Raw genomic sequence first — 48,757 nt, 5'->3', positions numbered from 1 at the left:
TGGAGGGGTTTTCGATGGCGCCAGCGGCCGGGTTCGCGGAGGCGTTTGACACCTGCTCCTCGCGGTGCCCGCGTGCTCCTCCCCGGAGCCGGACTACCACCGCCTGGTGGCCGTCCCGGGCGAACCCGCCAGGACCGCCGCGCGCGTGGTCGAGCTGCGGCGGGTCGGGGTGCCGGGCTACCTGGACCGCTCGGAGATCGTGCGCGCCGGGCCGGGCTCCCGGCTGGATGTGCTCCGCAACGTCCGCTGGGGCGAACCCCTGGGCGGCATGGTGAGCCGCGTGCTGGCGGAGGACCTGGCGCAGCGCCTGCCGGGAAGCACGGTGCTGGCGGACGCGGGCGCCATCAGGCTGGCGGCCGACACCGCCGTCGAGGCCGAGCTGCAGCGCTTCGAGGCGGGCCCGTCCAGCACGGTGGAACTCGCGGCGCAGGTCGCGTTCCGGTTCGGCCCGGGGCGGCCCGGCGCAGCGCGCTCCTTCCGGTTCACCGTCCCGGTCGAGGGGCAAGGCCCGTCCGCCGTAGCGGCCGCGATGAGCGGCGCGCTGGGGCGGTTGGCGGACGCGATCGCGGCGGCGCTCCCGCCGCGGTAGCGCCCGCGCCGGCCAAACCGGGGAACCCGTTCCAAGGGAAAGCGGCGGCATGGGGAACAGCGGCGTGGGCGAGGGTCGAGGCGAGGGAACCGCCGATGTGAACGACCGCGCGGCGGGGCCGTGCGTCAAGCGGCGTGCGGCGGCGGGCGCGTTTCTGGCGGGGGCGCCGGCCCTCGCGGCCGCGGGCTGCGCCCGGTTCCCGGAGCTGCCGCCGCCGGGCTCCGGCGTGCCGATCGAAGCCGACCCGCTGTTCCGGGAGGCGATGGCCAGCGCGCCGGTGCTGCCCGGCAACGAGGTCACGCCGCTCTTCGGCGGCCTCCAGGCCTTCGCCGGCCTGTTCCGCGGCGTCGAGGGCGCGCGGGACCACGTGAACTTGGAGTTCTACATCCTCCAGGACGTCAGCGTGCCCCGCATCGACGGTGGTCCGTCGCTCTTCGAACTGCTGCGGGCGAAGCTGCGCCAGGGCGTCGCGGTGAACGTCGTCTACGACAGCTTCGGGTCCAAGGACACGCCGGGGGAGGCCTTCGACGCGCTGCGCGCGGCGGGGGCGAACCTCCTGTCCTTCAACCCCGTCAACCCTTTGGAGGCGCGCGGGGGCTGGCGGCCCAACCGGCGCGACCACCGCAAGATCGCGGTGGTGGACGGCCGCGTGGCCATGACGGGGGGCATCAACCTCGACCACGTGTACGAAAATTCCTGCAGGCGGGCCGCCGAGGGCGGCCCCGTCGAGACCACGGAAGACGCGTGCTGGGCCGACGTCGCCATCCGGGTCGAGGGCCCGGCGGTGGCGGCGCTGCAGCGGCTCTTCTTCGAGACCTGGGCCAGGCAGGGCGGCGGCGCGCTGCCGGCCCGGGACTGGTTCCCGCCCCCGACCGGGTCGGGCCGGACCCGGATGCGCGTCCTGGGCAGCGCGCCGCGCGCGGGCCGTCCGTACTTCTACGCCGCGCGCATGGCCGCCATCGCCGGCGCGCGCCGCCGCGTCTGGCTCTGCGCGGGGTACTTCGTGCCGACGGAGCGGGAGCACGCGGAGCTGGCGAGGGCCGCGCGCCGGGGCGTGGACGTGCGCCTGCTGCTGCCGGGCGTGTCCGACGAGGGCGTGGCCCTGGCCGCGCAGCGCGCGTCCTACGGGCCGCTGCTCGAGGCCGGCGTCCGCGTCTGGGAGGTCAGGAACAGCGTGCTGCACGCCAAGTGCGGTGTGGTCGACGACGCCTGGGCCTGGGTCGGCTCGTCCAACCTCGACCGGCGGAGCGTGGCCTGGAACAACGAGGTGGACGCCATCGTCCTGGAGCCCGAGGCGGCGGCGGCGCTGGGGGCTTCGATGACGCGCGTCATGGCCCACGCCGTGCCGGTGACCCTGGACCTCTGGCGGGGGCGGGGCCTCGGCCAGCGCCTCCGGGAGCTGGCGGCTTGGCCGGTGGCGAACCTCCTCTGAAGCACACGGCACCCTCTGCGTCCGGCGCCGCCTGATCTCCCGCCAGCCCCTGCGCGCCTCCCGCAGGGGATCGTTGCGCCTTGGCAGGCGGCGGCGGCGGCCGCATGACGCACATATAAACGTCGCGTGGCGAGGACGCACCGCGCCGCTTTCGTAAGGCCCGGGCGCGGACCCCGACCACACCCAGGGGCCGTCGCCGCCTCCCGAGCGCCTGCTTCTTCCATCACTTCACGCCCGGTCGCGTCCAAACCGGACGGCCCCGCTTCCCGGCAGCGGCTCAATCGCCCTCGGGACCGGCAATCCGGCCGAGGCCGTCCCGCAGCCTGTCGAGCAGGCGGAACAACAGCACGCATTCCTCGGTGGAGAAGCCGGCCAGGGCGTCGTCGTAGTACCGGCGAATGCTGGCCAGCATGCCCGACCAGATCCGGTCGCCCTCGGGCGTCAACCGGACGTGGCGAAGCCGGCCGTCGCCCGCCGCGCGGACGCGCTCGACCAGGCCCGCGCCCTCCAGCCTGTCCAGCACCGCGGTGAGGTTCTGCCGGCTGACCATCAGGAAGGCGATCAATTGCTTGACGGTCATGCCGTGCTCGCGGACCGCGGGGCGCGAGAGCGCACCCAGGACGGCCCATTGCTGGGTCGTGGCGCCGAAGTCGCTCACGGCGCGTGTTCCTGTTTTGTGCATCAGGTTCGACGCCTGGTACAGCCGCAGGAACAACCGATTGGCGATGTCGAAGCGAACCGCCGCGTCGTCCCGGGTCGCGGGCGTCGCGGTCGCTGGATTTCTCGCGAGCTGATCCATCAATGCCTTGCCATATCTCTCGAGATGTAGCATACCCTTGCCATATCCGGTCGGCCAGCGGTTTCCGCTCGGCCGCCCCGGCACCAACCCGCGGGGAGGAACCATGCGCGGTCTCAGGGACAAGGTCGCCGTCGTCACCGGCGGCGGCGGCGGCATCGGCGGGGCCACCTGCCGGCGCTTCGCGGAGGAAGGCGCCAAGGTCGCCGTCTTCGACATCGACCTGGCGGCGGCGGAGCGCACCGCGTCGTCTGTCACCGACGCCGGCGGCGCGGCGCAGGCCTTCGCCTGCGACATCACCGACCACGCCGCCGTCGCGCGGGCGGTCGCCGCCGCCGAGGAGGCGCTCGGGCCCATCGGCGTGCTGGTGAACAACGCCGGCTGGGACGTGTTCCGGCTGTTCAAGGACAGCACGCCGGAGGAGTGGCGGAAGCTCATCGCCATCAACCTGGTCGGCGCGCTCAACATGCACCACGCGGTGCTGCCCGGCATGCTGGCGCGCCGCGCGGGGCGGATCGTCAACATCGCCTCCGACGCCGCCCGGGTCGGCTCATCCGGCGAGGCGGTCTACGCCGCCTGCAAGGCGGGGCTGGTCGGCTTCTCCAAGACCCTGGCCCGCGAACACGCGCGCCACGGCATCACCGTGAACGTCGTCTGCCCCGGCGCCACCAACACCGCCCTGTTCGCCGAATACAAGAAGGGCGCCGGCGACCCCGAGAAGCTGGAGGAGGCGTTCCGCCGCGCCGTCCCCATGGGCCGCATCGGCGAGCCCGAGGACCTGCCCGGCGCCATCCTGTTCTTCTCGAGCGACGACGCCGCCTTCATCACCGGACAGGTGCTCAGCGTGTCCGGCGGCCTGACCATGGCCGGCTGAGCCGCCCGATCGGCGGAGGGCCTTGGCCCGGAGCCGTGGATCGGCCGGCAGAACACAAGGGAGGAGCGACCGCCATGCAGTACGAGGACATCCTGTTCGAGGTGGCCGACGGCGTCGCCACCATCACGATCAACCGCCCGCAGGTGATGAACGCCTTCCGCGGCCGCACCTGCGAGGAGCTGATCCACGCCTTCAACCGCGCCGGCTGGGACAAGGCCGTCGGCGTCATCGTGCTGACCGGCGCGGGCGACCGGGCCTTCTGCACCGGCGGCGACCAGTCGGCGCACGACGGCAACTACGACGGCCGCGGCACCATCGGCCTGCCGGTCGAGGAGCTGCAATCGATCATCCGCGAGGTGCCGAAGCCCGTCATCGCCCGGGTGCAGGGCTACGCCATCGGCGGCGGCAACGTGCTGGCGACGATCTGCGACCTGACCATCGCCTCGGAGAAGGCGCAGTTCGGCCAGGTCGGCCCCAAGGTCGGCTCCGTGGACCCTGGTTTCGGCACCGCCTACCTGGCGCGCATCGTCGGCGAGAAGAAGGCGCGCGAGATCTGGTACCTGTGCCGCCGCTACACCGCCGCCGAGGCCCAGGCCATGGGCCTCGCCAACGCCGTCGTGCCGCACGACCAACTCGACGCCGAGGTGGCGCGCTGGTGCGCCGAGATCATGGAGCGGAGCCCGACCGCGATCGCCATCGCCAAGCGCTCCTTCAACGCCGACAGCGACAGCATCCGCGGCATCAGCGGCATGGGGATGCAGGCGCTGACCATGTACTACGCCAGCGAAGAGAGCCAGGAGGGCGTGCGCGCCTTCAACGAGAAGCGGAAGCCCGACTTCCGCAAGTTTCAGAAGTAGGCGCCGCCGCCATGGCCGGCGTCCTGAGCGAGGACCAGAGCGCGTTCCAGGAGACGGCCCGGCGCTTCGCCCGCGAGCGGATCGCGCCCGGCTACATGGCGCGCGAGCGGGAGGGGCGCGTGGACCGCGCGCTGGTGCGGGAGATGGGCGAACTCGGGCTCATCGGCGCCGACCTGCCGGAGCGCTACGGCGGCCTCGGCGAACCGAGCGTCACCGCGGGGCTCGCGATCGAGGCGGTGGCGCACGGCGACATGAACGTCGCCTACGTGCCGCTGCTCGCCTCGCTCAACGGGCAGATCATCGCCCGGCACGCCTCGCCGGAGCTGGCCGGCCACTGGATCCCGCGCATCGTCTCGGGCGAGGCGCTGTTCTGCATCGCGCTCACCGAGCCGCGCGGCGGCTCGGACGCGGCGAACCTGGCGCTCTCCGCCCGCCGCGACGGCGACTCCTACGTGCTGAACGGCGAGAAGTCCTCGATCAGCATGGCCGACCAGGCCGACGCGGCGGTGGTCTTCGCGCGCACCGGGACGCCGGAGAGCGGGGCGCGCGGCGTCTCCGCCTTCCTGGTGCCGATGGACACGCGGGGCGTCACCACCACCCGGTTCAACGACCTCGGCAGCCACGCGATCGGCCGCGGCTCGGTCTTCTTCGACGACGCGCGCGTCCCGGCGGAGAACCGGTTGGCCGAGGAGGGCATGGGCTTCGTGCAGGTGATGCAGGGCTTCGACTACAGCCGTGCCCTGATCGGGCTGCAATGCTGCGCCGCCGCCCAGGCCTCGCTGGACGAGAGCTGGGCCTACGTGCAGGAGCGCCAGGCCTTCGGCGCGCCGCTCGCCCGGTACCAGGGCGTCACCTTCCCCCTCGCGGAGGGGGAGGGCCTGGTCGCCGCCGTCCGCCAGCTCTGCTTCCACACGCTGCGCCTGCGCGACGAGGGCGCGCCGCACACCGCCGAAGCCGCGATGTGCAAGTGGCTCGGGCCCAAGACGGCGGTGGACGTCATCCACCAGTGCTTGCTGACCCACGGCCACTACGGTTGGTCGCTCGACCTGCCGCACCAGCAGCGCCTGCGCGACGTCATGGGCCTCGAGATCGGCGACGGCACGGCGCAGATCATGAAGCTGATCGTCGCGCGCGAGCGGGCCGGCAAGGCCGCCGTGCAGTACGCCACGGCGCACGCCTGAGCGCCGCCGGCGGCGGAAAAGGGCGCGCGAGACGCCCGGGAGAACAGACCAGGAGGAAGCGATGGACATCGACCGGAAGCGGTTGGCGGGGCGGCGCCCCGCGATGCGGGCGGAGGGGCACTGGCGGGACGAGACCCTCCTCGACCACTTGGCGCGCGCCGTCGCGCGGACGCCCGACAAGGCCGCGCTCGTCGCCAAGCGTTCCGAGACCGGCGATGAGGCGCGGTTCAGCTACCGCGAGCTCGACCGGGTCTCGGACCTGGTGGCGCTGTCGCTGCGGGAGCGCGGTGTCGGGCGCGGCGACGTGGTGTCCTTCCAGTTGCCGAATTGGTGGGAGTTCCCCGTCCTCCACATCGCTTGCCTCAAGCTCGGCGCCGTCAGCAACCCCCTGATGGTCATCTTCCGCGAACGCGAGCTCGGCTTCATGCTGGGGCTCGCGGAGACGAAGGTGCTGGTGGTGCCGGCGCGCTTCCGCGGCTTCGATTATCCGGCGATGGTGGCGGGCGTCCGCGACCGCCTGCCGGCCCTGCGCCACGTCTTCGTCGCCGGCGGCGAGGGCGAGACGGCGTTCGATGCGCTGCTCGCCCCGCGGTCGGGCGAGGAGGGCCGGGCCTCGCTCCGGGGCCAAGGCCCTTCCCCGGACGACGTCATTCAGCTCCTCTACACCAGCGGGACGACCGGCGAGCCGAAGGGGGTGATGCACACCTCCAACACCATGCTCTCGAACCTCGCGCCCTTCGCCGAGCGCCTCGGCCTCGGCGCGGAGGACGTGATCCACATGCCCTCGCCGCTCGCCCACCAGCTCGGCTTCATGTACGGCGTCGTGCTGCCGGTGATGCTGGGCGCCACCGCGGTCCTGCAGGACGTCTTCGCGGCCGCGGAGATGGCGCGCCAGATCCGGGACGAGCGGGCCACCTTCACCATGGGGGCGACGCCGTTCCTGAACGACCTGGCCGACCACGTCGCGCGCACCGGCCAGGGCACGCCGAGCCTGCGCGTGTTCGTCTCGGCCGGCGCGCCCATCCCGCGCCCGCTGGTGGCCAAGGCGCGCCAGGCGCTCGGCGCCGCCGTCGTCTCCGCCTGGGGCATGTCCGAGAACGGGGCGGTGACCACGACGCGGCCGGGCGACCCGGAGGAGAAGACCACCTCCACCGACGGCTGTCCCCTTCCGGGGATGGAGGTGCGCGTCGTCGATGCCGACGGCCGGGCGGCGCCCGCCGGCGAGGAAGGGCGGCTCCAGGCGCGGGGTTGCTCCAACTTCGTGGGCTACCTGAAGCGGCCCGATCTCGACACCACGGACGCCGAAGGGTGGTTCGACACCGGCGACCTCGCCCGCATGGACGCCGACGGCTACATCCGGATCGCGGGCCGGTCCAAGGACATCGTCATCCGCGGCGGCGAGAACATCCCGGTCGTCGAGGTCGAGGGCCTGCTCTTCAAGCACCCCGCGGTCGCGGAGGTCGCCGTCGTCGGCTACCCCGACGAGCGCCTCGGCGAACGCGCCTGCGCCTTCGTCCGTCTGCGGGAGGGCGCCGGCCTGTCCTTCGAGGAGATGGTCGGCCACCTGGAGGCGCAGCGGATGGCCCGGCAGTACGTGCCGGAGCGGCTGGAGATCGTGGAAGAGATGCCGCGGACGCCCAGCGGCAAGATCCAGAAGTTCAGGCTCCGCGAGATGGCGGGGTCGCTCCGGCCTCCCGCGAGCCCTGCACGGTGAGGCCGGCCGCGACGCCGCCGCACGACAAAGGAGGAAACACGATGACATCCAACCGCCGCTCCGTGCTCAAGGCCGGAGTCGCCCTCGCCGCGGCGACGGTGTCCACCGCCGGCGCCGCCCGGGCGCAAGGCGCCAACACGGTCAGGCTCGGAGTCCTGACCGACATGGCGGGCGCTTACCGCGACCTTTCCGGGCCGGGTTCGGTCGCGGCGGTGCGGCAGGCGGTCCAGGAGTTCGCCGACCAGGGCTTCAGGGTGGAGGTCCTCTCCGCCGACCACCAGAACAAGGCCGACATCGCCTCGAACATCACTCGCCAGTGGCTCGACCGCGACGGCGTGGACGCCGTCATCGATGTGGTGGGCAGTTCCGCCGCCCTCGCCGTCGCCGGCGTCGCGCGCGAGAAGAACAAGGTGTTCCTGGCCTCGGGGCCAGCCACCGCGGACCTCACGGGGCCGCAGTGCACCCCGAACACGGTGCACTGGGCCTACGACACATACATGCTGGCGAACTCGACGGGCGCCGCCATGGTCAGGGGCGGCGGGGACACTTGGTTCTTCGTCACGGCGGATTACTCGTTCGGGCAGTCGATGGAGGCGGAGACGTCGCGCTTCGTCCAAGCCGCCGGCGGCAAGGTGCTCGGCTCGGTGCGCTTCCCGTTCCCCGGCACCACCGACTTCTCCTCCTTCCTCGTGCGCGCGCAGGCCAGCCGGGCGAAGGTGGTCGGCCTCGCGGCCGGCGGCGGCGACCTCATCAACGCGGTGAAGCAGGCGGCCGAATTCGGGTTGACCCGGCGCGGCGCGAAGCTCGCGGCGCTGGTCATGTTCATCACCGAGGTGCACTCCCTGGGGCTCGAGGCCGCGCAGGGGCTCGTGCTGACCGAGACCTTCTACTGGGACCTCAACGACCGGACCCGGGCGTTCACGAACAGGGTCAAAAGCAACTTCGGCGTCCAGGCGCCGACGATGATCCACGCCGGCTGCTACGCGTCGGCGCTCCACTACCTCAAGGCGGTCAAGGACATGGGCGTCGCCCCCGCGAAGGCTTCGGGGGTCGATGCGGTGAACCGCATGAAGGCCATGCCGACCGAGGACGACGCCTTCGGCGCGGGCACCATCCGCCCCGACGGGCGGAAGCTGCACCCGGCCTACCTTTTCGAAGTCAAGGCACCAGGAGAATCCCGCGCGCCCTGGGACTACTACAAGCTCCTGCAGACGACGCCCGGCGAGCAGGCCTTCCGGCCTTTGGCCGAGGGCGGTTGCGCCCTGGGCCGCGCCTGACGGCCGTTTCGTATACCAGGAAGGGAGCGGAAGCATGAGCGAGTCCGGCACCTCCCCGCCGCTGGAGCGCTTCCTGCGCCTCCACGGCATCCCGGATTACGACCGGCTCGTGGAACGAGCGGCCAGGGAGCCCGAATGGTTCTGGGCGGCGGTGATGGAGTTCCACGGCCTCCGCTTCTTCAAGCCGTACGAGCGCCTGCTCGACGTCTCGAAGGGGCCGGAATGGGCCGAGTGGTGCGTCGGCGGCACGACCAACCTCGCCACCAACTGCCTCGACCGCACCATCGCGAACGGCCATGCGCAAAAGCCGGCCATCCTTTGGGAAGGAGAGGACGGCAGCCGGCGCTCGATGACCTACGCGGAGTTGGCCGCGACGGTGTCGCGGGCGGCGGGTGGCCTGGCGTCGCTCGGCATCCGCCAGGGCGACGTGGTCGGCCTGTTCATGCCATCCATCCCCGAAGCCATCGCCGCGTTCCTGGCCGTCGTGAGCGTCGGCGCGATCGCCTTGCCGATGTTCTCCGGCTTCGGGGCCCAGGCCGTGGTCGAGCGCCTGACGGACGCCGGGGCCGTCGCGGTCATCACGGCCGACCGCACCTGGCGCCGCGGCAGGCCGATCGAGATGGCGGAGGTGATCGCCTCGGCCGCCGGCGAGGTGCCGACGCTGCGGCACGTGGTCGTGGTCGCGCGCGACCCCGGTGGCCGCGGACCCGAGGCGGCGGACGACCGTTGGATCGGGTGGCGCGATCTCCTCGCCAGGGAACAGGCGGCTCCTCCCGCCGAACTCCCGGCGGAGGCGCCGGCGATGCTCGTCTACACCTCGGGCACCAGCGGCAAGCCCAAGGGGACGGTCCACTCCCACTGCGGCTTCATGACGAAGGCGGCGCTGGACTTCGGGCTGGTCCTCGACCTGCGGCCGACCGACCGCCTGCTGTGGATGACCGACCTGGGCTGGCTGACCGGCCCCATCCTCGCCGTAGCGACGCCCCTCGTCGGCGCCACCCTGCTCCTCGCCGAGGGCACGCCGGACCATCCCGAGCCGGGCCGGCTTTGGCGCTTGGTGCAGGACCACGGGATCAGCTTCCTGGGCGTGGCGCCGACCATGGTGCGCTCCTTCATGCAGCAGCCCCCCGAGGTCGTCGAGGGCTACGACCTGTCGTCGGTGCGCGTCACCGCCTCGACCGGGGAGCCCTGGACGCCGGAGGCCTGGGCCTGGTTCCGCGGCAAGGTCTGCGGCGGCCGCGCGCCGATCCTGAACTACTCCGGCGGGACGGAGATCGGCGGCGGCATCCTCGCCGGCAACGTCCTGCGGCAGGACGTCAAGCCCTGCGGCTTCGCCGGCCCGATCCCAGGGATGGGCGCCGTGGTCGTGGACGACAACGGGACACCCCTGCCGCGCGGGAAGGTCGGGGAGCTCGCCCTGGCCGTTCCTTCGATCGGGCTGACCCGCGGCCTGTGGCGGGACCCTGGGCGCTACATCGAGAGCTACTGGTCCAGGATCCCCGGCCTGTGGGTGCAGGGGGACTTCGCGTCGGTGGACGAGGACGGCACCTGGTTCATCCACGGCCGGTCCGACGACACCCTCAAGATCGCCGGCAAGCGGACCGGACCGGCCGAGATCGAGGCCCTCCTGCTCGCCACCGGGAAGGTCGCCGAGGCCGCGGCGATCGGCGTGCCCGACCCGGTTAAGGGCTCGGCCGTCGTGTGCGTCTGCGTGCCGGCGCGGGGCGTGGTCCCGGCGCCGGAGGTCGTGGAGGAGCTGAAGCGGGCCGTCGCCGCCGGGCTGGGAAGCTCCTTCCGGCCGAAGACCGTGGCCTTCGTGGAGGACCTGCCGAAGACGCGCAGCCTGAAGATCATGCGCCGCGTCGTGCGGGCGGTATGGGTCGGCGACCCGGTCGGCGACATGTCGGGGCTGGTCAACCCCGAGGCTGTCGACGGGCTCGGCGCCTGCGTCGCGCGCGAGGAGACTCCCTGACGCGGCGGCACGGCCGCGGCTGGCGGGTCAGGCTCGGCCGCCCGGCAGGACGACTCCTAGCGAAGGTTCGGCAAGAGAAGAGGATTGGACATCATGGTAAGACTCGCCGGCAAAGTGGCCTTCATCACCGGTGCCGGCACCGGCATCGGCCGCTGCGCGGCGGAACTCTTCGCGCGGGAGGGCGCGCGCGTCGCCGTTGCCGACATCGCGGGCGCCGCCGCGGAGGAGACGGCGCACCGCATCGCCCAGGCCGGGGGCCAGGCGATCGCGCTGCGCACCGACGTGACGGATCCCGACAGCCTTCATGCGGCGATCCGGCGGACCGTGGATCGGTTCGGGCGGCTGGACGTGCTGCACAACAACGCCGGCGGCTCGACCGCCCGGGACTCCAACGTCGTCGATGCGCCGATCGAGGAGTTCTGGCGCGCGGTGAAGCTGGACCTGTTCGGCACCTTCCTCGGTTGCCGCTTCGGCATCCCCGAGATCATCCGCTCAGGCGGAGGCTCCGTCATCAACATGGCGTCGAACGTGGCGCTGATGGGGTTCCCGGGGCGGGACTGCTACACCGCGGCCAAGGGCGGCGTCGCCTCCCTGACCCGCTCCCTCGCCGTGGAGTTCGCGCCGCGGCGGGTGCGGGTGAACGCCCTCGCGCCGTCGGTGACCAAGACCGAACGCGTCACCGCGCTGGTGGCGGGCAACGCCGCGATGCAGAAGATCGCGGACATGCACCTGCTCGGCCTCGGCGAGCCGCTGGACGTCGCCTATGCCGCCCTTTACCTGGCCTCGGACGAGGCCCGCATCACCACCGGCTGCATCCTACCGGTGGACAGCGGCGTGACCATCGCCTGAGCGGAAGACGGCCGCGACGCGGATCGCGGCCGCCCCACTTCACACGGCAGGAGGCAGACATGGACGAATCCTCGACCACTTCCCACCAAGGTTCCGACAAGGCGCGCGCGCCTGTGAGGTTGTCCGTCGCGACCAAGGACAACACGCCGTTCGTGCCGGGGCGGCGCGTCTTCTTCAAGTACCGCGACCTCGGCGTCTCCGCCGCGACCGGCGGCCGGATGCGCGCCCAGGTGATGTCCGCCATCAGCGGCATGACGGAACCGACGGGCTGGCACCAACACCTCTGCGAGGCCCAGTTCATCTATGTGCTGCGAGGCTGGCTCGAGCTGGAGTTCGAGGACGGGACCCGGACCCGCTCCGTGCCCGGCGACGCCATCCTCATACCGGGCGGCATGAAGCACAACGAGATTGCGACCTCGGACGACGTCGAGATCCTCGAGATCTCGGTGCCCGGTGACATGCGCACCAAGGCCTGCGACCCGCCGGGGCATTAGCCTGCCGGGTGCAGCGCGACCCGCGCGAGCAGGCGTCCGAGGTGGAGCCTTGCTCCCCGGCCTCGACCGGAGCCGTCCAGGCGGACGAGGGCAGCAAGGCGCCGGGCGCGGCGCGCCATCTCGGGAGCCGGCGGCTTTCCTGGCACGGAGGCCGACGCGGGGGGACGCCGAATCGACCACCCTCTTGGCGCCGATAGCGCCTTTCCGAGGCGGCCCAAGAAGGACAGGGGCGGCACTGCCGTGAGGATCAAGCTCCACCAAGTGGAATTTTGCTCGACCGACGTGCCGGTAATGGACGTGTTCTACCGCTCCGTGCTTGACCTCGAACCGGAGCCGGCGGTCGGCGCTGCGCAGGTGACTGCCGGCGGCTGCGCCGGGAAGGTGGCCTTCGTAGCTGACGGCACGACTCAGCTCCACTCGGCGGAGAAGGATCCTGAGGTCGGCTCCCTCACGGGGAGTGCGCTGAGCCTCCCGTGACGTGCGGCCAGCCTCGGGCAGCGGGCGGTCAGCCCCAACACCCCTAGGCGCCGATGCGGAGCCAACTCGCTTCGTCGAGGCAGGCAGAATTCGCCCCTTGCGAACAGACCATCTTGGACGTGTCCACACCGATGCGCGTAAGCTCCACCTCCGGACGGCTCCTACGGTTCGGCCCGCAACAACTAAAGCTCGGCACATCCGATGCCGCAGAGGCCGTCCACCCCGACGACACAGGACGGAGGCTGAACTCACGCCAAACGGGTCGTTCCGTGGAACACCCGACCGAACGGCATACCGGAAGCGACAGCCCGTGCGTTCGAAGGACGATGGGAGGAGTTGCGATGACGCCGGACAGCGAACTGGAAGCCAAGCGACGCCGCACGGTGCTGTGGGTCGTCGGTCTTGCCACCCTTGGGCTGGTTTTCGACGGCTACGACGTGGTCGTCTACGGCGCCGTTGTCTCGACCTTCCTGCGCAACCCGAACGAACTGGGGGCGGTCACGCCGGAGATCGCCGGGGCGCTCGGCAGCTACGCGCTGTTCGGCGTTTTGGTCGGCGCCCTGCTCGCCGGCTCGGTCGGCGACATCCTCGGCCGGCGCAAGGTGATGCTCACGGCCTACGCCTGGTTCTCGGTCGGCATGGGCGTCACCGCGCTGACGCACTCCACGGCGACGTTCGGACTGATGCGGTTCATCACCGGCCTCGGCGTCGGCGCCCTGGTCGCCACGACCGGGGCCCTCGTTTCCGAGTACGCGCCCCCGGGAAAGAAGAACTTGGTCAACGCGATCACCTATTCCGGGGTGCCGATCGGCAGCCTGTTGGCGGCGCTGCTGGCCATCATCCTGCTCGACGCGATCGGCTGGCGCGGGATGTTCTGGATCGGGGCGCTGCCGCTGGTCACGCTGTTCCCGCTCGCCATCGTCCGGATGCCGGAGTCCGTGGCTTGGCTGGCCTCCCGCGGGCGCTTCGAAGAGGCGCGCGCCATCTCCATCAGGACCGGTGTTCCGATGCCCGAGGGGTTGCCCAAAGCCCTTGGCACGGCGGGGGCGGCGGCGCCTGTGGGCGGGGGCCGGGCCGGCTTCGCCGGGCTGTTCGGCCCGGGCTATCTGTTTCCCACGATCGTGCTCGGACTGATGAGCGCGACCGGCCTGGTGCTGGTCTATTCCCTGAACACTTGGCTCCCCGAGCTCATGCTGCGGGCCGGGTTCAACGCCAAAGGGTCGCTCTCATTCCTGCTGGTGCTGAACGGCGGCGCGATCCTCGGTGCGGTGGCGGGTTCCCGCCTCGCCGACCGCCTAGGCCCCAAGCCGGTCGTCGCCGGGGCTTTCCTGACCGGGGCCGTGGCTATCGCGCTGCTCACGCTGACGGCCCCTCTCGGCACCCTGCTGCTCATCGTCGCGGTCGCCGGGCTGGGCACCAGCGGCACTCAGACACTGATCTATGGCTTTGTGGCCAACTACTATCGGACGAATGTCCGGGGCGCGGGGGTGGCTTGGTGCGCCGGCTTCGGCCGCCTCGGCGGCGTCGGGGGACCGCTGCTCGGAGGCTTCCTGGTCGGCGCGGGCTTCGCGCTCGATTTGATTTTCTACGTACTGGCTGGGTTGGCGCTGCTGGGTCTGCTGCTGACGCTGCTTGTGCCGGTTCGGCGCCCGCGGGAGCTGCGTTCCACAGTCATCGAGCCGACGCCCGCCATGCCTGCCATACCCGCCGAACCCGGCAGAACGTCCTGACGACGGGGGCCGAGATGTATAGGCGCATTCTCTTAGCGATCGACGCGACGCCCGCCGAGGAGAACCGCTCCGCCGTGGCCAGAACCGAGCAGATCGGCCGCCTGACCGGCGCGACCGTGTATGTGCTGCACTTCGCGCGCGCCCACATCGTGCCGGGCGACATCATCGCGGGGTCGCACTTCGGCGTGCTGTCGGCGGACGACGACGCGGAGGCGGCGGACCGGCAGGCGGTGCAGCGGCTGGTCGACAACCTGGCGGCGGCAGGAGTCGACGCGCACGGCGAGATGCTGAGCGCGACCGAGCATGACATGGCCGAGGTCATCCTGCAGCGCGCAGGGGAGCGCAACGTCGACCTCATCGTGCTCGGTCACCAGCACCATCGCGGCGCGGGGAACCTGTTCCGGTCCAGCGTCGCGGAGCGGGTGATCCGGCGGCATCCGCCCTGCTCGATCCTGTTGGCGCGGCCACCGCAAGCGTCCGGAGGGGAGTGAACGATGCAATTCTATCTGAACGGCTACAAGCCCGGCGACCCGCTCGTCGAGGACCCGCACCCGTCCGTCGCAGAGCGGCCGGGAGGCCTCCCTGAGGAAGCCGATGTCCTGATCATCGGCTGCGGCCCGGCCGGTCTCGTGCTGGCCGCGCAGATGGCCAACTTCCCCGACATCAGGACGGTTGTCATCGACCGCAAGGACGGCCCGCTCGAGGTCGGCCAAGCCGACGGCGTCGCCTGCCGCACGGTGGAGCTGTTCGAGGCGTTCGGCTTGGCGGACCGCCTGGTGAACGAGGGCTATTGGGTCAACGAGGTCGCCTTCTGGCGGCCGGACCCGCAAGACCGGACCCGGATCGCGCGCACGGGGCGCATCCAGGACGTCGAGGACGGCCTGTCGGAAATGCCTCACGTGATCGTCAACCAAGCGCGCATGCTCGACTACCTCTTGGACCACATGGAGCGATCGGCCAGCAAGCTGCGGCCGTTCTACGGCCTCCACACCAGCGGCATCCGGATCGACACCAGCGGCTCTTCGGACTACCCGGTGACAGTGACCTTGCGGCACCTCAAGGGCCTCGAGGGAACCGGCGAAACCTCGACGATCCGGGCGAAGTACGTCGTCGGTTGCGACGGTTCGCGCAGCGGCACCCGGGCGGCGATCGGCCGTGAGCTGCGCGGCGATCCGATGAACCAGTCCTGGGGCGTCCTCGACGCCTTGGCCGTCACCGACTTTCCGGACATCCGGCTCAAGTGCGCCATCCACTCCGCGAACCAGGGCAACATCCTCATCATTCCGCGCGAAGGCGGGTACTTGGCCCGGTTCTACATCGAGTTGGACAACGCGCGCGACAGGGAGATGCTCGAGAACCGGAGCGTCACCCCCGAGAAGCTGGCCGCGGTCGCGAACCGGATCCTGGCCCCGTACACCGTCGAGGTGAAGGACGTCGGGTGGTGGTCGGTGTACGAGATCGGCCAGCGGCTGTGCGACAAGTTCGACGACGTGCCGGCGGCGGAGACGGCCACCCGTCTGCCGCGTGTGTTCATCGCCGGCGATGCCTGCCACACGCACAGCGCCAAGGCCGGCCAAGGCATGAACGTGTCCATGCACGACACCTGGAACCTGGGCTGGAAACTGGGCGCCGTCCTGCGGGGGACGGCCAGGCCGGAACTCCTGCACACCTACTCGGAGGAGCGCCAGAAGATCGCGGAGGAGCTCATCGATTTCGATCGTGAGTTCGCCAAGATGTTCAGCGCCCATCCGACCGAGTCCGGCAGCGCCGGCGGAGAGGGTGTCGACCCCGAGGAATTCCAGCGGTACTTTATCAAGCAAGGCCGCTTCACCGCCGGGGTCGCGACCAAATACGGCCCGTCGATGATCACCGCCGAAGCGGCGTTCCAGCACCTCGCGGAGGGCTACCCGGTCGGGATGCGCTTCCACTCCGCCCCGGCCGTCCGGCTGGCCGACGCCAAGCCGGTCCACCTCGGCCACGTCGCCCGGGCGGATGGCGCCTGGCGCGTCTACGTCTTCGCCGACCGGAGCGACCCGACGGGCAGGCACTCCCACTTCCGGGAGCTGTGCGAGTTCCTGGGGTCGGACGCGTCTCCGATCAGACGCTTCACGCCGGCGGGTACGGACCCCGACTCTGTGATCGACGTACGCGCCATCTTCCAGCAGGGGCATCGCGACTTGGCTGTGGACGAGATGCCGTCGGTGCTGCTCCCGAAAAAGGGCAAGTTCGGCCTGGTCGACTACGAGAAGATGTTCTGCGCCGACCCAAAGGCCGGGGACATCTTCGATCTGCGGGTGGTGGATCGCGGGGCGGGCTGCATGGTCGTCGTCCGCCCGGACCAGCACGTCTCGCACGTGCTCCCGCTCCACGGCCACGAGGCACTGGCGGACTTCTTCGCCGGGTTCCTGATCGACGCTAGGGTCCGGAGCCCGAGAGTGTCATGAGAGGTGTGCGCGGATCCGCGAATGAGGGCGCCTGTGCCGTCCTTCAGCGCTTCTGAAGCCGCTGAATGCGTCAACGCGTGCCGATTTCGCCTTGCTGCGGCGTGCCGGGCGCGATGCGAGCGGCCTCGCCCCGCGTCAGGCCGCCGCGCCGTGCAGCAGGGTGACCGTGCGCCGCAGGTTGTAGGCCATCGCGGCGAGCCTGACCTGCAGTCCCGCCTTGGCCAGCCCTATCCAGCGCATCCGCCGCAGGCCGTAGCTGCGCTTCCAGGTGCCGAACGCCTTCTCGATGCGGCAGAGGACCCGCCGCACGGCGGCGTTGTGCGCCTCGAGCCGCGCCAGCGCATCCGGGCCCGGCCCCGGATGCCGGTCCACACCGTGCGCGGCGTGCCGCCGCGGCCGATGATCAGCCGCTCGGCCGCCCCGCCCGTGAAGGCGCCGTCGCCGTAGACCTCGCACGGCTCCGGCGGCAGGACCCGCTCCAGCATCGCCGCGTCGTGGATGTTCGCGGTGGTGGCTCGACGCCGCGGATCAGGCTGGCGCCCGCGTCGGTGGCCACGTGCGCCTTGTAGCCGTGCACGGGCTTGCGCCGGCGGTGGCCAGCCCAGCGCGCCTCGTCGTCGGCGCGAATGCTGGCCGACGGGACCAGGGTCGCGTCCACCAGCGTGCCCGTCCCGCACCACGACGCCCTTGGCCTCGAGCCGGCGCGCGGCCGCCTCGAACAGCGCCCGGTCCAGGCCGCGGGCGACCAGCTCGCGGCGGAACCGGACGAAGGCGGTGCGCTCGGGCGTGGGCTCGTGGGCGGCGAAGCCGCAGAACCGGCGGAAGCTGGCGCGGTCGTCCGGCGCCTCGGCGAGCTTGATGTCGGACAGGTTGTGCCAGGTCCGCCAGCAGCAGGCCGCGGAAGAGCGCCGGCGGCCAACCCGGCTCGTCTTTCGCCGCCGCCGAGACGCCCACCAGGGCGCGGCCGATCTCGCCCCAATCGAGCAGAGCGGCGAGTTCCGCCAGCGACGACGCCGCACGCGGCCCCGGTCGCGCGACGAGGTCTTCCTGCCCGATCCGCCGCCGTGCCAAACCGACCTCCGCCGCTCACACGGCCAGCGAGTCAGCGTTGTCGGCGCGCGTCCAAACACACGCGCGCACACCTCTTATCAGGTCACTCGGCACCGCGTCGCGCCTCGGCCTCGATGGCGATCGGGGCAGCGGAACTCGCGGCCGCGCCGCGTCAGCCGACGCCTTGGCGAGAGGCAGGCATGCCATATCGGGATCCCTCGAAGCGGCTTCTCCCGGAGGTGGGCGCAGCCTGTCTCGCGTCGCCGCGACCGCCGCCGCGGTGGTGACCGCCGCGACGGCCGTGCAGCCGAGCAGGCGCAACGCCTCCGGACCCGCGCTGCGCGGCGCCGTCGCCGTCTTGTTCGGCTCGGTCGCGCCGATCAGGCCGGGCACCGCCATCCTGTCCTCTCGCGCTTCTGTTCCCGGCCTACCTCCTCGTCGACGGCGTGCTCGGCATCGTGTCCGCGGCGCGTGCGGCCCGCGCCCACGAGCGCTGGGGACCGCCGCTGGCGGAAGGGGCGCTCGACATCGCCACGGGGCTGCTCGCCTTCCTGTTCCCGGCCGGCGCTGTGCTCGGCTTCGTGCTCGTCACCGCCGCCTGGGCGCTGCTCACCGGCGGCTTGATGCTCGGCGCCGCCTTCCGGCTCGAGGCCGGCTGAGGGTGCTGGTGGCTCGGCCTCGGCGGCGTCGCATCGCTGCTCTGGGGCGCCCTGCTCGTCGTCCCCCGCTCGTCGGCGCGGTGGTGCTGACCTGGTGGCTCGGCGCCTACGCCACCGCCTTCTGGGCCGTGCTCCTCGTGCTAGAGCGGTTTGCCCTTGCACGGAACCGGCCCCGGTGATTCGACGCTGACGCGAAGTGAGCAGCGGGGGTCACATGGCGGCGTCGTTGTCCGGGGACTTGCGCGGCCGGACCGTGGCCGCGGTGGAGGGCGGCAGTTCGATCCGCCAAGCGGCGGCGCGGTTCGCGGTGAGCCCGTCCGCGGCGGTGAAGCCGGTGCGCCGCGTGCGGGAGACCGGCAGCGCCGCGCCCGGCCGGGTCGGCGGCCACCGCGATCCGGTGCTCGGGCCGCACGAGGCCTTCCTGCGGTTCCTGCTCGCGGTCCGGCGCGGCGTCACGCTGCGCGAGATGCGGGCCGGGTTGCGCCTGCGCGGCGTCGAGGTCGCCGCGCTCTCGACCGTCCACCGCGCCCTCGTCCGCATGGGGCTGCGGCACGGAAAAAGTCGTTGAGGGCCGCCGAGCAGGACCGGCCCGATGTGGCGCGGGACCGAAACCGCTGGCGGGTGTGGCGGCGCTACATGGACCCATCGCGCTTCGTGTTCCTCGACGAGACCGGCGCCAGCACCGACATGGTCCGCCGCCACGGCTGGGCGCCCCGCGGCGAGCGCTTGGTCGACGCGGCGCCGCGGGGCCACTGGAAGACCGCCGCCTTCGTCGCGGGCTTGCGCCAGGGCGGCCTCGTGGCGCCCTTCGTGCTCGACGGTCCGATGACCGGGGCCCCCTTCCGCGCCCACGTGGAGCGCGTCCTCGCCCCGGCCCCGGCGCCGGGCGACGCCGTGGTGCTGGACAACCTCGGCGCCCACAAGGCGGCGGGCGTCAGCGAGGCGATCGAGGCCGCGGGCGCGAGCCCGCTCTACCTGCCGCCCTACTCGCCCGACCTGAACCCCGTCGAGCAGGCCTTCGCCAAGCTCAAGGCGCTGCTCCGCAGGGCCGCGGCCCGCACGAAGGACGCCTTGTGGGCCGCCATCGCCGACTTGCTCGGCACCCACTCGCCCGACGGGTGCCGCAACTACCTGGCCAACTGCGGATACGAGCCCGTGTAAAAGCAAAATGCTCGAGCCTTCAAGCTGCGCGGCCAAAGCGGCATGGGCCGCGGCGCTGCGACGCAGCGGGACGCGTGAGCATGCCGCAGGAACGAGCGGGCGCGGGCTCGTGGGCACTGGCCTCGCATCAGAAGCGTTGTGCGGCCCGCTCCCTTACGGTGGATCCCACCCCTACAGCAGCGGCGACAACAGCCGCGCCGCCGAGTCCCTGAACCGGACCGCGGCGTTGCGGCTCCGGTACTCCGCCGCGTCGAACTCGGTGCAGTGGGCGAGGTCCCGCTCAAACGCCTTTTCCAGCTCCGCGGCGTGCGCCCCGCTGTAGAGCACCGCGTTGATCTCGTAGTTGATGCTGAAGCTGCGGATGTCGATGTTGGCCGAGCCTATGGAGCAGATCTCGGAATCGACGCTGATCGTCTTGGCGTGGAGGTAGCCTTTCCGGTACAGGAAAACGCGCACGCCCGCGTCAACCACCTCCGCGGCGTAGGTGTTCCCCGCCCAGCCGGGGACCGGGTCGCCCGACGCCCGCGCGGTCAGCATCACCTTGACGTCCACCCCCGCCAATGCCGCCGCCTTGAGGGCCTCAGCGAGGCTCGCGTCGAGGACGAAGTAGGGCGACCGCAGGTAGACGCGCCGACGCGCCGTCGCGACCATGGCGAAGTAGAGCTGCCGGATCGCCGCCCACCGCGAGTCGGGCCCCGACACCAGGATCTGCACCGGCACGCCGCCCTCGGCGGTTTCCGTAGCGCTCCGGGGGAAGTACGCCCCGGAGAACAGGTCCTCCCTCACGGCGTTGTACCAATCCACCATGAACACCGCCTGCAGCATCGCGGCGCCCTCGCCGACGATGCGCACCTGGGTGTCGCGCCAGGAGTCGAACCCCTTCCCGCCGTCGAGGTGCTCCTTCCCGATGTTCATGCCACCCGTGTAGCCGATCACGCCGTCGATCACCGTGATCTTGCGGTGGTTGCGGTAGCTGATCGTGTGCAGCCGCCAGAGGGGGGAGGTGGGCGCCACCCGAACGCCCGCCCGCTCCATCCCTTCGATGTAGCCGCGGCTCAGATGGGCGCGCGACCCCAGTGGGTCGTATAGCAGCCGCACCTCGACGCCCGCCCTCGCCTTGGCGGCCAGGATCTCCTTCAAGCCCTCGGTGAAGTCGTCGGCGCCCCAGATGAAGTACTGGAGGTGGATGGAGTGACGCGCCGCTTCCATGTCCCGCGCCAGGCTGGGGTAGAACGTGGCCGCGTCCTCTTGGACCTCCACGCGGTTGCGCGTGGTCAAGGCGGAATGGGAGTTCCGCCTCACGAGCATCATCAGCCTTTCGTGGCCGGCGCCCCCGCCCTCCAAGCGCGCGATCTCCGCGTCCTGGCGGGACAGGATGGGCGACAGCAGTGGGCGGGCATTCGCCTCGACGTCTTGCAGGAGGAGTCTGCTCCTCTTGCTGAAGGCTTTTCGGCCCCTCCCGAAGAGGACGTAAACGAGCGCCCCGATCCCGGGGGCGACGAAGAAGGCGAGCATCCAGGCCAAGGTCGCTTGCGGACGCCTGTTCTCCGAGATCAGGAACACGACCGCCGCGACCGCGTACAGGGCCAGCGCGGCGGACGCGATCGTGCCTGCGTCGATCATGGCCCCGGAGGTTTGCCGCCGGGAACGTCGGTGCGTCGAGTCAGCGGCCGCCGATGGCGCCGATGCCCGGCTGGTTCCCTCCACCCACCCCGCCGCTGCCGCCGGGCCGGAACGGGAGCGGCACCCCGCCGCCCGTGGCGACACCGGGCGCCGAGCCGGTCGGACTGGCGGCGGTGGGGGCCCTCGGGGCGCCCAGGATGCCGGATCCGGGCGCCCCGTGCCGCGCGCAGGCGGCGAGGCACAGGACCACGGCGGCTGCGCAGAACCGCGTCGCTGATCTCATGGAAGGCCCCGTTGGTGTTCGTCGCCGGGCGGTGAACAAGCCGAACGGTCAGCGGTTCCACGCCCGGCGCGGCCACGCTTTCCGTCGCGCTCGCCCCCGGAGATGCGTCGGTCGCCGCACGGCGGCCTGTCGGCGCGCGATGTTGGATCCCTACCGCCCCGACGGTGCATGGCCGCAGTGGCGCATGCAGCTCGCGCACTCGGCGGTGGTGGACGCGACCGACGCCGGGCGCGGCCCGCGCGGCCACGGCCCGCAACCGCGCCCGGTCTGGAACGCGCCAATCGAGCCTTTTCGCACGATCCACGGAGGCGCCTACGGGGCACGCGGCTTGGTGTGGCCTCCTCCATTCAAAACCCCCAAGGGCCCCACGGGCCCCATCCGTAAGGACCCACGCCCCAGGGCCTCGCGCGCAACTGCGCGGCCATCAGACGATCGCTGGCGATGTCCCGTTCCACCTTGAGTCGGTTGTACCGTTGGTAGTCCTCCCGCGTCCCGACGTAGAGGCAGTTGCAGACGAGCGGGTCGGCGTAGACCCAGACCTCGCGCCCATCCATCTCCTGCAGGACGAGTTGGTGCTCCGGCAGCGCCCGCAGGGACGCGCGGCGCTCCGGCGTGTTCGCCGGCTTGACGCGGAACCCGGCGGCCGAGAGCAGATCCTCCCTCTGTTCGACGGCCTGCCGGGCGCAGCCGGCCGAGGTCAGCACGACACCGACCGACAGCTTTGCGAGCAGTTTGGTCCGCATGGTTCCCTCCCCTCCAGACCGGCGCGTCCTGCAGCATGGTCTTGCCCAGCGTGGGGTCCACGACCAGCCGCTTCAGCTCAGTGTTTTCGCCTCCGAGCTGCTTGAGGCGCCGGATCTCCACCGCCCCCATTCCCGGCAGACCGCGTCTTCCACCCGCGAAGGACCGGTTCGCAGACGCCCGCCTCGCGGCAGAACTCCTCCACCGCGGTCCCACCTGCCGCGGGGTGGAGGCGATCTGCCCGTCAGCGTACCGCTCCCGCCTCATGTGGTACCGCCCTCCTCCGGGGTCAGAGTGCCCGAGAGAGTCGCGCTCCGCCGGACCGGTTCCGCGGGTCAGGACCGGTCAGGGCCTCGCGCCCGCGGGCGTCAGCCAGGCGCCGGCCGCGGCGAGCATCGCCTCGACGCCGACGCGCAGCGTCGGGTCCAGGACCGGCGCGAACTCGGGCGAGTGGTTGGACGGGATCTCGTTCAAGCGGCCGGCCTTCTCGGCCTCCGCGTATGCTTGCCGGTCGGTGCCGCCGACGACCCAATACACCGAAGGCACGTTCCACGCGCGGGCGAACTCGCTGAAGTCCTCGCTCCCAGACGAGGGTCCGACTTCCTGCACCTGCTGGCCGCCGAGACGGCCCTTGAGGGCATCCACCACCTTCCGCGTCGCCGCCTCGTCATTGTAGGTCAAGGGGAAGTGGCCCTGAACGGTGAACTCGGGCGGCTTCGGGGCGCCGGACGCCGCGGCCTCGGCGTTGACGATGCGCTTGATCGACGCCAGCACGGTCTCCCGCACCTGGTCGTCGAACGTGCGGACGTTGAGCCGGAGCAGCGCCTCGTTCGGGATGATGTTCCCGCTGCTCCCGGCCAACGACGCGCCGACCGTCACCACGGCGCCGTTCGTCATGGCGATCTCGCGCGACACGACGGTCTGCAAGCGCATGACGGTGGCGGCCGCCATCACCACCGGATCGACCGTCGACTCGGGCATCGAGCCGTGCCCGCCGCGCCCGAACAGCCTCACCTCGTAGTTGTCCGACCTGGACATCAGGAGTCCGGGGCGGGTGCCGATCTGTCCCGCGGGCATCGGCATCACGTGCTGGCCCAGGACGATGTCCGGCTTCGGGAAGCGCCTGACCATCCCGTCCCCGACCATGGCGCGGGCCCCTTCGCCGGTCTCTTCCGCCGGCTGGAACACGGCCATGACGGTGCCGCGCCACTTGTCGCGGTTCTCGGCCAAGACCCGCGCCGCCCCCATCAGCCAGGCGACGTGCATGTCGTGCGCGCAGGAGTGCGCAACCGGGGTCTGCTGGCCGGACTTGTCGGTGACGACTTTGTCGCTGGCGTAGGGCAGGCCCGTGTTCTCTTTCATCGGCAACGCGTCCATGTCGGCCCGCAGCAGGACCGTCGCGCCCTCGCCGTTGCGCAAGATCCCGACCACGCCGGTGCCGCCGACCTTGTCCGTGACCTCGTATCCGTGCTGGCGCAGCCAATCGGCGGCGATGCCGGCCGTTCGGTGCTCTTGCATCGCGAGTTCGGGGTTGGCGTGGATGTCCTTGTAGGTGCCCTCAAGCCTGGCGAGCAGCTCGCCAGACGGGCCCGGGAGGCCGGCCTGCCCTCGGGTCGGCGCGGCGTTCTGAGCACCGGCCTCCGCGCAGACGAAAGATCCAATCGATAGAGAACCGGGCAGCGCCGCCGATCCGACGAGCCCGCGACCAAAGTTCCGGCGCGTGATGTTGAGCGCCGCGGGGGCGAACATTGCACCGAGATTGCCGCAGTTGAAGCACATGGCTTGTCCTCCTTGTCGCGGGTGCGACGGCGCCTTCCTTGCTACGCCTCGAAAACCGTTCGGCCTTCCTCGATCGTTTCGACAACCTTGACAGCAGCAAGCGTGTCCGCCGAGGTGTCCCGATTGATGGATGATGACGACCGGCAGCTCTCGGGGGGTTAGCGTTGGGATCGTCGCGGGTGGAGTGGCGCTGCTCCTTCGAGGCCTTCTACTCCTGGCGCGGGCCTTGCGCGAACACGGGCGGCGCAGAGCACAGGGCCGAGAGGGCGACCAACGTGGCCAGCAGGACGGGAAGGCGCGCGGCCAGCCTGATCATGCCGCCCTCGACGTCATCGGCATGACGGCCACGCTGGCCATCCGAGCCGACGACTTCCATGCGCTCGCGTACCTGGGGCGCAAATGCCGTGGTCACCTCCTCCTCGGGATCAAGGTCGAGAACACGGTAACCCGCGCCGTCCCCCGCGGACATGCGGAAAGGGTCGGCGGTCCATTCCCGCACGTTGCCCGCCGCATCGCACAGACCGTAGCCGTCGGCGGGGAAGGCGCCCGCCGGCGACGTGCCCTTGTGGCCGTCGGTCCCCAGGTTCTCCCAGGGGAACTCGCCCTGCCACGTGTTGGCGAGCGGGCGGCCCCCGGGCGCGGACTCGTCGCCCCACACGTAAGCGGCGCCCTCCAGCCCGCCGCGCGCGGCGAACTCCCACTCCGCCTCGGTGGGCAACGCCTTGCGCGCCCAGGCCGCGTAGGCCGCGGCGTCCTCGTGGGCGACGTGCACGACGGGGTGGCGCTCCCGGCCCGCGAGCGCACTTCCCGGCCCCTCCGGCCGATGCCAGCACGCGCCCGGCACGTAGGCCCACCACAGGCGGAAGTCGCGCGGGCCGGTCCCGTGGAGCGGGCGCCGGAACACGAGCGAGCCGGGCACCAGCAGCGCCGGGTCCACGTCCGGGTAGCCGGCGGGGTCCGGCGGGCGCTCGGCCACGGTGACGTGGCCGGTGGCGTCCACGAAGCGGCGGAACTCGGCGTTGGTGACGGGGCGCTCGTCCATCCAGAAACCGTCCACCGTGACGAGGCGGGCCGGCCGCTCCTCCGGGTAGAAGTCGTCAGACCCCATCAGGAACGTGCCGCCGGGGACCCGGACCATGCCCTCGATCGGCGGCCCGGGCGGAACCGCGACGCCGCCCGAGCATGTCGTCCGCGCGCGAACGGTCATCGGCCCCGCCTTGTTTGCGCAGCCGCTAGGGCGGGGTTGCCCGCCGGGGCATCCCTCGAAGCGGTCGCGCGCGCCCGCTGCGACGCCCTCGGCGACGCAGCGGGGGCGGTCAGCGCCTCGGGCTCGGGGCGCCGACGCCCCGCTCGCGGGTGATGCCGGTGGTGCCCGGGTTGACCGCGACCGGCGGACCGGCCCCGACGGAGCCTTCGCCGGTGGAGGCGGGCGCGCGCACGATGCCGGTGGTGCCCGGGTTCACCCCGACCACCGGAGGGTTCTGCACGGCGCGGTCGGGGTCCTGCTGCATGTTTCGGAATTGCTGCTGGCGCAGGACCGACTCGTTCGTCCCCCTCGGCATGGTGGCGAGCGGGCCCCGCGCCTGTTGCGGCTGGCAGGCGGCGACGAAAAGGGCGCTCAGCGCCAACCCCCCGAAGATGCGTACCGTTGTCATGTCCCTCCCCTCCCTCGCTGTGCTGTCCGGGCAGCCTAAACATGCGCGTTCGAGCTTGACAGGGCCTCGGCCGCGCTGGCCGGGCCCGTGTTGCTTTTGGGCGACGCCAACGTGCTCCTGCGCTGCCTCGGCGTCCCGCATGCGGCCGGTAGGAGCCGCGCTCCCCCGCCGCCGCAGCAGCACTCGAGGCGCTCCGGGCCCGCGCGGCAAGCGGGCCCCGGCGTCGGCGAAGAGGCTTGGCCGCCCGGAGGTGAACCACACTCCTGCGCGGCATCCTAGGTCCCGGCCCAGCGCGAGCGCAGGAAGTGCGCGGCCATCTTGGGCCGCCGGTCGCGGGTGAACACGCCCTTGTGGTTCATCCCGCCCGCACGCGCGGTGCCCTGGCCGGTCTTGAAATCGGCGAAGTTCCACACGTGCATTCCCGCCACGAAGGGCCGCCGCGCCGCGGCGTCGAGGTAGCGGCGCAGGTACTCGACCTGGTACTCCTCCGACCACATCTCGGGCGGCGCGGCGTGCACCCCGGGCAGGGTGTCGGTGCCGAACTCGGTGACGATGACGGGCTTGCCGAAGCGCCGGTGCAGCCCGTCCAGGTCGTCCTCCAGCACCCGCGCCGCCTCGTCGAGCCGCCCCGGCTGGGTGTACCAGCCGAAGTAGCGGTTGACGCAGACCACGTCGAAGATCCCGTGCCAGTCCAGCACCCCGCCCTGCACGCCGACCAGCGTGACGGGCCGCGTCGCGTCCAGCCGCCTCGTTTCGTCGTAGAGCCGGCGGAAGAAGCGCATCCCCGCCTCGACCGCGCGGGGCACGGGCTGGCCGCCGAGCGGGGGGCCGCCCAGCGGTTCGTTCGCCACGCACCACATGATCGTGCTGGGATGGTTCTTGTCGCGCGCGACCAGTTCGCGGAGTTGCAGCAGGGCCTGGTCCAGCCGCTGCGCGGTCGCCTCCTCCGGGTCTTCGAAGTTCAGGCCGACGGCGGGGATCTCGTTGATCACCAGGACGCCCAGCCGGTCGGCCAGCTCCATCGCCTCTTCGGCGTAGGGGTAGTGGGTGGTGCGGTAGGAGTTGGCGCCGGCCCAGCGCAGCAGCTCGTAGTCCCGGACCCACATCGCCAAGTCGAGTCCGCGCCCGTGGAGCGGGAAGTCCTCGTGCTTGCCGAAGCCCCGGAGCGCGACCGGCTCGCCGTTCAGCAGCAGCCGGTCCCCGCGCACCTCGACGGTGCGGATGCCGATGTCGAGCGCGTAGCTGTCGGTGCCGCGCCCCTGCCCGTCGGTGAGCGTCACGTCCAGGCGGTAGAGGTGCGGGTCGCGCGGCCCCCAGAAGCGCGCCGAGGGGATGCGGAGGGTGGCCTGGGCGGTGCCGGCGCGGAAGGCCAGGTCCGCTTCCAGCTCGCCCAGCCGCACCCGTCCGCGGCCGGCGTAGCCTCCGGCAGCGGCGACCGTCACGTCCACGACGCCGTCGCGGCCTTCGATCCGGGTGGTGGCGGTGACGTCCTCGATGTGGGTGGCGGCCGGGACCGCGTGGAGCAGCACGGGCCGGTGCAGACCGGCGTAGGGGAAGAAGTCGTAGGTGGTGGCCGGGTAGCCGCCCACGATCCCCGCCACTCCGCCGCCCGCGGGCCCCGGCCCGGGCGGCACGCGGCCGAGGAGCTGCTTGTTCTCCACCGCGATGGCGATGGTGTTCGGGCGGTCCCAAGCCAGCGCGCCGGTGACCTCGGCCTCGAACGGCAAGTGCCCGCCGAAGTGCTCGGCCACGAGAGTGCCGTTGACCCACACCTTGGCGGCGTAGTTCGCCGAGCCCACGCGCAGGAACACGCGCCGTCCCTCGCGCCAAGCGGCAGGGACCCACAGCTCGGTCTGGTACCAGGCGAGCCCGAGGTGGTCCTTGGCGTCGTCGAACAGGTCGTTCCAACTGCACGGGACGGCGATGGGGCGCGGCGCCGGCAGCGCCCGCGACCAGCCCGCCGCCTCACCCTCCTCGCGCGGGTCTAGCTGGAAGCGCCAGAGGCCGGAGGTGTCCAGCAGCTCGCGGTGGGCGTTCCGCTGCGGGCGCAGCAGGCCGCCGCGCCCCGCGCGCGCGCCATCAGAGGCCGGGGCGGGCTCGGACGGCGCTTGCGCGCCCGCCTGCCCGGCCGCGAGCGACGCGGCGCCTGCCGCCGCCGCCGCGCCCATCAACACGACGCGGCGGCCCGCCACGTCGCCGAGCGGGCCTCCCGCCCCCGGACAAGCGCCGGGCGTGGACGATTGCGGCATGTCGGTCTCCCCTCTTCGTGTCGTGCGTCGCCGGGAGGCGGGGCGCCGGGTCACTCGGCCGGCTGGTGGGCGGCGGCCCGTGCTTGGGGCACGGCTCGGCCGATCCCGAGGCGCCGGTGCCCCCATTCGCGCATCCGCTGGAAGGTCACATAGAGCATCGGGATGAGGAACAGGCCGACGGTGCTGGCCGCGATCATGCCGGCGAACACCGGCATGCTGACGTTGCGCCGCGCCAGTTCCGAGGCCCCTTCCGCGAAGACCAGCGGCACCAGGCCGAGCACGAAGGCGAGCGACGTCATCATCACCGCGCGGAACCGCAGCTTCGCGCCGAGCGCCGCCGCCTCCAGGATAGGGCGACCGGCTTCGCGCCGCTCCTTGGCGAACTCCACGATGAGGATGCCGTTCTTGGCCGCCAGCGCGATCAGCACCACCAACCCGATCTGGCCGTAGAGGTCCAGCGTGCGACCGCCCGCGAGCATGCCGACGAAGGCGCCGAGCACGCCCGCCGTGACGGAGAGCAGCACGGGGATCGGGATCACCCAGCTCTCGTAGAGCGCCACCAGGAACAGGAAGGCGAACAGCACCGCGAGCGCGAGGATCACCCCGGTCTGGCCGCTCGCCCGCTGCTCTTGGTAGGCGGTGCCGGTCCACTCGAAGGCATACCCTCCGGGCAGCGTCCGTTCCGACACCTCGGCCATCGCCGCCTGCGCCTGCCCCGACGAGACGCCAGGCGCCGGGCTGCCGTTGATGGGGACGGCGCGGTAGTTGTTGTAGCGGGTGACCACCGCCGGGCCGGTGACGGTGCGGAGCGTCGCGATGGAGCGCAGCGGCACCATCCCCCCTTTGCTGTTCGTGAACTGGATCTTCCACAACGCCGAGGGGTCGCGCCGGTCCGCCGCCTCTCCTTGGATGTTCACCTGCCAGACGCGGCCGTACAGGTTGAACTGGTTTACGAAGAAGCCGCCGAGCGTCGCCTGCAGGGTGGTGAACACGTCGCTCATGCTGAGGCCGAGCGCCTGCGCCTTGACGCGGTCTATCTCGAGGTACAGCGAAGGGTTGCCGGCCGTGTAGGTCGAGAACACGCGGGAAAGCCGCGGGTCGGCGTTGGCGGCGCTCACCATCCCGCGCATCGCGCTGCCGAGGGCGACCGGGTCGGCGCCCCGCAGACTCTCCATCATGTACTCGAAGCCGCCGGTGCTGGACAGGCCGATGATCGGCGGCAGGTTGAAGGGCTGGACGGTGGCGGCGCGGATCTGCTGACCTTCGTCGAACACCCGGGCGATAACGGCCTGCGCCGAATCGGCGGCCGCCGTGCGCTCCTCGAACGGTTTGAGACGCGCGATGATGAAGGCGGTGTTGCTGGCCGCGAAGTTCTCCAGGAACGAGAAGCCCACGATCGAGATCACGTCCTGCACCTGCGGCATGGCCTTGAGCAGTTCCTCGACCTCGCCGACCACCCGGCCGGTCCGGGGCACGGAGGCGCCCGCCGGGAGCTGCACCATGACGAAGAACGAGCCCTGGTCCTCCTCGGGCAGGAAACCCGTCGGCGTCCGCCCCGCGAGGAACCAGGTGCCCGCCCCTATGGCGCCGACCAGCGCCAGCGAAAGCACGGACAGGCGCAGCGCCTTGGCCACCGCGGCGGCGTAGCCGTCCCGCACGGCGTCGATGCGGCGGGAGACCCAGGCCATGACGCCGCCCTTGGTCGCGCCGGGGCGCATCAGGACGCCGCAGAGCGCCGGCGACAGGGTCAGGGCGTTGATGGCGGAGATCACCATGGAGACGCTGATCGTCACCGCGAACTGGCGGAACAGCTCGCCCGAGATGCCCTGTATGAAGGCTATCGGCACGAAGACGGAGAGCAGCACCAGGGTGATGGCGACAATGGGCGCCGTGATCTGCGCCATGGCCTTGCGGGTGGCCTCGGCCGCCGAGAGCTCCGGCTCCTCCTCCATCACCCGCTCGACGTTCTCCACCACCACGATGGCGTCGTCCACCACGATGCCCACCGCCAGCACCATCGCCAGCAGCGACACGGTGTTGGCGGAATAGCCCAGCATCAGCAGCACGGCGAAGGTGGCGATCAGGCTCACCGGCACCGCGACGAGCGGGATCAGCGTGGCGCGCCAGGAGCCGAGGAACAGGAACACCACCACCGCCACGATGGCGAAGGCCTCGAGCGTCGCCGTGATGACCTGCTTGATCGTGTCCATCACGAAGACGGTCGTGTCGTGGACCGCCCGGACCTTGACGCCTTCCGGGAAGCGGGCGCTGACCTTGTCCAAGGTCGCTCGGACGTTCGCGGCGGTGCTCACCGCGTTGCCGCCCGGGGCTTGGAAGATGCCGATGCCCACCGAAGGCCGCCCGTTCAGCCGGGTGAAGGTGTCCGCGTTCTGCGCCCCGATCTCGACGCGGGCCACGTCGCGCACGCGCAGCACGGAGCCGTCCGGGTTGGCCCGGACCACGATCTCGCCGAACTGCTCCGCGGTCGAGAGGCGGCCTTGGGTCGTCACGTTCATCTGGAGCAGCTGGTCGTCCGGGATCGGCCTCGCGCCGACGCGGCCGACCGGGGCCTGGACGTTCTGCTCCTGGATCACCCGCACGATGTCGGAGGGCGCCAGCTTCAGGGCGACCAAGCGCTCGATGTCGAACCAGATCCGCATGGAGTAGTTGAGCTGGCCGAACAGGATCGCCCGCCCGACGCCCTGCGTCCGCAGCAGCTCGTCGAGCACGTTGATGGTGGCCAGGTTGGTGAGGAACAGCGGGTCGTGCTCGCCCGTCTCGCTGTACATCATCACCATCTGCAGCATGGCGGAGGACCGCTTCAAGACGGTGAGGCCTTGGCGCTGCACCTCCTCCGGCAGCTGCGCCAGCGCCGTCTGGACGCGGGTGTTGACGTTGGTGGTGTTGATGTCGGGGTCGGTGCCCAGCTCGAAGCTGACGGTCAGGGTGTAGGCGCCGTCGCTCCCGCTCGTGCTCCGCATGTAGAGCATCTTGTCCACCCCGATCACCTTGGCCTCCAGCGGCTGGGCGACCGTGGCCTCCAGGACCTGGGCGGAGGCGCCGGGATACACGGCGGTGACCTCCACCTCCGGTGGCACGATGTCCGGGAGCTGGGACACCGGGATGCGGGTCATGGCCAGGAGCCCGGCGATGGTCATCACGACGGCGATGACCGCCGCCAGCCGCGGGCGGTCGATGAAGGTGGAGGAGATCACGGCCGCCTCACCTCCCGCTCGCCGCGGGGGCGATCGCGGCCTGGGCGCCGGCGCTCACGGGGCCGGGCGAGACCTCCATGTTCGGCTGGACGCGCTGCACGCCCTCCAGCACCACGCGTTCGCCTTCGCGCAAGCCGTCGCCGACCACGGCCATGCCGGACACGGAGTCGCCCAGCCGCACGCCGCGCCGCTGCGCCCGGTTGTCCGCGCCGACCACGTAGACGAAGTCGCCCCGCTGGTCGGTGAGCACCGCCTCGCGCGGGATGGTCAAGGCCAACACCGGCTCGACGGCTTCCAGTGCCACATTGACGAATTCGTTGTTGACCAGCTCGCGGAGGCGGCCGTTGCCGCCCTCCTCGGGGCGCAGGACGGGGTTCGGGACCGTGCCGCGGAGCATGATCGTGTCGGTGTCCAGGCCGACGTCGATGTCCACGAAGCCCAGCCGACCGGCGTGGGCGTAGGCGCGGCCGTCCGGGAGGCGGAGCCTGATCGCCACCGCTTCGAACCCGCCCTTGTCGGCGTAGCGGGTGCGCAGCTCCAGCGCGGTGCGCATCGGGACCGGGAAGGCGACGTAGATCGGGTCCTGGCTGACGATGGTCGCCAACACGCCGGAGTTCGGCCCCACCGTGTTGCCGACCGTGACGGCGGTGCGGCCGATGCGGCCGTCGATCGGGGCGGCGATCTCGGTGTAGCCCAGGTTGATCTCCGCCTGCCGCACCTGCGCCTGCGCCGCCATGACCTGGGCGGCGGCCGACCTCTCCTGCGCGGTCGCGTTGTCCAGCGCGACCTGCGTGCCCGCCCCGGTCGAGCGCAATTCCCTCGCGCGGTCGAGCGCCAGCCTGGCGTTCAGGTGTTCGGCCTCGGCCTGGGCGACGGCCGCGCGCCTGGACGCGAGCTCCGCTTCGTAGGGGCCCCGCTCCAGCCGGTAGAGCGGCTCGCCCGCCTTCACTTCGGCGCCCTCGTCGAACAGCCGCTCGTTCAGGAAGGCGGCGACGCGCGCGACGATGTCGACTCGGTGCATGGCCTGCACCCGACCGATGAACTCGTCGCTCTGGGTGACCGGGCGGCGCGCCGCTTCGACGACGCCGACGGCGGGCGGCCCGGACGGCTGGCTTTGGGCCTGGACCAGACCCGCGTGGACCCAGGAGAGGAACGCGGCGGAGAGGAGGCCGAGGAAGCTTATGGTGCGTCGGTTCGCCATCGGGCCTCCCAGCGCGTGGTACAAGGGTTGTCGTCTGTGTCGTTACTGAACGGCTGCGCCAACGTTTACGCTCCGGCACGCAACGCGTCCAACCCGCTCCGCGCTCTTTACGCCGGGCGCCGAGCGGTTTGTTCCGTGCCGGAGAGCGCGCGTCGAAACGCACACATCGGCCCGCGACGCGAGACGGGTATTGCGGGGCGACCGAATGGCTGAGCGATCCACCCCGCTCCGCGGCGGCGTCCGCGACACGGACGCTCACCGCCAGGCCCGGGATCGTCGCGGGAGGGATCGGGTCGGCGCCAGCGCCCGGTCGTGAACACCGCCTCCATGCCCGGGCAAGGCGTCAGGCCGATGGCTGCCATGCGTTCCGGGCGCGGGCGGCGCTGGCCGACAACTCTTCCCAGCCGTGCGCCGGCATTACGGAAAACCGCCGCACCATGAGCCGCGTCGACGCCATTCGCCGCACGCGGTGCGGACCAGCCCGCGCGAGGGTGGCCCATCGGGAGGACCGCCATGAGTGCGCTCCCAAACGCGGCTTGTCGGAAGACGAGCTGACGGCGCGCAGGCGGTACATCCGGCTCCGTCACAGGGTTAGTTCCGCTGCATGTCGGCATCGATCGGCAGGGCCTGCCCGGATATCGACTTGGCGGCATCCGACGCCAGGAAGACCGCGAGCGCTGCGATGTCCCGGGGATCGACGAGGCGCTTGATGGACTGGTTCGCCATCGCGGTTTCCGCCACCTCCTCGACGGTTTTCCCGGTCGCCTTCGCCCGCCCCTCGAACACGCGCCGGATCCGGTCGCCGTCCACGGCGCCGGGAAGGATCGCGTTGGCGCGGATGCCGTGCTCGCCGAGTTCCATCGAGAGCGTCTTGGTGAACCCGATCAGCCCCCACTTCGCCGTCGCGTAGGGGCTGCGGTTCGGGTAACCGAAACGGCCCGCTGCCGACGACATGACGATGATCACGCCATTGCCAGAGCGGATCAGGTGCGGGACCGCGAACTTCGTGACGAGGAAGGTGCCGGTCAGGTCGATCCGCAGGACGCCCTCCCACTCGTCGGGCTCGACATCCTGCACCGGGGCCGTCGGCCCCCCGACGCCGGCGTTGTTGACGAGCACATCGATGCCTCCGAGCCGAGCGGCGGCATCGGCGACCATCCGCTCGATCTCCCCGCGGTCGCCGATGTCGCAGACGCCGGTCTTCAGGCCGGCGAGGTCCGCCGAAGCCGCCTTCAGGGCATCGGCGTTGACGTCACATGTGTAGACGGCATCTCCTGCCGCCAGGAAGGCCGCCGCGATCTCCCTGCCGATGCCGGACGCCCCGGCGGTGACCAGAACCTTGCGCATGATCACCTCCTCCTCGACCGCTCAGCGACCGGATCGCCTTTCCGGCGCCTCCTGCCCGCCCCACCACACCGGGTTCCGGCGCTGGTTGCGCCGGCTCCGCGTCATGCCGACTGGCGCTTCACGAACGCGACGTAGCGGTCCATCCAGCCCTGGAGGAAGCCGCGGCTGGCCTCGCCGATGCTGCCGTCGGCGTCGAACAGTCCTTCCTTGAACTGCAGGAAGACCTCCGGCTGGCCGAGCGTCGGCATGTCGAGGTAGGCGAGGATGTTGCGCAGGTGCTGCTGCGCCGTCGCCGTGCCCACGGCCCCGGGCGAGATCCCCATCACGCCGGCGGGCTTGCCGGCCCAGACGCTCCGGCCATAGGGCCGCGAAGCATGGTCGAGCGCGTTCTTGAGCACGCCGGGGACCGAACGGTTGTACTCCGGCGTGACGAAGAGCACGCCCTGCGCCGCGGCGATCTCGCCCTTCATGCGGACGACCGAGGGCGCCGGGTTGGCGTCGTCGTCCTGGTTGTAGAGCGGCAGGTCGCCGATCTCCACTCGCCCGAAGCCGAATTCCGGCGGAGCGAGGCGCGTCATCGCGGCGGCGAGCTTCGCGTTCAGCGACTCCCTCCGCAGGCTTCCGACGACGACGGCGATCCGGTACTGGGGCATGGGATGTCTCCTCTGATGTGCGGCTCGCGCCTCCAACAGGCGCCCTGGTGGTCTCAGTGCAGGTGGTGATCCACGAGCGCCAGGCCCGGCAGGTCGGGTCCTACCGGGACTATGCCCGTCGGGTTGAGTGCCCCGATCGAGTAGTAGCCGCGCTTGATGTGGTCGATGCTGACAGTCCCGCGCACGCCGGGGATGGCGAGGACGCGCGCGAGGTACGCGCTGAGACAGGGGTAGTCGGCGATCCGGCGCAGGTTGCACTTGAACAGCCCGTGGTAGGCCGCATCGAACCGGACCAGCGTCACGAACAGCCGGATGTCGGCCTCGGTGAAGCGCTCGTCGAGCAGGAAGCGCCGGCCGTCGGCGAGTTGGCCTTCCAGCTCGTCCAGCATGCCGAAGACCTCGGCGACGGCTTCTTCGTAGGCCCCCTGCGTGGTCGCGAAGCCGGCGCGGTAGACCCCGTTGTTGAGCCGCGGATAGATCCGCCCGTTCAGCGCATCGATTTCCGCCGCCAGCTCCGTCGGGTAGAGGTCCAAAGCCTCGTCCGCCAGCGCGCCGAAGCCGGTGTTGAACATGCGGACGATCTCGGCGGACTCGTTGTTCACGATCGTGCCGCGTACCCGGTCCCAGAGCACCGGCACCGTCGCGCGGCCGGTGAAGCGGGTATCGGCGCGCGTGTAGAGTTCGTGTAGGTAGGTCGCGCCGTTCACGGCGTCGCGGCCGGAGCCCGGGTAGTCGCCGAAGCGCCAGCCCTGCTCCGTCAGGGCGGGCTCCACCACCGAGACGGACACCGCTCGCTCCAGCCCCTTGAGCCTGCGCGCGATCAGCGTGCGCGAGGCCCAGGGGCAGATGAGGGCGACGTAGAGGTGGTAGCGCCCGGCTTCTGCGGCGAAGCCGCCTTCGCCGGTCGGTCCCGCGCCCCCGTCCGGCGTCACCCAATTCCGGAAGCTCGAGGTCTGGCGCACGAAGCCGCCCCTCTCGTCCGTCGCCTGGACGGGGTGCCAGTCCGCGACCCATTTCCCATCCACCAGCATGGCGCGCGCCCTCAGCCCGCCACCAGGGTGATGGCGGTGCCCCAGGGGTCGCGCAGCACCCTGGCGGCGCCCTCGCCCTCGACCCCGAGGCCGGCTGCCCGGGCACGTCCCTCGACCGCGATCCGCGCCGCGCCATCCGGGACCACGAGTTCGACCGCGTCGAGGCCCGCCATCCGGTCCGGGCGCGGCCCGGCGCCGCGGCTGTTCCAGGCGTTGGCGGCGAGTTGGTGGTGGTAGCCGCCCGCGCCGAAGAAGCTGCCGCCGGGGTAGCGGCAGGTCACGTCGAAGCCGAGCAGGTCGCGGTAGAAGAGCTCGGCCGCGACGGTGTCGCCGACCTGCAGGTGCACGTGGCCTACGACGCCCCCGGCGGGCATGCCGGTCCACCGGCCGTCGGCGGCGGCGGCGAGCAGCCCCTCCAGATCCAGCGGATCGCTCGGCATGTCGACCCGCCCTCCCTCCGAGTGCCATGCCGACACCGGGCGGTCGGCATAGACCTCGATGCCGTTGCCCTCCGGGTCGGCGAGGTAGATCGCCTCGCTCACTCCATGGTCTGAGGCGCCGTGCAAGCGGATGCGCCGCTCCGCGGCGAAACGCAGCCAGCGCGCGAGGCTCGCCCGGTCCGGCAGGAGGAAGGCCGTGTGGAACAGGCCGGCCTGGCGACGGTCGAGCGGCGCGAGGCTGGGATCCCCGACCAGCTCGAGCAGGGCTGTCCCTGCCGCGCCGAGGACGACCCGCCCGGCAGCCTCCTCCAGCGGAACGAGACCGAGGACGTCCCGGTAGAAGCCAGCGACGCCGGCGCAGTCACGCACCCGCAACCGGACGCGGCCGATCCGCATCGGCGCGGTGCCGAGGTCGAACGCGGCTTCGGGATGCTCTGTGGCAGCGGACATGGAGTGGTCCTCCAGGCTGATGGAACGTAGCGGCCGGCGCCGGGCTGCGTCGCCCGGCCCGGCCGCGGTGGGGGTGGCGCGACCGGCGGTCAGGCCTGCCGGCGCCCGACCGCGAAGGCGCCGTCGCCGAGGAGGGACTGCACGATCAGCGCGACCGTCCAGAAGGCGGGGAATTCCCAGCCGCCGCCCGGGTTGGAGAAGAAGAAGCCGGCGGCGCCGTGCGGGGCGTAGATCGAACCCAGCAGGATCGGAACCAGCGCGAGCGACACCCATCGCGTCCACAGGCCGAGGATCAGGGCGATGCCGCCGAGGGCCTCCGCGGCGATGACAGCGTAGGCGAGCGGCCCGGGGAAGCCGAGGCTCTCGAAGAAGCCCGCGGTCCCGGCGGGCGTGAGGACGAAGATCTTCAGCCCGGCATGGGCGAGGAACAGGACGCCGAGCGTGACGCGCAGGATGGAAGCGGCGAGATCAGGGCTAGCGACGCCAGCCAGGGTGGCGGGGGCGGTGGCGTCGGCGGTGACGGCTTGCGACATGGATCTATCCTCCGTGGCGGGTCCTGCGCCGGGTGGCGCTTGCCTCGGGAGGAAGATGGCCAACTCCCAGTCGGGAGATAATCCGGTCGTTCGGAAGCTCATCTCTTCTGATTCGGAAGGGATGCGCTACCAGCCGCGTTCCCAGTGCGGCGTCCCGCGGTAGCGCTCGACGAGGAAGTCCACGAGCACCCTCACCTTGGCCGCGAGGTGGCGGCTGTGGGGATAGAGGGCGTGTACGCCGAACGGCGGCGCCTCGAAGGCCGGGAGCAGCCGCTGGACCCGACCCGCCCGCACGGCCGGCCCGGCAACGAAGCTCGGCACCTGGGCCAGGCCGAGCCCGGCCTCGGCCGCGAGCAGGCACGCCTCCGCGTTGCCGTAGCGCAGGCGGCCGCCGACCTGCACGGCCAGCGCTCCACCATCCGCGGCCCGGAAGCGCCAGAGGTCCGGGTCGCGGAAGTTGGTGTCCAGGATGCAGTCATGCCCGGCGAGGTCGCCCGGCGCCGCCGGCTCGCCGCGCCGCGCCAAGTAGGACCTGGCGCCGACCAGCACGATCCGCACTTCGCACAGCCTGCGCGCTATCAGGCTGCTGTCCTCCGCGCGGCCGATCCGGACCGCCATGTCGAAGCCCTCGTCCACCAGGCTCACCACGCGGTCCGAGAAGGCCGCATCGAGGCCGATCTCGGGGTAGCGCAAGGCGAAGTCGTTGAGCGCCGGCGCCAACTCGGTCGCGCCGAAGGTCAGCGGCACCGTCAGGCGCAGCCGCCCGCGCGGCGCCCGCGCGCTGTCGCGGACCGCCAGGTCGAGGCTGTCGAATTCCTCCAGCAGCGGCCGGATGCGCTCGAAATAGGCCCTGCCGGCCTCTGTCGCGGAGATCGCGCGCGTCGTGCGGTTGAGCAGGCGCACGCCGAGCCCGGCCTCGAGCCGCGAGACGAGCTTGGATGCTTGGCCGGAACTCGCGCCGACCCGCGCAGCGGCAGCGGCGAAGCTGCCGGTTTCCATGACGGCCACGAACATGCGGTCGCACTCGAGACGGTCCAACCCCGGCCCCGACGCTGGAGGAGAGAGCCCGCATCAGGCACCAACCCGTGCCGGAACGGAAGGAAGTCCGTCGGCGAGCGCACACTGTTCACCGTCGTTATGAGCAATGCGGCTGGACAAAAGGAGAGCGAGGATCGCGAGACGATGTCGCGCGGCGTCGGTCCCGCGGGGGCCGGCGTATCGGCCAAGCCGTCGAGAAGCTCGCCCTGCGCCAGCCTGCGGTTGGCCTTCACCCGCTTCCGCGGACACTTTCACACGGCGGAGGCAGCCGCTTGGAACGCCGCCGGCTGCTGCTTTGGGGCGGGATGGCCGGCCCATGGGTGGAGCCGCCGCCGATTGTTGAAGCCCTCGATGCACTGGAACACGTCGGCACTGGCCTCGTTGCGCGTCAGGTGGTCGCGCTCCTCGACCCCGCCGCCGCCGGCGGTCGGGCCCGGAAAGCCGATGCGCGGGCGCGTGAAACCGGTGCGGCCGGATCGCGCGACCGAGGACGGCCGCACCAACGACGTACGATCGGTGCCGGGCTTGATCGCCAGGGGCGTCGCTGGCACCGCCGGGCTGGCCGTCCTGGCGGGGCTGATCGCGTTGGCCGTCGCCGCGGTCTCCGGCTGGAGGCCGCCGTGAGGGGGCGTGCCATCGGCGCGATGCTCCGCGCCGGAGTCGGTCGTCGCTCCGAGCCGAGGGCCGCCCGCGGCTCGGCCGAAGCGGCGGTTAGACGTCCGCGCCGCGGTCGCCCTGCGACGGGGCGCGCGGCACCGCCCGGTCGCCCTCGCGCCGGTCGCGGTACAGCGCCGCGCGCGAGAGCAGCATCAGCGTCACAGGGGTGGTGACGACCGTGAGGGCGGCGATCAGGACCCCGTGCAGCACCAGGCGCGCCTGCAGGACTGTGAAGAACAGCGTCCAGGCGGCCAGGATGCAGCCGATGCCGAGCGTCGTGCCGAGCGTCGGGGCGTGGACGCGCTCGTAGAAGCCCTTGAGCCGCAGCAGCCCGAGCGATCCCGTCAACGCCAGCCCGGCGCCGGCCAGCAGGAGCAGCGCGGTGGGCAGCGCCGCCCAGGCCGGCAGGTTCTCCGCGGGCGTCATTCGATCACTTCCCCGCGCATGAGGAACTTGGCCAGCGCCGCCGTCGAGACGAAGCCGAGCAAGGCGATCGCCAACGCCGCTTCGAAGTACAGGGCGCTTCCCGTGCGCATGCCGAAGACCAGCAGCAGCATCGTGGCGTTCACGTAGAGCGTGTCCAGGCCGAGCACGCGGTCCTGGGCCCGCGGCCCCCTGAGGACACGGAACGCCGCGCAGCCCATGGCGAGGGCCAGGAAGACCTGCGCCAGGAAGATGGACCAGGCGAGCAGGGCAGCGGTCATTCGAAGACCTCCATGAGCCGCCGTTCGTAGCGGTCCTTGATGATCCGAACCCACTCCTCCTCGTCGACGAGGTCGAGGACGTGCAGCAGCATCGTGCCCTTGGCGGAGTCGTACTCCACCCAGACCGTGCCCGGCGTGGCGGTGACGATGCAGGCCAGCGCCGCCAGCCCGTACGGGTCGCGCATGTCCAACGGGACGTGGACGAAGCCGGAGGTCCGCTTCCGCGCCGTGCGCCCCAGGATGATCCGCGCGACGGCGTTGTTGGAGCGGACGACCTCCACCAGGACGACCCATGCGAGTTCGAGCGCCGCCCGCGGCCGCCGCAACCGCGCCCGCTCCGGATCGAGCGCGAGGAACGCCCGGCCGCCGAGGAACGCCAGCAGCATGCCGAGCAGGAGGGCGCCGGGGCCCGCGCTCCCGACCAGCAGGAGCCACATGGCGAGCAGCGACGCCGCCAGCAGCGGGAAGGGCAGCCAACGGGTCATCGGCCGGCCCCCTCCGCGCCCGGCGCGGGGAGGACGCCGGCGATGTAGCCTTGGGGCGCGTGCAACGACCGCGCCGCCGCCTGCATGTAGCCCATGGCCGGCCCGGCGAGGACCGTGAGGCTCACGCACAGGGCCAGCAGCAGCGCGACCGGCGCGATCTCCAGCACGCGGACCCGCGGCGCCTCGCGGGCAGGGGAGGCCCAGAAGGCGTCGATGCCGGCCCGGGTCATCGCAACGACGGTGGCGAGCCCCGAGAGGATCAAAGCCCCCAGCAGCGCCCAGGCCGTCGCCGGCACGCCGTCGTCGCCGGCGCCGAACAGCGGCGCGAGCATGGCGAACTTGGCCAGGAAGCCCGAGAGCGGCGGAAGCCCCGCCAGCAGCAGCGCGCAGCCCATGAAGCCGAGTCCCAGGGCAGCCATGGTGGCCGGGATGGCGACGCCGACCTCCTCGTCGTCGTCCAGGTACTCGTCCTCGGCGCCCTCGCCGAAGGCTTCGCGCGTCACCGCGAGCACGTCAGCGCCCACGTCCCGGCCGCGCTCGACCAGTTCGATCAGCAGGAAGAACGCGGCAATCGCCGGCACCGAACTGGCGAGGTAGAACAGCGCGCCGCCGGTCACCTCCCCCTGGCCCGTGCCGATCGCCGCCAGCAGCGTGCCGGAGGACACCAGCACGCTCGCGCCGGCCAGCCGCGCCATGTCCTGGGCCGCCAGCGCCGCGGCGGAGCCGAAGGCGATGGTGAGCAGCCCGCCCGCCGTCAGCCAAGCGCCGCCGAAGCCGCCCGCTCCGCCCTCGAACAGCAGCAGCCACAGCCGCAGCACGGCGTAGACGCCGACCTTGCTGAGGATGGAGAGGATCGCCGCCGCCGGGGCGCTGGCGGCGGCGTAGGTCGGCGGCAGCCAGAAGCCCAGCGGCCACATCGCCGCCTTGACCAGGAAGGCGACGCCGAGGACCGCGAGCCCCGCTTCCAGCAGCGCCCGGTCCTCCGCCGCCAAGCCGGCCATGCGCCGGGCGAGGTCGGCCATGTTGAGCGTGCCGGAGATGCCGTAGACCACGCTGGCCGCGACCAGGAACAGCAGCGAGGCCGTGAGGTTGACGGCGACGTAGTGCAGCCCGGCCCGGACGCGCGCCGCGCCGGAGCCGTGCAGGGCCAGGCCGTAGGACGCCGCCAGCATCACCTCGAAGAAGACGAAGAGGTTGAACAGGTCGCCGGCCAGGAAGGCGCCGTTCAGCCCCACGAGCTGGAACTGGAGCAGCGGGTGGAAGTGCGCCCCCGCCCGGTGCCAGCGCGCCAGCGAGAAGACCAGCGCGGCCGCGCCGAGCACGGCCGTCAGCGCCAGCATCAGCGCGGAAAGGCGGTCCAGCACCAGCACGATGGCGAACAGCGCCGGCCAGTCGCCCAGCCGGTAGACGCGCACCGCCGCCGCCGCGGCGCCGTCCGCGCCCGCCGCGTCCGCCAGGCGCAGCAAAGCGAGCGCGAGGCCGACCAGCGCGGCCGTCGAGGCCAGGCCGAGCGCGGCGTTCAGCCCGCGGCGTCCTTCGCCGGCCAGCACCATCAGCGCGCCGGCCAGGAGCGGGACCACGACCGGCGCGACCACCAAGTGGTCCGTCCAGCCGCTCAACGCCCGCCCTCCCTGCCGTCCACGTGGTCGGTCCCTGTCAGGCCGCGGGCCGCGAGCAGCACCACCAGGAACAGCGCCGTGGTCGCGAAGCCGATCACGATGGCGGTCAGCACCAACGCCTGCGGCACGGGGTCGGCGTGCGTGGCCAGGTCGCCCGCCGCGCCGCGCTCGAGGATGGGCGCCGCGCCGGAGCGCAGCCCGCCGGTCGAGAAGATGAACAGGTTGACGGCGTAGGACAGCAGCGACAGGCCGACGATGACCTGGAAGGTGCGCGAGCGCAGCACCAGCCAGACGCCGGATCCCGTCAGCACGCCGATGGCGAGGGCGACGACGAGCTCCATCAATCGCCCCCCGCCGCGGCGGGCACTCGCGCTTCGTCGGCCGGAGCGGCCTCGCGGGCGCGCGGCGCGGCGGCGCGGCGGCCGCGGAGCGACTGGTGGGCGAGCGCGATCAGCATCAGCACCGTGGCGCCGACCACCAGGGCGAACACGCCGATGTCGAACACCAGCGCGCTGGCCGTCGGCACCTCGCCGACGACCGGCAGGTCCAGGTACGCGAAGTAGGAGGTGAGGAACGGTCGGCCGAACAGCCAAGCGGCGAGCCCGGTGCCGCAGGCGAGCAGGAGGCCGGCGCCCATCCAGCGCAGCGGGCGGACCCGCAGGTGGTCCTCCGTCCACCCGATCCCGCCGATCATGTACTGGAGGATGATGGCGATGGAGGCGGTCAAGCCCGCCGCGAAGCCGCCGCCCGGCAGGTCGTGCCCGCGCAGCAGCAGGTACACGGCCACGAGGCCGATCACCGGGAACAGCAGCCGGGCTATGACCGACGGGACGAGCAGCCAATCGGAGGCGGTGTCGCCGACGCGGCGGTCGGGGCGCGAAGCGTCGTGGGCGCCCTGGACGGCCTGCTGCTCCGGCACCCCGACGCTCTCCGGCGCCGGCCGGAAGCGCCGCAGCAGCGCGTAGACGGTCAGCGCGACGGCGCCTAGCACGGTGATCTCGCCGAGCGTGTCGAAGCCGCGGAAGTCCACCAGCATGACGTTCACCACGTTGGTGCCCCCGCCCTCCGTGTAGGCGCGCTCCAGGAAATGGCGCGCGAGCAGGTCGGGCGGCGTGCGGATCATCACCGCGAAGGCGAGCGCCGCCATGCCCGTCCCGGCCGCGGCGGCGATGCCGAGGTCGAGCAGGCGGCGGCGCGTCGCGGCCGGCGCTCGCCGCGCGCCGGAGGGGCGTGGCAACCAGCGCAGGCCGAGCAGCAGCAGCACCGTGGTCACGACCTCGACCAGGAGCTGGGTCAGCGCCAGGTCGGGCGCCGAGAACCAGACGAACGTCACGCAGACCACCAGCCCGACGCCGCCGAGGAGGGCCAGCGCGGCCAGCCTGTGGGACTCCGCCCGCCACGCCGCGCCCAGCGCGCAGGCCGCGCCCACCGTCCAGAGCAGCGCCAACACCGGGTCCACCCCTTGGGGCACGAGGTCCGGCGGCCCGAGGCCGCGCCGCCAGACCGCCAGGCCCGCCGCCAACACGGCGACGCAGACCACCAGCCGCAACTGCGGCTGCAGGCGCCGCGTGCCGAACGCGCGCTCGGCCGAGCGGGCGGCGCGCCAGGACAGGAACACCAGCACGCGCTCGAAGATGCGCCGGCCCTCCAGCCGCCGGATCAGCGGCGGCCCTTCGACGCCGCCCAGCAGCCGCGGCTGGAGCGCGACGTAGAGCGCGGCGCCGCCCAGGAGCGCGATGGCGCTCATGAGCAGCGGCGGGTTGAAGCCGTGCCAGACGGCGAGGTCGTAACGGGGAGTCGCCCCGCCCAGCACGGAGCGCACGGCGAGGTCGAGGAACGGCCCCACCGTGGCCGCCGGAAGGATGCCGACCACGATGCAAACCAGAACGAGGATCTCGACCGGGAATCGCATCCAGGACGGCGGCTCGTGCGGCGCGCGTGGCAGGTCCACGGGGTCGGGGCCGAAGAAGGCGCCGTGGATGAAGCGCAGCGAGTAGGTGACGCTGAAGGCGCTCCCCAGCATCGCGGCGAGCGGCAGCGCCGCCTCCGCCGTCAGCGCCTCGGCGAAGAACATCTCCTTGGAGATGAAGCCGTTCAGCAACGGCACGCCGGCCATGGCTGCCGCCGCGACCAGGGCCAGTCGGGCGGTGAAGGGCATGGAGCGGTTCAGGCCGGAGAGGCGGCGGATGTCGCGCGTGCCCGTCTCGTGGTCGATGATGCCGGCGGCCATGAACAACGACGCCTTGAAGGCCGCGTGGTTCAGGACATGGAAGACCGCCGCCACCAGGGCGAGGTCGCTGTTGAGGCCGAGCAGCAGCGTGATCAGCCCCAGGTGGCTGATGGTCGAGTAGGCCAGCAGGCCCTTCAGGTCGTTCTGGAAGATGGCGACATAGGCGCCGAGCAGCATGGTGACCAAGCCGGCCGAGCCGACGGTCCAGAACCAGGTGTCCGTGCCGGCCAGCACCGGCCACAGCCGCGCGAGGAGGAACACGCCCGCCTTCACCAGCGTGGCCGAGTGCAGGTAGGCCGAGACGGGCGTGGGCGCCGCCATGGCGTGCGGCAGCCAGAAGTGGAACGGGAACTGCGCGCTTTTGGTGAAGGCGCCGAGCAGCACGAGCAGCAGCGCCGTCGGGTAGAGCGGATGCTCGCGGATGCGGTCGCCGGAGGCCAGCACCGCGTCCAGGTCGTAGCTCCCGGCGACGTGGCCCAGCACGAGCACGCCGGCGAACAGCGCCAACCCGCCGGCGGCGGTGACCGTCAGCGCCATGCGCGCGCCGTCCCGCGCCGCCGGCGTGTGGTGCCAGTAGCCGATCAGCAGGAAGGAGAAGAGGCTCGTCAGCTCCCAGAAGAAGGCGATCTGCACGAGGTTGCCCGAGAGCACGACGCCGTTCATCGCGCCCATGAAGGCGAGCAGGAACGCGAAGAAGCGCGGCACCGGGTCGTCCGCGGCCATGTAGTAGCGCGCGTAGAGCACCACCAGCGCGCCGATGCCCGTCACCAGCCCGGCGAAGAGCCAGGCCAGGCCGTCCATCCGCAGGCTGAAATCGAGGCCGAGCACCGGCATCCACGGGAACGCGGCCCGGACCACGCCCCCCTCCGACACGGTGGGGTACGCGGCCCAGACGAGGGCGAGGCAGGCGAGCGCGACCGCGCCGGCGAACCAGGCCGCGGCGTCGCGGGCGTGGGTCGGCAACAGCCCGGCGGCGAGCGAGCCGGCGAAGGGCAGGCCGACCAGGGCCAGGAGCAGGGCGGCGTCGGGCATCGTCTCCCCCTTACGCCCGATCCGCTGGAAGGGTGCGCGCCGCGGCGGCGTCCCGGCGCGTCATCCCGCGCCTGGGGCGAGGGGCCGGCCGGCCGGCGCCGCCGCGCCGCCGCGCAGGAGCGACGCCGCCTCCGCGGGCGTTCGCGCCCGCCGCAGCCGGCGCAGCACCTGCGGGTCCCGGAGCGTTCCCACGATGCCGGACAGAGCGGGCAGGAACCCTTCGGGCGACGCTTCCGGCCAGAGCACGAGGATGACCAGGTCCACCGGCTCCTCGTCCCTGGCCTCGAAATCCACCGGCCGGCGCAGCCGGACGATGAGGACGAGCGGCGGGGAATACCCGGCCAGCCGCGCATGGGGCAACGCGACGCCGCGGCCGAGTGCCGTCGAGCCGAGCCGCTCGCGCGCCGCGAGCGCGCCGAGCACCTCCCGTTCCGGGCGGCCGAGCCGGCCCGCGGCCTCCTTCGAGAGGAGTCGCAGGACGTCCTGCTTGGTCGCGGCTTCGAGGTCTAGGATGACATCGGCCGCGGCGAGGTGGTCCGGAGTCCACATTCCCGTCCCCGTGTAGGCGTTCGCGGGCGTTCCATGAAGGGGTGTTCGGCGACGGCAACGGGCCCGTGCCCCCGTCGTCCTGGATCGTTCGGATCGTGTCGATCCGGTTGCCCCCTGAGGACCGACGACCGCGACGGGAGCCGCGGCTTCGCCGCGTCAGAGGTGCCGAGCGGCACCCGTCCAGGAGGACCCCGGCCAGCCCTGGGCGGGTCCGCCGCTCCTCGATCGACCCGATGCGGCGTGCCGCCTCAACCTGACGGAAACGAAAAAGGAGGTCCGCCGTGCGCGCGCCCGACCCGATGACGGCTTCCGCCGTGACCCTCCCGCCCGACACCGCGATTCGGGAGGTGGCGCGCGTCCCGGCCGAGCGCGGCATCTCCGGCGCGCCGGTGGCGAAGCGGATGGGCGGTTGTTCCGCGTCGTCACCGAGGGCAACCCGGCCCGCGGCCTCGCCACCCCGGCGACTGGGCGGCGTGGGCGGCCTGCTACGCCCGCGCCGATGGCCGCCGCGCCCGCGACGTCATGGCCACCGGCCTCGTGGCGGTCGAGTAGGACGCGCCGACCGAACGCGTGGCGATCCTGCTCGATCGGCGGGAGGTCGGCCGCGTGCCGGTGGTCCGGCATGGCAGCTCATCCGGCATCGTCCCCCGCGCCGACCTGACCCGCATGAAAATGGCTCGTCCGACGAGGCGCGCCTGGACCAAGCGACCCCTGACGGCACCCGCACCGGCCGCGACCCGCTCGCCAGGGTGGACGAGCAGCCCTGGGTCGACCCTTTCACCACCTTCGTGGAAGTCGAAGGCGGCTCGGTGACCATCCATGGCCTGTGCCACGCCGAGGAGGTCAAGCCGGCGTTGCGCGTGCTGGCCGAAGACGTGGTGGGTGCGAGGGAGGTGCGGCTGGAACTTGCGGTGACGTCCCTCAACCATGCTTCTTGCTCGCCAAACCCCGGCCGCCCGGCGTACAGGGCATCCGGCAACCGAGAACCGGCCAGGAGGCCATGCCATGCGGCGGCTGCTCGCGGCGACCGATCTCTCTCCACGCTCGGACAGGGCGGTGCGGCGCGCGGCCGACTTGGCGGGACCCCTCGGGGCTGAGCTGCTGCTGCTGTACGTCGTGGACGACGACCAGCCCGCGAGCCTGATGGACGCCGAACGCCGGGAGGCCTTGTTGCTCCTGCGCGGACGGGCCGCGGAACTGGCGAAGTCGGCGTGGGATCCTGCGCCGCGGGTCCTGGTGGAGACGGGCGATCCCTTTGACGGCGTCATCCGCGCCGCGGAAGCCCAGGCGGCGCACCTCGTCGTGCTTGGCGCGCACCGCCGCAGCTTGCTGCAGGACATGTTCGTAGGCACGACGGCCGAGCGCGTGATGCGGCACGGCGGCCGTCCGGTTCTGATGGTCAACCGACCGCCAACCGGCCCATACCGGCGCATCCTCGCCGCGGTGGACCTCGACGAAGGCTCCGCCCACGCGCTCCGCACGGCCGCGGCGTTGGGCGTGCTCGACGGCGCGGACCTGACCGTCCTGCACGGCTTCCAGGCGCCAGAAAAGGGTCTCATGGTACGCGCGGATCTGTCGAGGCAGGCGGTCGCGGACCACCTCTCGGCCAGGACGCGGGAGGCCGAGGCGGAGTTGGCGCGCTTCCTGGCCGGCATTGGCCTGGACATCCCTTCCCAGCCGCGCATGGTGGCCGAGGAGGGCAGGCCGGCGACAGTGATCAAGCAGGCGGTCGGGCGGCTACGGCCCGACCTCGTGCTCATGGGCAAGGGCCGGCACGGCATCCTCCGTCGTGTCCTCCTGGGGAGCGTCGCAGCGGAGGCCGTGCCCGAACTCGAGTGCGACGTGCTGGTGGTGCCGCCCAGCGCCAGCCGCGATGGCGCGGCCGCCGCGGCGGGGCACACATCCGCACCGCCCTGACGGAACGCGGGCCGGAACACCCGCAGCAATCCGACGGCGGCGGGTGGGGCTCCGCCGGCCGGGCGTTCCGATCGGCTGCCGCCTCGGCCGGTCCGGCTGCGCCGCGGGCGATGCGGCGCGGGCGCTGAACAGGGAGGACGCGCGAAGCGAACGCGGCGCCGTTGTCGGGCGCAAGCGGCCCGGTCGTGTCCGACGCGGCCGATTGCGGGAGGGCGCCGGTCGCGGTGTATCCGGTCCTGCCACTTGCTGCGCTCTCCCGAACACGCGCGGTCCGGCCTTCCTTCGCCGGCCTCCGAACGCCGTCCTCGCGCCGAGGCTCGGGAGCCGAGGGCCGTCGAGCCGAGCCGCTCGCGCGCCGCGAGCGCGCCGAACACCTCCCGCTCTTGGCGGCTTAGCCGGCCCGCGGCCTCCGCAGAGAGGAACCGCAAGACATCCTGCTTGGTCGCGGCATCGAGGTCCCAGATGACGTCGGCCGCGGCGAGGTGGTCCGGAGTCCACATCCTTGTCCCCGTGTAGGCGTTCGCGACCACGCCATGAAGAGGCGCCGGCGGCCAAGTCCCGTGCCGTTCGGTGCCGAACCAGCGTCGCCGGACCCGAGGCCGCCGCCCACCGCTGGTCGAGCCCGGGCCCGTGCGTAAGCCGGGCGCCATCAGCTAACCACCGATGGCGATCTCCACCCGGCGCGACTCGACCTGCATCGCTTCGTAGGGCACGGGGCCGCGCGGTTGCACCCGGATGCGGTCGGGCGACACGCCAGCGGCCACCAACGCGTCGGCGACGTTGCGGGCCCGCGCTTCGGACAGCGCGCGGCCGAAGCCGGCGCTACCGTCCGTCGCGGCCAAGCCCCGCACCACCACGGGCACTCCGGGCCAGGCGCGGGCGCGTTCCGCGGCCCGCGCCACCACGGCTCGGGCCTCTGGGCCCATCGCCGCGCTCCCCTCGGCGAAGAAGACCACGGGCATGGGACGCCGTCCGAGGGCGTCGCCGCCAGCCGGGGGTTGGCAAGCGGCGAGGCCGATCGCAAGCGGCACGGACAGCAGAGGGTCTGCGGAGCACGGTGTCCTCATCGGCGTCGGGGCGGCGGAGTCGCGGCCGGAGCGCGGCGCCCCTCGGCGGGCGCCGTCCGGTCGGCCAGAGGTCGATCAGGGTCTGGTGCCGGTCGGAGCCAACCAAGCGCCGGCGGCCGCGATGCGGTCCGCGACGGCGACGCCCGCATCAAAGCCCGAGCCGCTTGGCCGGCGAGTCGCCGACCAGCTTGGCCCTGCGCACGTAGCCGCGCATGGTCTTGAGGTCGCGGTGGCGGGTGCGCGCCATGATCTCCTCGTCCCGAGCCCCGGCCTTGTAGGCCTCGGTGACGAAGCCGGCGCGCAGGCCGTGCGGCGACAGCCGCTCCAGCGGCGGCGCGGACAGGCCGGCCGCGGCGGCCCGGCGGCGCAGGATCCGCCGCACCGCGTCCGGGTGCAGCGCCTCGCGGCCGAGTTCGCCGCGCGCCCCCACCTTGCGGAACACCGGGCCGTGCTCGCGGCACGAGGCCCGGAGCCACTCCTCGAGCGCGCGCACCGGGCAGGTCGCGGCCCGCTCGCCGCGCGGGATGCCCACCTCCTCGCCGCGGCCCTCCGGGTCGCACTTCGCGCGCGGAATGAGCAGCCGCAACCCGTCCGCGGCGAAGGCGACGTGCTCGCGGCGCACCGCGACCAGCTCGCCCCGGCGCAGCGCGCCGGCGTAGCCGAGCAGCAGCAGCGCCCGGTCGCGCAGCCCGGCCAAGCCGCC

At 72.2% G+C, this 48,757-nt stretch carries 43 protein-coding genes and 1 pseudogene; 18 read left to right on the top strand and 26 right to left on the bottom strand.

The features are described 5' to 3' along the window. Positions 1-64: 64 nt before the first annotated feature. Positions 65-589 (top strand): PqiC family protein, encoded by a 525-nt coding sequence (locus tag ABD067_RS19395; RefSeq protein WP_343897029.1) that lies wholly within the window; start codon positions 65-67, stop codon positions 587-589. Positions 590-638: 49 nt separating this feature from the next. Next, complete coding sequence (locus ABD067_RS19390; RefSeq protein ID WP_343897028.1) at positions 639-2,021, top strand: phospholipase D-like domain-containing protein; 1,383 nt, start codon at positions 639-641, stop codon at positions 2,019-2,021. 277 nt (positions 2,022-2,298) lie between these two features. Here the strand turns inward: ABD067_RS19390 and ABD067_RS19385 are convergent, their stop codons facing one another. Continuing rightward, entirely contained in the window at positions 2,299-2,820 is a 522-nt protein-coding gene (locus ABD067_RS19385) for a MarR family transcriptional regulator (RefSeq protein WP_343897027.1), read from the bottom strand. 103 nt (positions 2,821-2,923) lie between these two features. Between ABD067_RS19385 and badH the strand changes: the two genes are divergently transcribed. The 12 genes from badH to ABD067_RS19325 all read left to right on the top strand — a co-directional run bounded on the left by badH (position 2,924) and on the right by ABD067_RS19325 (position 16,686). Further along, positions 2,924-3,691 carry a 2-hydroxycyclohexanecarboxyl-CoA dehydrogenase gene (gene badH, locus ABD067_RS19380; protein WP_343897026.1) on the top strand — a complete coding sequence of 256 codons (768 nt, stop codon included), beginning with the start codon at positions 2,924-2,926 and terminating at the stop codon, positions 3,689-3,691. A gap of 74 nt (positions 3,692-3,765) precedes the next feature. Beyond that, positions 3,766-4,548 carry a 2-ketocyclohexanecarboxyl-CoA hydrolase gene (gene badI / locus ABD067_RS19375; protein ID WP_343897025.1) on the top strand — a complete coding sequence of 261 codons (783 nt, stop codon included), beginning with the start codon at positions 3,766-3,768 and terminating at the stop codon, positions 4,546-4,548. Between the two features lie 11 nt (positions 4,549-4,559). Continuing rightward, a complete protein-coding gene (aliB, locus tag ABD067_RS19370; protein ID WP_343897024.1) occupies positions 4,560-5,729 on the top strand; it encodes a cyclohexanecarboxyl-CoA dehydrogenase in 1,170 nt (389 codons plus the stop codon). Between the two features lie 61 nt (positions 5,730-5,790). Next, positions 5,791-7,443, top strand: coding sequence for a cyclohexanecarboxylate-CoA ligase (aliA, locus tag ABD067_RS19365; RefSeq protein WP_343897023.1), 1,653 nt, complete (start codon positions 5,791-5,793; stop codon positions 7,441-7,443). Between the two features lie 41 nt (positions 7,444-7,484). Continuing rightward, positions 7,485-8,720 carry an ABC transporter substrate-binding protein gene (locus ABD067_RS19360; RefSeq protein ID WP_343897022.1) on the top strand — a complete coding sequence of 412 codons (1,236 nt, stop codon included), beginning with the start codon at positions 7,485-7,487 and terminating at the stop codon, positions 8,718-8,720. 34 nt (positions 8,721-8,754) lie between these two features. After that, positions 8,755-10,692 (top strand): AMP-binding protein, encoded by a 1,938-nt coding sequence (locus ABD067_RS19355; RefSeq protein ID WP_343897021.1) that lies wholly within the window; start codon positions 8,755-8,757, stop codon positions 10,690-10,692. Between the two features lie 93 nt (positions 10,693-10,785). After that, positions 10,786-11,541 (top strand): SDR family NAD(P)-dependent oxidoreductase, encoded by a 756-nt coding sequence (locus ABD067_RS19350; RefSeq protein ID WP_343897020.1) that lies wholly within the window; start codon positions 10,786-10,788, stop codon positions 11,539-11,541. Between the two features lie 113 nt (positions 11,542-11,654). Continuing rightward, positions 11,655-12,035, top strand: a complete 381-nt coding sequence (locus ABD067_RS19345) for a cupin domain-containing protein (RefSeq protein WP_343897019.1) — start codon at positions 11,655-11,657, stop codon at positions 12,033-12,035. A 240-nt stretch (positions 12,036-12,275) separates the two neighbouring features. Further along, entirely contained in the window at positions 12,276-12,512 is a 237-nt protein-coding gene (locus ABD067_RS19340; protein ID WP_343897018.1) for a hypothetical protein, read from the top strand. Positions 12,513-12,853: 341 nt separating this feature from the next. Beyond that, positions 12,854-14,242: an MFS transporter gene (locus tag ABD067_RS19335; RefSeq protein WP_343897017.1), complete on the top strand. Its 1,389-nt coding sequence runs from the start codon at positions 12,854-12,856 to the stop codon at positions 14,240-14,242. A gap of 14 nt (positions 14,243-14,256) precedes the next feature. After that, entirely contained in the window at positions 14,257-14,733 is a 477-nt protein-coding gene (locus tag ABD067_RS19330) for a universal stress protein (protein WP_343897016.1), read from the top strand. Between the two features lie 3 nt (positions 14,734-14,736). Continuing rightward, positions 14,737-16,686 (top strand): FAD-binding monooxygenase, encoded by a 1,950-nt coding sequence (locus ABD067_RS19325; protein WP_343897015.1) that lies wholly within the window; start codon positions 14,737-14,739, stop codon positions 16,684-16,686. A gap of 135 nt (positions 16,687-16,821) precedes the next feature. Here the strand turns inward: ABD067_RS19325 and ABD067_RS19320 are convergent, their stop codons facing one another. Both ABD067_RS19320 and ABD067_RS26485 read right to left on the bottom strand, forming a co-directional pair. Beyond that, positions 16,822-17,058 carry a transposase gene (locus ABD067_RS19320; protein WP_408871578.1) on the bottom strand — a complete coding sequence of 79 codons (237 nt, stop codon included), beginning with the start codon at positions 17,056-17,058 and terminating at the stop codon, positions 16,822-16,824. A gap of 401 nt (positions 17,059-17,459) precedes the next feature. Then, positions 17,460-17,705: pseudogene (locus ABD067_RS26485) on the bottom strand (transposase); the annotation flags it as partial. Positions 17,706-18,152: 447 nt separating this feature from the next. On the opposite strand from ABD067_RS26485, the gene ABD067_RS19310 reads away from it, so the two are divergent. Together ABD067_RS19310 and ABD067_RS19305 are read left to right on the top strand one after the other, a co-directional pair. Further along, positions 18,153-18,395 carry a DUF308 domain-containing protein gene (locus tag ABD067_RS19310; protein WP_456305258.1) on the top strand — a complete coding sequence of 81 codons (243 nt, stop codon included), beginning with the start codon at positions 18,153-18,155 and terminating at the stop codon, positions 18,393-18,395. Positions 18,396-18,609: 214 nt separating this feature from the next. Beyond that, a protein-coding gene (locus ABD067_RS19305) for an IS630 family transposase (RefSeq protein WP_408871577.1) occupies positions 18,610-19,556 on the top strand; the annotation gives its coding sequence in 2 pieces (ribosomal slippage) (positions 18,610-18,931 and positions 18,931-19,556; 948 coding nt in all). 171 nt (positions 19,557-19,727) lie between these two features. Here the strand turns inward: ABD067_RS19305 and cls are convergent. The 14 genes from cls to ABD067_RS19235 all read right to left on the bottom strand — a co-directional run bounded on the left by cls (position 19,728) and on the right by ABD067_RS19235 (position 37,770). Next, entirely contained in the window at positions 19,728-21,179 is a 1,452-nt protein-coding gene (gene cls, locus ABD067_RS19300) for a cardiolipin synthase (protein ID WP_343897011.1), read from the bottom strand. Between the two features lie 630 nt (positions 21,180-21,809). After that, positions 21,810-22,205: a hypothetical protein gene (locus ABD067_RS19295; protein ID WP_343897010.1), complete on the bottom strand. Its 396-nt coding sequence runs from the start codon at positions 22,203-22,205 to the stop codon at positions 21,810-21,812. A 343-nt stretch (positions 22,206-22,548) separates the two neighbouring features. Continuing rightward, entirely contained in the window at positions 22,549-23,982 is a 1,434-nt protein-coding gene (locus ABD067_RS19290; RefSeq protein WP_343897008.1) for a M20 family metallopeptidase, read from the bottom strand. A 208-nt stretch (positions 23,983-24,190) separates the two neighbouring features. After that, positions 24,191-25,189 (bottom strand): SUMF1/EgtB/PvdO family nonheme iron enzyme, encoded by a 999-nt coding sequence (locus ABD067_RS19285; RefSeq protein ID WP_343897007.1) that lies wholly within the window; start codon positions 25,187-25,189, stop codon positions 24,191-24,193. 109 nt (positions 25,190-25,298) lie between these two features. Next, positions 25,299-25,637 (bottom strand): hypothetical protein, encoded by a 339-nt coding sequence (locus ABD067_RS19280; RefSeq protein ID WP_343897006.1) that lies wholly within the window; start codon positions 25,635-25,637, stop codon positions 25,299-25,301. 275 nt (positions 25,638-25,912) lie between these two features. Further along, a complete protein-coding gene (gene uidA, locus ABD067_RS19275) occupies positions 25,913-27,886 on the bottom strand; it encodes a beta-glucuronidase (protein ID WP_343897005.1) in 1,974 nt (657 codons plus the stop codon). Between the two features lie 50 nt (positions 27,887-27,936). After that, a complete protein-coding gene (locus ABD067_RS19270; RefSeq protein ID WP_343897004.1) occupies positions 27,937-31,101 on the bottom strand; it encodes an efflux RND transporter permease subunit in 3,165 nt (1,054 codons plus the stop codon). Between the two features lie 7 nt (positions 31,102-31,108). Continuing rightward, positions 31,109-32,302 carry an efflux RND transporter periplasmic adaptor subunit gene (locus ABD067_RS19265; RefSeq protein WP_343897003.1) on the bottom strand — a complete coding sequence of 398 codons (1,194 nt, stop codon included), beginning with the start codon at positions 32,300-32,302 and terminating at the stop codon, positions 31,109-31,111. A gap of 591 nt (positions 32,303-32,893) precedes the next feature. Then, positions 32,894-33,649 (bottom strand): SDR family oxidoreductase, encoded by a 756-nt coding sequence (locus tag ABD067_RS19260; protein WP_343897030.1) that lies wholly within the window; start codon positions 33,647-33,649, stop codon positions 32,894-32,896. A gap of 101 nt (positions 33,650-33,750) precedes the next feature. Beyond that, positions 33,751-34,302 carry an NADPH-dependent FMN reductase gene (locus ABD067_RS19255; RefSeq protein WP_343897002.1) on the bottom strand — a complete coding sequence of 184 codons (552 nt, stop codon included), beginning with the start codon at positions 34,300-34,302 and terminating at the stop codon, positions 33,751-33,753. 53 nt (positions 34,303-34,355) lie between these two features. Further along, positions 34,356-35,333 carry a glutathione S-transferase family protein gene (locus ABD067_RS19250; protein ID WP_343897001.1) on the bottom strand — a complete coding sequence of 326 codons (978 nt, stop codon included), beginning with the start codon at positions 35,331-35,333 and terminating at the stop codon, positions 34,356-34,358. An 11-nt stretch (positions 35,334-35,344) separates the two neighbouring features. After that, positions 35,345-36,223 carry a VOC family protein gene (locus ABD067_RS19245; RefSeq protein ID WP_343897000.1) on the bottom strand — a complete coding sequence of 293 codons (879 nt, stop codon included), beginning with the start codon at positions 36,221-36,223 and terminating at the stop codon, positions 35,345-35,347. An 89-nt stretch (positions 36,224-36,312) separates the two neighbouring features. Continuing rightward, positions 36,313-36,756, bottom strand: a complete 444-nt coding sequence (locus tag ABD067_RS19240) for a DoxX family protein (RefSeq protein ID WP_343896999.1) — start codon at positions 36,754-36,756, stop codon at positions 36,313-36,315. Positions 36,757-36,882: 126 nt separating this feature from the next. Further along, the gene (locus ABD067_RS19235) at positions 36,883-37,770 is read right to left on the bottom strand and encodes a LysR family transcriptional regulator (protein WP_343896998.1); all 888 of its coding nucleotides are present in this window, start codon (positions 37,768-37,770) and stop codon (positions 36,883-36,885) included. Positions 37,771-38,238: 468 nt separating this feature from the next. Here ABD067_RS19235 and ABD067_RS19230 point away from each other — a divergent pair, with 468 nt between their 5' ends. Further along, entirely contained in the window at positions 38,239-38,418 is a 180-nt protein-coding gene (locus ABD067_RS19230; RefSeq protein ID WP_343896997.1) for a hypothetical protein, read from the top strand. Positions 38,419-38,505: 87 nt separating this feature from the next. Here the strand turns inward: ABD067_RS19230 and mnhG are convergent, their stop codons facing one another. Genes mnhG through ABD067_RS19195 form a run of 7 tightly spaced genes read right to left on the bottom strand, consistent with a single transcriptional unit; the run spans position 38,506 to position 45,070 of the window. Next, positions 38,506-38,877, bottom strand: coding sequence for a monovalent cation/H(+) antiporter subunit G (gene mnhG, locus ABD067_RS19225; protein WP_343896996.1), 372 nt, complete (start codon positions 38,875-38,877; stop codon positions 38,506-38,508). Then, positions 38,874-39,155, bottom strand: coding sequence for a K+/H+ antiporter subunit F (locus ABD067_RS19220; RefSeq protein ID WP_343896995.1), 282 nt, complete (start codon positions 39,153-39,155; stop codon positions 38,874-38,876). Before ABD067_RS19220 ends, mnhG begins: the two co-directional genes overlap by 4 nt. Beyond that, complete coding sequence (locus tag ABD067_RS19215) at positions 39,152-39,640, bottom strand: Na+/H+ antiporter subunit E (protein WP_343896994.1); 489 nt, start codon at positions 39,638-39,640, stop codon at positions 39,152-39,154. The genes ABD067_RS19220 and ABD067_RS19215 overlap by 4 nt, the downstream gene beginning before the upstream one ends. Beyond that, positions 39,637-41,259, bottom strand: coding sequence for a monovalent cation/H+ antiporter subunit D (locus tag ABD067_RS19210; protein WP_343896993.1), 1,623 nt, complete (start codon positions 41,257-41,259; stop codon positions 39,637-39,639). The genes ABD067_RS19215 and ABD067_RS19210 overlap by 4 nt, the downstream gene beginning before the upstream one ends. After that, positions 41,256-41,600 (bottom strand): Na+/H+ antiporter subunit C, encoded by a 345-nt coding sequence (locus ABD067_RS19205; RefSeq protein WP_343896992.1) that lies wholly within the window; start codon positions 41,598-41,600, stop codon positions 41,256-41,258. Before ABD067_RS19205 ends, ABD067_RS19210 begins: the two co-directional genes overlap by 4 nt. Then, positions 41,600-44,521 carry a monovalent cation/H+ antiporter subunit A gene (locus ABD067_RS19200; RefSeq protein ID WP_343896991.1) on the bottom strand — a complete coding sequence of 974 codons (2,922 nt, stop codon included), beginning with the start codon at positions 44,519-44,521 and terminating at the stop codon, positions 41,600-41,602. Before ABD067_RS19200 ends, ABD067_RS19205 begins: the two co-directional genes overlap by 1 nt. Positions 44,522-44,581: 60 nt before the next feature. After that, entirely contained in the window at positions 44,582-45,070 is a 489-nt protein-coding gene (locus tag ABD067_RS19195) for a PTS sugar transporter subunit IIA (protein WP_343896990.1), read from the bottom strand. Positions 45,071-46,075: 1,005 nt separating this feature from the next. Here ABD067_RS19195 and ABD067_RS19190 point away from each other — a divergent pair. After that, positions 46,076-46,987, top strand: a complete 912-nt coding sequence (locus ABD067_RS19190) for a universal stress protein (RefSeq protein ID WP_343896989.1) — start codon at positions 46,076-46,078, stop codon at positions 46,985-46,987. 653 nt (positions 46,988-47,640) lie between these two features. Here the strand turns inward: ABD067_RS19190 and ABD067_RS19185 are convergent. Beyond that, positions 47,641-47,949 carry an OmpA family protein gene (locus ABD067_RS19185; RefSeq protein ID WP_343896988.1) on the bottom strand — a complete coding sequence of 103 codons (309 nt, stop codon included), beginning with the start codon at positions 47,947-47,949 and terminating at the stop codon, positions 47,641-47,643. A gap of 253 nt (positions 47,950-48,202) precedes the next feature. Then, positions 48,203-48,757 (bottom strand): tyrosine-type recombinase/integrase (locus ABD067_RS19180; protein WP_343896987.1); only part of this gene is annotated, 555 nt, incomplete at its 5' end.

The organism is Craurococcus roseus, assembly GCF_039523795.1.
Taxonomy (GTDB): Bacteria; Pseudomonadota; Alphaproteobacteria; order Acetobacterales; family Acetobacteraceae; genus Craurococcus; species Craurococcus roseus.
Note: the sequence above shows the minus strand (reverse complement) of the source record. Positions and strands in the feature narration are given on the sequence as shown.

Bases quoted from the DNA above. Each gene is read 5' to 3' on its own strand.
- ABD067_RS19245 (WP_343897000.1), bottom strand. From the start codon at position 36,223: ATGTCCGCTGCCACAGAGCATCCCGAAGCCGCGTTCGACCTCGGCACC.
- ABD067_RS19355 (WP_343897021.1), top strand. From the start codon at position 8,755: ATGAGCGAGTCCGGCACCTCCCCGCCGCTGGAGCGCTTCCTGCGCCTC.
- ABD067_RS19385 (WP_343897027.1), bottom strand. From the start codon at position 2,820: ATGGATCAGCTCGCGAGAAATCCAGCGACCGCGACGCCCGCGACCCGG.
- uidA (WP_343897005.1), bottom strand. From the start codon at position 27,886: ATGCCGCAATCGTCCACGCCCGGCGCTTGTCCGGGGGCGGGAGGCCCG.
- ABD067_RS19350 (WP_343897020.1), top strand. From the start codon at position 10,786: ATGGTAAGACTCGCCGGCAAAGTGGCCTTCATCACCGGTGCCGGCACC.
- badI (WP_343897025.1), top strand. From the start codon at position 3,766: ATGCAGTACGAGGACATCCTGTTCGAGGTGGCCGACGGCGTCGCCACC.
- ABD067_RS19195 (WP_343896990.1), bottom strand. From the start codon at position 45,070: ATGTGGACTCCGGACCACCTCGCCGCGGCCGATGTCATCCTAGACCTC.
- ABD067_RS19235 (WP_343896998.1), bottom strand. From the start codon at position 37,770: ATGTTCGTGGCCGTCATGGAAACCGGCAGCTTCGCCGCTGCCGCTGCG.
- ABD067_RS19220 (WP_343896995.1), bottom strand. From the start codon at position 39,155: ATGACCGCTGCCCTGCTCGCCTGGTCCATCTTCCTGGCGCAGGTCTTC.
- ABD067_RS19260 (WP_343897030.1), bottom strand. From the start codon at position 33,649: ATGCGCAAGGTTCTGGTCACCGCCGGGGCGTCCGGCATCGGCAGGGAG.
- ABD067_RS19335 (WP_343897017.1), top strand. From the start codon at position 12,854: ATGACGCCGGACAGCGAACTGGAAGCCAAGCGACGCCGCACGGTGCTG.
- ABD067_RS19280 (WP_343897006.1), bottom strand. From the start codon at position 25,637: ATGACAACGGTACGCATCTTCGGGGGGTTGGCGCTGAGCGCCCTTTTC.
- ABD067_RS19390 (WP_343897028.1), top strand. From the start codon at position 639: ATGGGGAACAGCGGCGTGGGCGAGGGTCGAGGCGAGGGAACCGCCGAT.
- ABD067_RS19325 (WP_343897015.1), top strand. From the start codon at position 14,737: ATGCAATTCTATCTGAACGGCTACAAGCCCGGCGACCCGCTCGTCGAG.
- ABD067_RS19200 (WP_343896991.1), bottom strand. From the start codon at position 44,521: ATGCCCGACGCCGCCCTGCTCCTGGCCCTGGTCGGCCTGCCCTTCGCC.
- badH (WP_343897026.1), top strand. From the start codon at position 2,924: ATGCGCGGTCTCAGGGACAAGGTCGCCGTCGTCACCGGCGGCGGCGGC.
- ABD067_RS19290 (WP_343897008.1), bottom strand. From the start codon at position 23,982: ATGTGCTTCAACTGCGGCAATCTCGGTGCAATGTTCGCCCCCGCGGCG.
- mnhG (WP_343896996.1), bottom strand. From the start codon at position 38,877: ATGACGCCCGCGGAGAACCTGCCGGCCTGGGCGGCGCTGCCCACCGCG.
- ABD067_RS19190 (WP_343896989.1), top strand. From the start codon at position 46,076: ATGCGGCGGCTGCTCGCGGCGACCGATCTCTCTCCACGCTCGGACAGG.
- cls (WP_343897011.1), bottom strand. From the start codon at position 21,179: ATGATCGACGCAGGCACGATCGCGTCCGCCGCGCTGGCCCTGTACGCG.
- ABD067_RS19265 (WP_343897003.1), bottom strand. From the start codon at position 32,302: ATGGCGAACCGACGCACCATAAGCTTCCTCGGCCTCCTCTCCGCCGCG.
- aliA (WP_343897023.1), top strand. From the start codon at position 5,791: ATGGACATCGACCGGAAGCGGTTGGCGGGGCGGCGCCCCGCGATGCGG.
- ABD067_RS19215 (WP_343896994.1), bottom strand. From the start codon at position 39,640: ATGACCCGTTGGCTGCCCTTCCCGCTGCTGGCGGCGTCGCTGCTCGCC.
- ABD067_RS19255 (WP_343897002.1), bottom strand. From the start codon at position 34,302: ATGCCCCAGTACCGGATCGCCGTCGTCGTCGGAAGCCTGCGGAGGGAG.
- ABD067_RS19185 (WP_343896988.1), bottom strand. From the start codon at position 47,949: ATGCCCGTGGTCTTCTTCGCCGAGGGGAGCGCGGCGATGGGCCCAGAG.
- ABD067_RS19240 (WP_343896999.1), bottom strand. From the start codon at position 36,756: ATGTCGCAAGCCGTCACCGCCGACGCCACCGCCCCCGCCACCCTGGCT.
- ABD067_RS19205 (WP_343896992.1), bottom strand. From the start codon at position 41,600: ATGGAGCTCGTCGTCGCCCTCGCCATCGGCGTGCTGACGGGATCCGGC.
- ABD067_RS19295 (WP_343897010.1), bottom strand. From the start codon at position 22,205: ATGCGGACCAAACTGCTCGCAAAGCTGTCGGTCGGTGTCGTGCTGACC.
- ABD067_RS19330 (WP_343897016.1), top strand. From the start codon at position 14,257: ATGTATAGGCGCATTCTCTTAGCGATCGACGCGACGCCCGCCGAGGAG.
- ABD067_RS19285 (WP_343897007.1), bottom strand. From the start codon at position 25,189: ATGACCGTTCGCGCGCGGACGACATGCTCGGGCGGCGTCGCGGTTCCG.
- ABD067_RS19230 (WP_343896997.1), top strand. From the start codon at position 38,239: ATGCGCGGGCGCGTGAAACCGGTGCGGCCGGATCGCGCGACCGAGGAC.
- ABD067_RS19360 (WP_343897022.1), top strand. From the start codon at position 7,485: ATGACATCCAACCGCCGCTCCGTGCTCAAGGCCGGAGTCGCCCTCGCC.
- ABD067_RS19250 (WP_343897001.1), bottom strand. From the start codon at position 35,333: ATGCTGGTGGATGGGAAATGGGTCGCGGACTGGCACCCCGTCCAGGCG.
- aliB (WP_343897024.1), top strand. From the start codon at position 4,560: ATGGCCGGCGTCCTGAGCGAGGACCAGAGCGCGTTCCAGGAGACGGCC.